General features: G+C 70.6%; 44 protein-coding genes and 5 tRNA genes (1 of these 49 running past the window's edge). 14 read left to right on the forward strand and 35 right to left on the reverse strand.

Annotated elements, in window-relative coordinates; all coding sequences use genetic code 11:
* Positions 1-1,051: the 5' portion of an ammonium transporter gene (locus AB0903_RS16555; RefSeq protein WP_366703307.1), read on the reverse strand. Its footprint begins 305 nt before the window's first position; 1,051 of the gene's 1,356 nt are visible here — the first part of the coding sequence; it begins with the start codon at positions 1,049-1,051; the stop codon falls past the left edge of the window.
* 309 nt (positions 1,052-1,360) lie between these two features.
* A complete protein-coding gene (locus AB0903_RS16560) occupies positions 1,361-2,830 on the reverse strand; it encodes a hypothetical protein (protein WP_366703309.1) in 1,470 nt (489 codons plus the stop codon).
* Between the two features lie 427 nt (positions 2,831-3,257).
* Between AB0903_RS16560 and AB0903_RS16565 the strand changes: the two genes are divergently transcribed.
* Complete coding sequence (locus AB0903_RS16565) at positions 3,258-3,920, forward strand: bifunctional DNA primase/polymerase (protein WP_366703311.1); 663 nt, start codon at positions 3,258-3,260, stop codon at positions 3,918-3,920.
* Positions 3,921-3,988: 68 nt separating this feature from the next.
* On the opposite strand, the gene ftsY is transcribed toward AB0903_RS16565, so the two are convergent.
* Positions 3,989-5,212 carry a signal recognition particle-docking protein FtsY gene (ftsY, locus tag AB0903_RS16570; RefSeq protein WP_366703313.1) on the reverse strand — a complete coding sequence of 408 codons (1,224 nt, stop codon included), beginning with the start codon at positions 5,210-5,212 and terminating at the stop codon, positions 3,989-3,991.
* Positions 5,213-5,424: 212 nt separating this feature from the next.
* Here ftsY and AB0903_RS16575 point away from each other — a divergent pair, with 212 nt between their 5' ends.
* The gene (locus tag AB0903_RS16575) at positions 5,425-6,396 is read left to right on the forward strand and encodes an LLM class flavin-dependent oxidoreductase (protein ID WP_366703315.1); all 972 of its coding nucleotides are present in this window, start codon (positions 5,425-5,427) and stop codon (positions 6,394-6,396) included.
* A gap of 40 nt (positions 6,397-6,436) precedes the next feature.
* Here the strand turns inward: AB0903_RS16575 and AB0903_RS16580 are convergent, their stop codons facing one another.
* From AB0903_RS16580 to AB0903_RS16595, 4 genes are all read right to left on the reverse strand, one after another.
* Positions 6,437-7,858, reverse strand: coding sequence for a sugar porter family MFS transporter (locus AB0903_RS16580; protein WP_366703317.1), 1,422 nt, complete (start codon positions 7,856-7,858; stop codon positions 6,437-6,439).
* A gap of 220 nt (positions 7,859-8,078) precedes the next feature.
* Positions 8,079-11,699, reverse strand: coding sequence for a chromosome segregation protein SMC (gene smc / locus AB0903_RS16585; protein ID WP_366703319.1), 3,621 nt, complete (start codon positions 11,697-11,699; stop codon positions 8,079-8,081).
* A 182-nt stretch (positions 11,700-11,881) separates the two neighbouring features.
* Positions 11,882-12,100 carry a hypothetical protein gene (locus AB0903_RS16590; protein ID WP_366703321.1) on the reverse strand — a complete coding sequence of 73 codons (219 nt, stop codon included), beginning with the start codon at positions 12,098-12,100 and terminating at the stop codon, positions 11,882-11,884.
* A gap of 392 nt (positions 12,101-12,492) precedes the next feature.
* A complete protein-coding gene (locus tag AB0903_RS16595) occupies positions 12,493-12,774 on the reverse strand; it encodes an acylphosphatase (RefSeq protein WP_189473382.1) in 282 nt (93 codons plus the stop codon).
* A gap of 139 nt (positions 12,775-12,913) precedes the next feature.
* On the opposite strand from AB0903_RS16595, the gene AB0903_RS16600 reads away from it, so the two are divergent.
* Complete coding sequence (locus tag AB0903_RS16600; RefSeq protein WP_366703323.1) at positions 12,914-13,876, forward strand: CAP domain-containing protein; 963 nt, start codon at positions 12,914-12,916, stop codon at positions 13,874-13,876.
* 191 nt (positions 13,877-14,067) lie between these two features.
* Here the strand turns inward: AB0903_RS16600 and mutM are convergent, their stop codons facing one another.
* The 9 genes from mutM to AB0903_RS16645 all read right to left on the reverse strand — a co-directional run bounded on the left by mutM (position 14,068) and on the right by AB0903_RS16645 (position 23,344).
* Positions 14,068-14,928, reverse strand: a complete 861-nt coding sequence (gene mutM, locus AB0903_RS16605; RefSeq protein ID WP_366703325.1) for a bifunctional DNA-formamidopyrimidine glycosylase/DNA-(apurinic or apyrimidinic site) lyase — start codon at positions 14,926-14,928, stop codon at positions 14,068-14,070.
* A gap of 180 nt (positions 14,929-15,108) precedes the next feature.
* Positions 15,109-15,930, reverse strand: a complete 822-nt coding sequence (gene rnc, locus AB0903_RS16610; protein ID WP_366703327.1) for a ribonuclease III — start codon at positions 15,928-15,930, stop codon at positions 15,109-15,111.
* A 19-nt stretch (positions 15,931-15,949) separates the two neighbouring features.
* A complete protein-coding gene (gene rpmF / locus AB0903_RS16615; RefSeq protein WP_026165248.1) occupies positions 15,950-16,123 on the reverse strand; it encodes a 50S ribosomal protein L32 in 174 nt (57 codons plus the stop codon).
* Positions 16,124-16,125: 2 nt separating this feature from the next.
* The gene (locus tag AB0903_RS16620; protein WP_366703374.1) at positions 16,126-16,761 is read right to left on the reverse strand and encodes a DUF177 domain-containing protein; all 636 of its coding nucleotides are present in this window, start codon (positions 16,759-16,761) and stop codon (positions 16,126-16,128) included.
* A 136-nt stretch (positions 16,762-16,897) separates the two neighbouring features.
* Entirely contained in the window at positions 16,898-18,067 is a 1,170-nt protein-coding gene (locus AB0903_RS16625) for an ATP synthase F0 subunit B (protein WP_366703329.1), read from the reverse strand.
* A gap of 90 nt (positions 18,068-18,157) precedes the next feature.
* Positions 18,158-18,643, reverse strand: a complete 486-nt coding sequence (gene coaD, locus AB0903_RS16630; RefSeq protein WP_366703376.1) for a pantetheine-phosphate adenylyltransferase — start codon at positions 18,641-18,643, stop codon at positions 18,158-18,160.
* 26 nt (positions 18,644-18,669) lie between these two features.
* Positions 18,670-19,251: a 16S rRNA (guanine(966)-N(2))-methyltransferase RsmD gene (gene rsmD, locus AB0903_RS16635; protein ID WP_366703331.1), complete on the reverse strand. Its 582-nt coding sequence runs from the start codon at positions 19,249-19,251 to the stop codon at positions 18,670-18,672.
* Positions 19,252-19,413: 162 nt separating this feature from the next.
* The gene (gene recG / locus AB0903_RS16640; protein ID WP_366703333.1) at positions 19,414-21,597 is read right to left on the reverse strand and encodes an ATP-dependent DNA helicase RecG; all 2,184 of its coding nucleotides are present in this window, start codon (positions 21,595-21,597) and stop codon (positions 19,414-19,416) included.
* Positions 21,598-21,700: 103 nt separating this feature from the next.
* Entirely contained in the window at positions 21,701-23,344 is a 1,644-nt protein-coding gene (locus AB0903_RS16645) for a DAK2 domain-containing protein (RefSeq protein ID WP_366703335.1), read from the reverse strand.
* A 277-nt stretch (positions 23,345-23,621) separates the two neighbouring features.
* Here AB0903_RS16645 and rpmB point away from each other — a divergent pair, with 277 nt between their 5' ends.
* A complete protein-coding gene (gene rpmB, locus AB0903_RS16650) occupies positions 23,622-23,807 on the forward strand; it encodes a 50S ribosomal protein L28 (RefSeq protein WP_003957616.1) in 186 nt (61 codons plus the stop codon).
* A 149-nt stretch (positions 23,808-23,956) separates the two neighbouring features.
* On the opposite strand, the gene thiD is transcribed toward rpmB, so the two are convergent.
* Positions 23,957-24,754 carry a bifunctional hydroxymethylpyrimidine kinase/phosphomethylpyrimidine kinase gene (gene thiD / locus AB0903_RS16655; protein WP_366703337.1) on the reverse strand — a complete coding sequence of 266 codons (798 nt, stop codon included), beginning with the start codon at positions 24,752-24,754 and terminating at the stop codon, positions 23,957-23,959.
* Between the two features lie 10 nt (positions 24,755-24,764).
* Positions 24,765-25,736: a thiamine-phosphate kinase gene (locus tag AB0903_RS16660; RefSeq protein WP_366703339.1), complete on the reverse strand. Its 972-nt coding sequence runs from the start codon at positions 25,734-25,736 to the stop codon at positions 24,765-24,767.
* Between the two features lie 239 nt (positions 25,737-25,975).
* Here AB0903_RS16660 and AB0903_RS16665 point away from each other — a divergent pair, with 239 nt between their 5' ends.
* Positions 25,976-26,209, forward strand: coding sequence for an Lrp/AsnC ligand binding domain-containing protein (locus tag AB0903_RS16665; RefSeq protein ID WP_264247468.1), 234 nt, complete (start codon positions 25,976-25,978; stop codon positions 26,207-26,209).
* Positions 26,210-26,229: 20 nt separating this feature from the next.
* Entirely contained in the window at positions 26,230-26,700 is a 471-nt protein-coding gene (locus AB0903_RS16670) for a DUF3515 domain-containing protein (RefSeq protein WP_366703341.1), read from the forward strand.
* A 28-nt stretch (positions 26,701-26,728) separates the two neighbouring features.
* Here the strand turns inward: AB0903_RS16670 and AB0903_RS16675 are convergent, their stop codons facing one another.
* The 3 genes from AB0903_RS16675 to AB0903_RS16685 are packed head-to-tail and all read right to left on the reverse strand — an operon-like array spanning position 26,729 to position 29,680.
* The gene (locus tag AB0903_RS16675; protein WP_366703342.1) at positions 26,729-27,886 is read right to left on the reverse strand and encodes a D-alanine--D-alanine ligase family protein; all 1,158 of its coding nucleotides are present in this window, start codon (positions 27,884-27,886) and stop codon (positions 26,729-26,731) included.
* A 34-nt stretch (positions 27,887-27,920) separates the two neighbouring features.
* The gene (locus AB0903_RS16680; RefSeq protein ID WP_366703344.1) at positions 27,921-28,931 is read right to left on the reverse strand and encodes an NAD(P)H-dependent glycerol-3-phosphate dehydrogenase; all 1,011 of its coding nucleotides are present in this window, start codon (positions 28,929-28,931) and stop codon (positions 27,921-27,923) included.
* Positions 28,928-29,680, reverse strand: coding sequence for a lysophospholipid acyltransferase family protein (locus AB0903_RS16685; RefSeq protein WP_366703346.1), 753 nt, complete (start codon positions 29,678-29,680; stop codon positions 28,928-28,930). The genes AB0903_RS16680 and AB0903_RS16685 overlap by 4 nt, the downstream gene beginning before the upstream one ends.
* Before the next feature lie 146 nt (positions 29,681-29,826).
* Between AB0903_RS16685 and cofC the strand changes: the two genes are divergently transcribed.
* Complete coding sequence (gene cofC / locus AB0903_RS16690) at positions 29,827-30,582, forward strand: 2-phospho-L-lactate guanylyltransferase (RefSeq protein ID WP_366703348.1); 756 nt, start codon at positions 29,827-29,829, stop codon at positions 30,580-30,582.
* 174 nt (positions 30,583-30,756) lie between these two features.
* Positions 30,757-30,960: a hypothetical protein gene (locus tag AB0903_RS16695; RefSeq protein ID WP_264247461.1), complete on the forward strand. Its 204-nt coding sequence runs from the start codon at positions 30,757-30,759 to the stop codon at positions 30,958-30,960.
* Positions 30,961-31,075: 115 nt separating this feature from the next.
* Here the strand turns inward: AB0903_RS16695 and AB0903_RS16700 are convergent, their stop codons facing one another.
* The 4 genes from AB0903_RS16700 to leuC all read right to left on the reverse strand — a co-directional run bounded on the left by AB0903_RS16700 (position 31,076) and on the right by leuC (position 34,226).
* Positions 31,076-31,726: an HU family DNA-binding protein gene (locus AB0903_RS16700; RefSeq protein ID WP_366703350.1), complete on the reverse strand. Its 651-nt coding sequence runs from the start codon at positions 31,724-31,726 to the stop codon at positions 31,076-31,078.
* Between the two features lie 144 nt (positions 31,727-31,870).
* Positions 31,871-32,098: a hypothetical protein gene (locus AB0903_RS16705; protein WP_366703352.1), complete on the reverse strand. Its 228-nt coding sequence runs from the start codon at positions 32,096-32,098 to the stop codon at positions 31,871-31,873.
* A gap of 104 nt (positions 32,099-32,202) precedes the next feature.
* A complete protein-coding gene (leuD, locus tag AB0903_RS16710; RefSeq protein ID WP_366703354.1) occupies positions 32,203-32,796 on the reverse strand; it encodes a 3-isopropylmalate dehydratase small subunit in 594 nt (197 codons plus the stop codon).
* 5 nt (positions 32,797-32,801) lie between these two features.
* On the reverse strand, positions 32,802-34,226 hold the full coding sequence (gene leuC, locus AB0903_RS16715; protein ID WP_366703356.1) for a 3-isopropylmalate dehydratase large subunit: 1,425 nt from the start codon (positions 34,224-34,226) through the stop codon (positions 32,802-32,804).
* 144 nt (positions 34,227-34,370) lie between these two features.
* Here leuC and ndgR point away from each other — a divergent pair, with 144 nt between their 5' ends.
* Together ndgR and AB0903_RS16725 are read left to right on the forward strand one after the other, a co-directional pair.
* Positions 34,371-35,087 carry an IclR family transcriptional regulator NdgR gene (gene ndgR / locus AB0903_RS16720; RefSeq protein ID WP_058942291.1) on the forward strand — a complete coding sequence of 239 codons (717 nt, stop codon included), beginning with the start codon at positions 34,371-34,373 and terminating at the stop codon, positions 35,085-35,087.
* Between the two features lie 139 nt (positions 35,088-35,226).
* Positions 35,227-35,475, forward strand: coding sequence for an SCO4226 family nickel-binding protein (locus AB0903_RS16725; RefSeq protein ID WP_366703358.1), 249 nt, complete (start codon positions 35,227-35,229; stop codon positions 35,473-35,475).
* A 95-nt stretch (positions 35,476-35,570) separates the two neighbouring features.
* On the opposite strand, the gene AB0903_RS16730 is transcribed toward AB0903_RS16725, so the two are convergent.
* The 10 genes from AB0903_RS16730 to AB0903_RS16775 all read right to left on the reverse strand — a co-directional run bounded on the left by AB0903_RS16730 (position 35,571) and on the right by AB0903_RS16775 (position 40,737).
* A tRNA-Glu gene (locus tag AB0903_RS16730) sits at positions 35,571-35,643 on the reverse strand.
* A 17-nt stretch (positions 35,644-35,660) separates the two neighbouring features.
* Positions 35,661-35,732 (reverse strand) — tRNA-Gln (locus AB0903_RS16735).
* Positions 35,733-35,748: 16 nt separating this feature from the next.
* Positions 35,749-35,821: transfer RNA gene (locus AB0903_RS16740), tRNA-Glu, on the reverse strand.
* Positions 35,822-35,909: 88 nt separating this feature from the next.
* Positions 35,910-35,982 (reverse strand) — tRNA-Glu (locus AB0903_RS16745).
* A 21-nt stretch (positions 35,983-36,003) separates the two neighbouring features.
* Positions 36,004-36,075, reverse strand: a tRNA-Gln gene (locus tag AB0903_RS16750).
* 90 nt (positions 36,076-36,165) lie between these two features.
* On the reverse strand, positions 36,166-36,888 hold the full coding sequence (locus AB0903_RS16755) for an HAD family hydrolase (RefSeq protein WP_366703360.1): 723 nt from the start codon (positions 36,886-36,888) through the stop codon (positions 36,166-36,168).
* A 74-nt stretch (positions 36,889-36,962) separates the two neighbouring features.
* The gene (locus tag AB0903_RS16760; protein WP_366703362.1) at positions 36,963-37,643 is read right to left on the reverse strand and encodes a DUF4241 domain-containing protein; all 681 of its coding nucleotides are present in this window, start codon (positions 37,641-37,643) and stop codon (positions 36,963-36,965) included.
* Positions 37,644-37,901: 258 nt separating this feature from the next.
* A complete protein-coding gene (gltX, locus tag AB0903_RS16765) occupies positions 37,902-39,377 on the reverse strand; it encodes a glutamate--tRNA ligase (protein ID WP_366703364.1) in 1,476 nt (491 codons plus the stop codon).
* The gene (locus tag AB0903_RS16770; RefSeq protein WP_366703366.1) at positions 39,370-40,143 is read right to left on the reverse strand and encodes a fumarylacetoacetate hydrolase family protein; all 774 of its coding nucleotides are present in this window, start codon (positions 40,141-40,143) and stop codon (positions 39,370-39,372) included. The genes gltX and AB0903_RS16770 overlap by 8 nt, the downstream gene beginning before the upstream one ends.
* A gap of 417 nt (positions 40,144-40,560) precedes the next feature.
* Positions 40,561-40,737, reverse strand: coding sequence for a hypothetical protein (locus tag AB0903_RS16775; RefSeq protein WP_366703368.1), 177 nt, complete (start codon positions 40,735-40,737; stop codon positions 40,561-40,563).
* Positions 40,738-41,343: 606 nt separating this feature from the next.
* Between AB0903_RS16775 and AB0903_RS16780 the strand changes: the two genes are divergently transcribed.
* The 4 genes from AB0903_RS16780 to AB0903_RS16795 all read left to right on the forward strand — a co-directional run.
* Entirely contained in the window at positions 41,344-45,045 is a 3,702-nt protein-coding gene (locus tag AB0903_RS16780; protein WP_366703370.1) for a nitrate- and nitrite sensing domain-containing protein, read from the forward strand.
* Positions 45,046-45,054: 9 nt separating this feature from the next.
* Positions 45,055-45,468: a roadblock/LC7 domain-containing protein gene (locus AB0903_RS16785; RefSeq protein WP_005311457.1), complete on the forward strand. Its 414-nt coding sequence runs from the start codon at positions 45,055-45,057 to the stop codon at positions 45,466-45,468.
* A gap of 135 nt (positions 45,469-45,603) precedes the next feature.
* Positions 45,604-46,008 carry a DUF742 domain-containing protein gene (locus tag AB0903_RS16790; RefSeq protein WP_005311458.1) on the forward strand — a complete coding sequence of 135 codons (405 nt, stop codon included), beginning with the start codon at positions 45,604-45,606 and terminating at the stop codon, positions 46,006-46,008.
* A partial coding sequence (locus AB0903_RS16795; RefSeq protein ID WP_351189814.1) for an ATP/GTP-binding protein occupies positions 45,989-46,271 on the forward strand: 283 nt, incomplete at its 3' end. The genes AB0903_RS16790 and AB0903_RS16795, both read left to right, overlap by 20 nt.

Genomic DNA, 46,271 nt, shown 5'->3' on the forward strand with positions numbered 1-46,271 from the left:
CACCGCCGGTGGCGAAGAGGCCGACCAGCAGGGAGCCGACGACACCGCCGACGAGGTGGACGCCGACGACGTCGAGCGAGTCGTCGTAACCGAACTTGAACTTGAGTCCCACCGCCATGGCGCACAGCAGACCGGAGACGGCGCCGACGGCGATCGCGCCGAGCGGGGAGACGGAACCGCCCGCCGGAGTGATGGCGACGAGGCCGGCGACCGCGCCGGAGGCGGCACCGAGGGTGGTGAAGGCGCCGTGGCGGATCTTCTCGTAGATGAGCCAGGCGAGCATGGCGGCGGCGGTGGCGACCTGGGTGTTGACGAACATCACCGCGCCGACGCCGTCGTCGTTGCCCAGCCACGAGCCGGCGTTGAAGCCGAACCAGCCGAACCACAGGAGCGCCGCGCCCAGCATGACCAGCGGGAGGCTGTGCGGACGCATCGGGTCCTTCTTGAAGCCGACGCGCTTGCCGATGACGAGGATGACACCGAGGGCCGCGGCTCCGGCGTTGATGTGGACGGCCGTGCCGCCGGCGAAGTCGATGACACCCATCTCGAAGAGCCAGCCGCCGGAGCCCCACACCCAGTGCGCGACCGGGAAGTAGACGACGGTGGCCCACAGGGTGATGAACAGCGCCCAGGCGGTGAACTTGACGCGATCGGCGAGGGCGCCGCTGATCAGCGCCGGTGTGATGATGGCGAACATCAGCTGGAACACGGCGAAGACGAAGACGGGAATGGTGTAGCCGTCCCAGAGCTCGTTGACACCGATGTTGCCGAGGCCGACGTAGTCCGAGCTCCATCCGACGACGGAGCCGATGTCGGTGCCGAAGGCCATGCTGAAGCCGTAGAGCACCCACAGGATGGTGACGATCCCGAGGCTGATGAAGCTCATCATCAGCATGTTCAGGGTGCTCTTGACGCGGACCATGCCTCCGTAGAAGAAGGCAAGACCTGGTGTCATGAGCATCACCAGGGCGGAACAGATGAGCATGAACCCTGTGTTGGCGGCAGACAGCTCTGGGGCGTCTGCGGCAAGGGTCGAGATGCCTGGGGGCATCGGCGTCTCCTCGTCGTCGTGCGGCCGCGTGCGGGCGGAGCCTCGGCGGACTGTGGGCGGGGCCGTTATGCCGCATGAGACTGGCGGAGCGCCGTTTCCACAGATGCCGCACGATGTTTCGTGGCGGTGACGAAGAGGTCCGGCGTGTTACGCCGTCATGAACGCACGTGTCGCCCGGGGTGGCCGAGCGTATCCTCTGCGCACAGCATGAACCGGCCACGACACCCGCCCGGTGACTTGGCAACGGGGGGAGCCGAGTCGGGCGGTTCGGGGTGGGTGTCGTGGCCGGCGTCCGGGGCCCCGGGCCGGTCAGACCGCTTCCGCGGTCTCCGGCAGCTGGGCGGTGAGACGGTCGGTGAACTGGGCCACGTCGGCAACGTCGCCGAATTCTCTGGCGGCCGTGTCGACGGTCTTGCGCAGCCGGGTGTTGACCCGCTCGGAGCGGACCCGCCTGGCGACGGTGAGCGCCCGGCCGGCGAATTCGGTGGCCTGTTCCGGTTCCCTCTTCAGCAGATGGACCGTGGCCATGCCGACCAGGTTGAGTGCGTACGACCGCTGGTGCTCGTGGTCCCGGCCGAAGAGCTCGACGGCCCGCTCCATGACCGGCTCCGCGAGGGAGGCGTACGTGGGGCTGCGGCCGGCGACGTAGGCGAGGTCCCGATAGGAGTGGGAGTTCTCGCCGTGGAGTTCCGCCTCCGAGAAGAAGCGGATCCAGTCGGGCTCGGGCTCGCCGTCGAGGCCGACGTCGGTGAAGGTGTCCTCGGCCATCCGGACCGCCCGCCGGCACTTGCTGGGCTGGCCCATGTTGGCGTAGGCGCGGGCCTCCATCGCATACAGCATGGCCTGGGTGCGGGCGGTGGCGCAGTCACGGCTGCCGTACTGGGCGAGGTGGACGAGTTCGAGGGCGTCGTCGGGGCGTCCGAGGTGGATCATCTGACGGCTCATCGAGGACAGGATGTACGAGCCGAGCGGTTTGTCGCCCGCTTCCTTGGAGGCGTGCAGGGCGAGGACGAAGTACTTCTGGGCGGTGGGCTGGAGGCCCACGTCGTAGCTCATCCAGCCGGCGAGCTCGGCCAGTTCGGCGGCGGTCCGGAAGAGGCGGCGCCGGGTGGCGGAGGGCTGCGGCTCCTGGAGCAGGTCGGTGACCTCGTGGAGCTGGCCGACGACCGCCTTGCGGCGCAGGCCGCCGCCGCACTGGGCGTCCCACTGGCGGAACATGACGGTGGTGGCCTCGAGCAGCTCGAGCTCGGGCTGGGAGAGACGGGATCCCCGCCGCGGGGGAACGGACGGCTCGCCGGCCTCGGAGCCCGGTACGGGGACGAGCCAGCGCTGCATCGGCTCCACGAGGGCGGAGCCCGCCGCGATGGAGAGCGAGCTGCCGAGGAAGCCGCGGCGCGCCAGCATCAGGTCGCTTCTGGAGAACTCGCTGAGCAGTGTGACGGTCTGGTCCCCGGCCCAGGGGAGGTCCACGCCGGACACCGACGGTGACCGGTGGACGGCGCGCAAGCCGAGGTCCTCGACGGCGACGACGCTGCCGAAGCGCTCGGAGAAGAGCTCGGACAGGATGCGGGGGATCGGCTCGCGCGGCTGCTCGCCGTCCAGCCAGCGGCGCACCCGTGAGGTGTCCGTGCTGATGTGGTGGGCGCCCATCTGCCGCGCCCGGCGGTTCACCTGGCGCGCGAGTTCGCCCTTCGACCAGCCACTGCGCAGGAACCACGAACTCAACTGCCCGTTGGGGCGCTTGCCGGCGTTCGTACCGTCTGCGCCGCTGCCACTCACTGGAGTGCCCCCGTCCGCCGAAGCCTCAATTGCCCGAACCCCTACCAGAATGACGCCGATTGCAACCTGCCGTAACGGTCTTGCACCCGTCGAACACGGAACCGCATTGCCTCCGGCATACCCGGAAGCGGACTGCAATTGCAGGTTGATGCACCGACGGTAATCCTACGATCACGGCCTCAGCGAGTGGGATTGCAGAAACGCCACCATTCGCCACCCCTCCGAGTGAACCCACTTCCGGCCGACCGCGATTCACTTGACATACGACGATCAGGAGCCGATGGAGCGTTGCACGTGCGGGCGCGCGCAGGTCTCCGCACTCCCCCACGCACCACCGCACACCGTCGGCACTCCGGACAGGAGGACGGAGAGTCACGAGAATGCTTCGGATCGTAACCACAGGCGCCTACGGCACGTTGGAGGGGGTATGGGCTTCACGATCGGCGGCACCCGTGGGATCGGACAGATCCGGGCGGGCTCCCGGCGCCGCGGGCGCACGACAGAGGCCACCGCGGTGGCCGAGTACACCGGCCTGTGGGGCTGGGCGGTGATTCCGGGCGCGCGCGCCGCCTCCGGCAAGTGCTCCTGCGGAGACGCCGGCTGCGCGGCCCCCGGCGCACACCCCCTCGGCTTCGCGCTGGAGGTCCCCGCCGGCGCCACGCTCGACGAGGCGGGCAAGGCGTGGGCCGACGTGCCCGGGGCGTCGCTGCTGCTGCCGGCCGGCCGGACCTTCGACATCCTCGACGTGGCCGCGGTGGCAGGCCGCCGTGCGCTGGTGCGGATGGAGCGGATGGGCCTGCCGCTCGGGCCCGTCTGCGCCACGCCCGACGGCCGCTGCCAGTTCTTCGTCGCTCCCGGCGCGGCCGCCGAACTGCCCCGGCTGCTGTACCGGATGGGCTGGGACGACGCCGATCTGGACCTGCGCTGCCTCGGCCCCGGTGACCACATCACCGCCCCGCCGTCGGACCGCGGCGGCCTGGGACCGGTCCGCTGGCTGCGCCCCCCGTCCCTCGACACGGCGACCGCTCCTCCGGAGGCCCGGCTGCTGCTGGGCACCCTGGCGTACATCTGCCACCGCAGCGGGTCCTGACCCCGCTGACACGAGAGCGCCCGGCCGTCCCGTGACGGCCGGGCGCTCTCGTGCGCGCAGGATTGAGTTCAGTCGCCGATCAGGGCGTCGACGAACGCCTCGGGCTCGAAAGGCGCCAGGTCGTCCGCGCCCTCACCCAGGCCCACGAGCTTGACGGGCACGCCCAGCTCGCGCTGGACCGCGACGACGATGCCGCCCTTGGCGGTGCCGTCCAGCTTCGTCAGCACGATGCCGGTGATGTCCACGACCTCGGCGAAGACCCTCGCCTGCACCAGTCCGTTCTGACCGGTGGTGGCGTCCAGGACGAGCAGGATCTCGTCCAGCGGACCGTGCTTCTCCACGACCCGCTTGACCTTGCCGAGCTCGTCCATCAGCCCGGTCTTGGTGTGCAGGCGGCCGGCGGTGTCGATGAGCACGACGTCCGCGCCCTCCGCGATGCCCTCCTTGACCGCGTCGAAGGCGACGGAGGCCGGGTCACCGCCTTCCGGCCCCCGCACGGTGCGAGCGCCGACGCGCTCGCCCCAGGTCTGCAGCTGGTCGGCGGCGGCGGCACGGAAGGTGTCCGCGGCGCCCAGCACGACCGAGCGGCCGTCCGCGACCAGGACACGGGCGAGCTTGCCCGTGGTGGTGGTCTTCCCGGTGCCGTTGACACCGACGACCATGACGACGCCGGGGGTGTCGAGACCGCTCTCGGTCTTGACCGCACGGTCGGCGTCGGTGCCGATGAGGTGCAGCAGCTCCTCGCGGAGCAGGGTGCGCAACTGCTCGGGCGTGCGCGTGCCGAGCACCTTCACCCGCTCGCGCAGCCGCTCGACGAGCTCCTGGGTGGGAGCGACGCCGACATCGGCGGTGAGCAGCGTGTCCTCGATCTCCTCCCAGGTGTCCTCGTCGAGGTGCTCACGGGACAGGAGCGTGAGGAGCCCCTTGCCGAGCGAGTTCTGCGAACGGGCCAGCCGGGCACGGAGCCGGACGAGCCGGCCGGCGGTCGGCTCCGGGATCTCGACGGCGGGCGCGGGGGCCTCGGCGACGACCGGGTCCTCGACGGCCACGGGGGTTTCGACGGCCTCCTCGGCCGTCGGAAGGTCGACCTCCTCGATGGTGCGGCGGGGTTCGTCCAGCGGTGTCTCCGCCTCGTCGCCGACATGCGGTTCGGCGGGCGGAGCGGTGATGGTCGGCGAACTCGGCGGTGCCTGCGGGGGCAGCTGCTTCTTCTTGCGGCTGGTGACCACGAGGCCGCTGATCGCGCCGATCGCGACCAGGGCGATGACTACGGCAAGGATGACGATTTCCATAACGCGTCCCAGTATGCGCGACCTCCCCCGAGCTGCTCCGCTCTCCGGCCCCGGGGCGTCGGGCCCTGCGGGCCGGGAGAGAGGAGCCTGCGGGCCGGGTGAGGGGGCCGGGTGAGCGCGTGCCCGGGCGAGGTGCCGCAACCCCTGTCCATCTGACGCCATGTCAGCTACCGTCCCCGCGCCATCCCACACCCGGCGGAGGGGGACGTCCCATGGCCTTCACGGTGGTCCGGTTCAACCTGGTGGATCCTGTCGCGACGCCGCAGGCCCTCGCGGCCCGCTACCGCGCGGCCCTGGAGATGGCCGCGTACGCCGACGCCCACGGCATCGACACGGTCCAGACCGAGGAACACCACGGCGCCGCCGACAACTGGCTGCCGTCTCCGCTGACCTTCGCCGGCGCTGTCCTCGGCGCCACCCGCCGTATCGCGGTCACCGTGTCGGCGATCATCGGCCCGCTGCACGACCCGTTGCGGCTGGCCGAGGATCTCGCCGTACTGGACCTGGTCGGCGAGGGCCGGCTGGTGACGGTCGCGGGTATCGGTTACCGGCCCGAGGAGTACGAGCAGCTGGGGGTGGAGTGGAGTCGGCGCGGGGCGCTGCAGGACGAGCTGCTGGAGACGCTGCTGGCTGCCTGGACCGGAGAGAGCTTCACCTACCGGGGCCGTACCGTGCGGATCACCCCGCGCCCGTGCACCCGGCCGCATCCGACGCTGCTGGTCGGCGGATCCTCGCGGGCCGCGGCACGGCGGGCGGCCCGCTTCGGCCTGCCGTTCTTCCCCAGCGCCCATCTGCCGGAGCTGGAGGCGTACTACGAGGAGAGGCGGGCCGAGTACGGGACCGGGGGCTTCTGCGTGATGCCCGCGGAGAAGACGCCGCTGCTGCATCTCTCGGAGGATCCCGACCGTGCGTGGGCGCTGTACGGGGAGCATTTCCTGTACGAGGCGCGGGCTTACGCCTCGTGGCAGTCGGGGGGCATCCACTCCGCGGTGCGCTCCGTCGCGGAGACGGTCGAGGAGCTGCGGAGTGAGGGGGTGTACCGGATCGTGACACCGGACGAGTGCGTGGGGCTGGGCGCGGAGAGCCTGGTGCTGCACCCGCTGTGCGGTGGCATGCCGTTGGAGGAGGGCCGGCGCAGCCTCCGGCTGCTGTGCGAACGGGTGCTGCCCCGGCTCACGCGCTGAGCCGGGGCAGTTTCCGTGACGAGGAGAGGGGCAGCGGGGATTAGCCCATCTCCTCCAACGCCTTGCCCTTCGTCTCCTTGACGTACCGGAGTACGAAGGGGATCGAGAGCACGGCGAAGACCGTGTAGATCACATAGGTGCCGGAGAGGTTCCAGTCCGCGAGGCTCGGGAAACTCGCGGTGATGGTCCAGTTCGCGATCCACTGCGCGGAGGCGGCGACGCCGAGAGCGGCGGCGCGGATGCGGTTCGGGAACATCTCGCCGAGGAGGACCCAGACAACGACGCCCCACGAGAGCGCGAAGAAGAGCACGAAGCCGTGCGCGGCGATCAGCGCCACGACGCCCTGGGTCTCCGGCAGCTTGCCGTCCACGAGGTCCGCGGAGAAGGCCCATGCCTCCAGGGCCAGCGCGAGCGCCATACCGGTGGAGCCGATGAGCGCGAGCGGCCGGCGGCCGATCCGGTCGACGAGCACCATCGCGATCACGGTGCCGATGATGTTGATGATCGACGTGGTGAACGAGTAGAAGAACGAGCTGGAAGGGTCGACACCCACCGACTGCCACAGGGTCGCCGAGTAGTAGAAGGCGACGTTGATGCCGACGAGCTGCTGGAAGACCGACAGCCCGATGCCGACCCAGACGATGGGCAGGAAGCCGAAGCGGCTGCCGAGCAGGTCCCGGAAGGTGGATTTGTGCTCCCGGCGCATCGCGCGGTCGATCTCCATGACGCGGGCGTCGAGGTCGACGTTCTTGCCCTCGACCTCGGAGAGGACCTGCCTCGCCCGGTCCATCTTGCCGACGGAGATGAGGAAGCGGGGCGATTCGGGGATCGCGAAGGACAGCAGTCCGTAGAGGACGGCCGGGACGACCTCCACGCCCAGCATCCACTGCCATGCCTCGAGACCGGCGATCTCACCGCGCTGCTTGCCGTCGGCGAACTGCAGGATGCCGTAGTTCACCAGCTGGGAGACGGCGATGCCGATCACGATCGCGGCCTGCTGGAAGGAGGCGAGCCGCCCTCGGTAGGCCGGCGGGGAGACCTCGGCGATGTAGGCGGGGCCGATGACGGAGGCCATGCCGATGGCGAAGCCGCCGACGGTCCGCCACAGGGCGAGGTCCCACAGGGCGAACGGCATCGCGGAGCCGAGGGCGCTGGCGGTGAAGAGCACGGCCGCGATCTGCATGCAGCGGATGCGCCCGATGCGGTCGGCGATCCGGCCGGCGGTGGCGGCACCGACGGCACAGCCGATCAGGGCGACGGCGATGACCTGGGCGAGGGTTCCGGAGCCGATCTCGTAGCGGTCGCGGATCGCCTCGACGGCGCCGTTGATCACTGAGCTGTCGTAACCGAAGAGGAAACCGCCCATCGCGGCGGCGGCCGTGATGAAGACGACATGCACAAGGTGATCGGGGTGGGCCGAGCGGGCTCCCGATGCCGGTGGCGGCTGCGCGGTGCTGGTCACGTCTACTCCTGGGGGCGTCCGGCAGCGTCGCCGGGCGTGCGGGGCGAGCCCTCCGAAGTGGCACACGACGTCGAGTGCCGCACCACTTGAAGGTAAAAGCAACGTTGCAGAGAATATGCCTTCAAGTTTCGAAGTCAAGGCCCGGCCTGAAATCGAGTCCGCCCAATTCGGGGTGACTTGCTTTCAAGTCTTGAAGGGTTGTCGCAGGCGGCATCGAACGTCAACGAAGGCGCTGGCTGATGACCTTGGAGACACCGTCGCCCTGCATGGAGACGCCGTACAGCGCGTCCGCGACCTCCATGGTCCGCTTCTGGTGCGTGATCACGATCAGCTGGGAACTCTCCTGGAGCTCCTGCATGATCCGGATCAGCCGCTGGAGGTTCGTGTCGTCGAGGGCCGCTTCGACCTCGTCCATCACATAGAACGGACTCGGCCGGGCCTTGAAGATCGACACCAGCAACGCCACGGCCGTGAGCGACCGCTCCCCGCCCGACAGCAGCGACAGCCGCTTGACCTTCTTGCCGGGCGGCCGTGCCTCGACGTCCACGCCCGTGGTGAGCATGTTGTCGGGGTCGGTCAGTACGAGCCGCCCCTCGCCGCCGGGGAAGAGCCGGGAGAAGACGCCCTCGAACTCACGGGCCGTGTCCCGGTACGCCTCGGTGAAGACCTGCTCGACGCGTTCGTCCACCTCCTTCACCACCTGGAGAAGGTCGGCGCGGGTCTTCTTCAGGTCCTCGAGCTGCTCCGACAGGAACTGGTGGCGCTCCTCCAGCGCCGCGAACTCCTCCAGGGCGAGCGGATTCACCTTGCCGAGCTGTTGATACGCCCGTTCGGCCGACTTGAGGCGCTTTTCCTGTTCCGTGCGGACGAAACGCCTCGGCTGGTTCCTGGGGTGCTCCGGGTCCTCCGGAAGATCCTCGCCCTCCGCCGGGGGCGACGGCGGAACCAGCTGGTCGGGACCGTAATCGGATACCAGTCCGGCCGGCTCGACCCCAAGCTCCTCCAGGGCCTTCCCCTCCAACTGCTCGATCCTCAGCCGCTTCTCGGCACCGATCACCTCCCCGCGGTGCACGGAGTCGGTCAGCTTGTCGAGCTCGCCCTTGAGGTCGCGCCCGGCACTGCGGGCGGCGGCCAGCTCCCGCTCCCGCTCGCCCTTGGCGGCCTCGGCCGCCGTCCGCTCCGCCTCGGCCCGCACCAGCGACACCTCGACGTGGGCCAGGAGCCGACGGGCGCCGGCGGCTACGGCCGCCGCGACCTCGGCCTCGTGACGCATCCGGGCACGCCGCCGGTCCGCCCGCGCCCGCGCCTCGCGCTCGGCGCGCGCGCCGCGGTCGAGCGCGTCCGCACGTCCCGCGAGCCCTTTCACGCGCTCCTCGTGCGTACGGAGATGGAGGCGGGCCTCCATCTCCGTCTGGCGGGCGTTGGCACCATCGGCGGCCAGCCGGTCGCGCACATGGGTGTCGGGCTCCTCCTCGACCGGAGCCTCTTCGGCGACGAGCAGCCGCTCGGCCAGCTCCTCCGCCTCCTCGGCCGCCCGCTCCAGGGCCTCCTGGGCACGGGCCGCGGCCGCGGCGGTCCGCTCGGCCTCGCCCGCCGCGCCCCTGGCCTGACCGGACAACCGGCCGAGCCGTCCGGACACGGCCGACTTCGCCCGGTCGGCGGCGCGCCGCCGCTCCCCGAGCTCCTCCACCAGCGCGGCGCATTCGGCGCGGCGCGCGGCGGCCTCCTGCTGGGCGGCCGCCAGTTCGTCGCACCGGCCGGCCAGTTCCTCGAGCTCTGCCGCCGCCTCGTCGACGGACGCCTGCACCTCGAGCAGGCTGGGGGCGCCTGCGGACCCGCCCTGCGCGTAGTGCGCACCGAGCACGTCCCCCTCGGCGGTCACGGCGGTGAGCCCGGGCCGCGCGTACACCAGATCCTCCGCGTCCTCGAGCGTCCCCACGACCACCGTCCCACGCAGCAGCCGCCGCACGGCCGGCATCAGTTCCGCGGGCCCGCGTACGAGCCCCACGGCGTCGATACCGGCGTGCGTCCCACCGGCGCCCTCCAGGATGCCGGGCCCGTCCGTGCCGGTGGCGCCCGGGGCACGTGCCGTGTCTGCGGCATCTGCTGCGTCCACGGCATCCGCCGAGGCGACGATCAGGGCCGCGCGGCCCGCGTCCTGCTTACGGAGAAGGCGGATCGCCTCCGCCGCCGTGGACGGGTCGGCGACGGCCACCGCGTCCGCCGCGGCGCCCAGGGCCGCCGCCACCGGGATCTCGTAGCCGGGCGTCACGGTGAGCAGCGCGGCGGCCGGGCCGAGCAGCCCGGAGAGCCGGTCCCGCGCCCCGAGGAGCGCGCCGGTCCCGTCCTTGCGCCGCAGGCCCAGCGCGAGCGCCTCGCGGCGGGCGGCCACGGCCGCGCGCTCGCGTTCCGCCGTGGTGAGCGCCTCACGGGCCGTGCCCAGCGCGGACTCCGCGTCGGCCAGCTCACGTTTCGCCGCCTCGTGCCGTCCGGCGAGTTCCGAGTCGTCGGCGTCGAGTGCGTCGACCTCGGCCTTGAGCTCCTCGTACTCCTCCTGCGCGGCGACGGCCCGCTCCCCGGCCTCGTCGCGGGCGGCGGCCAGCCGGTCGATCTCGGCCTGGGCCGACGCCGCGCGCGAACGGGCCGCGTTGACCTGACCGCTCAGCCGGGCGAGTCCTTCGCGGCGGTCGGCGATGGCCCGCGCCACGTCCTTGAGACGCCGCTCCTCGACGACCAGCTCACGCTCCAGCTCGGCGCGGTGTGCGACGGTGTCCTCGAGGGCCCGTTCTGCCGCTTCCAGCGCTGCCTCGAGCTCCGCCTCCTGCTCGCGGACACGGGCGGCCTCACGCTCCATGTCCTCGGGGTCCCGGCCGCGCCGCTCCTCAACAGGCTGGGCGGTGGCGCTCTTCACCCGGGCGTCGGCCAGGGAGATCGTGCCGCGTACCCGTTCGGCGAGCTGGGACAGCTCGTACCAGGTCTGCTGGGCGCGCTGAAGCCGGGGTGCGAGCCGCCGTACCTCGTCCTCGAGGTCCGCCTCTCGGGTCAGGGCCGTCTTGAGCTCCGCCTCCGCGGCCTCCTTGCGCTGCTTGAGCGCGGCCTCGTCGGCGACCTCGCTGCGCAGTGCCTCCCGCATCCGTACGAGATCGTCGGCGAGCAGCCTGAGCCGGGCGTCGCGCAGGTCGGCCTGGATGACGGCGGCGCGCCTGGCCACCGCCGCCTGCCGGCCGAGCGGCTTGAGCTGGCGGCGCAGTTCGTCGGTGAGGTCCTGGACACGGGCGAGGTTGGCCTGCATCGCGTCCAGTTTCCGCAGCGCCTTCTCCTTGCGCCTGCGGTGTTTGAGGACACCGGCGGCCTCCTCGATGAAGGCGCGGCGCCCCATCGGGTCCGCGTGGAGCACGGAGTCGAGCTGCCCCTGGCCGACGATGACGTGCATCTCACGGCCGATTCCGGAGTCGGAGAGCAGCTCCTGGATGTCCAGGAGGCGGCAGGTGTCACCGTTGATCTGGTACTCGCTGCCGCCGTTGCGGAACATGATCCGCGTGATGGTGACTTCGGCGTACTCGATGGGCAGGGCGCCGTCGGAGTTGTCGATGGTCAGGGACACCTCGGCGCGGCCGAGCGGCGGCCGCCCGGTCGTCCCGGCGAAGATGACGTCCTCCATCTTCCCGCCGCGCAGCGACTTGGCGCCCTGCTCCCCCATGACCCAGGACAGCGCGTCCACGACATTGGACTTGCCGGAGCCGTTGGGCCCCACGACGCAGGTGATCCCCGGCTCGAACCGCAGGGTGGTGGCCGAGGCGAAGGACTTGAAACCGCGCAGGGTCATGGCCTTGAGGTGCACGCCGCCGGACTCTACCTCTCACTTGCGGTTTCACCTCTGTAGGCGCAGGGCACATCAGATGTTGAAGAAGCCACTTCGGCATACGGGGGCGAAAAAGAGCATACGGGGGCGAAAAGAAAGAAGGGACGCCGGAGGCGTCCCTTGCATATCTTGCTGCGCGATGACTCTGTCGGACGCCGAGCTCAGGTGAGCGCGGGTTCCGCCCGGGGCACATCGATGTCGATGTCGTCGAGCAGCGACTCTCCGGGGTGCTGAGCGACGGCGGCGTTGAGCGCGTCGTTCTCGGACTGGATCCGTACAAGCTCGGATTCGAGGTCCTGGACGCGCTGCTGAAGCCGTCGCATCTCGGCGAGGAGTCGCGGGTCGGAACCGCCGACGTAACCGAGAAGCGCCTTTGCCATGATGGATGGTCCTCCACACTGAGTGACCGACCGAAGCGGTGTGGGTCGTGAGGGATTCGCACCCGCGGTGCTCGGCAGTCTTCGTTGTACTGCTTGTCGTGCCGCGTTTCTTACTGCCAAACAGCTCAGGTGCGCGGGGCTTCCAGAGTCTCACCAAAAAGTTTGACGGTCAACACGATCACGCCCCGTATCGGCGGGCGGCCCGGGGGCATACGGCCGCTGAAACCGCGGCGGTGCCTGACCTGCGGGGCCCTGGGGGCGTGACGATCATCTTTCCTGGCGCAGCCTGGCACGGCAAGCCTCTTCTTGGCAACCACCAGGTAGTTTCCGTCCACGACCCGTTGCTCGTGGCACCCTCCCGGGCGCCTCCCGGCGGCCCGTCGCGGTGTTCGTCACCGGATGGCGAAGTCCGGGTAACCGCCCCGGGGCGTGTCCCAGATCTCAGTGACGCCGTCGACGCGACCGGGTGTGTCGTCGGAGCGAAGCCACTCCAGCAAACGGTGGCAATTCTCACGTGACCCCTCGGCCACCACCTGCACCCTGCCGTCGTCAAGATTCAGGGCGAAACCCGTAAGTCCCCCGATCTCCAGAGCGTTTGCCCTGGTGAACCAGCGGAAGCCCACGCCCTGTACTCGGCCGCGTACCCAGGCGGTCAGTCGTGCAGTGTCGTTCATGACTGCAAGGTAACCGGCCAATTGGGTCCACATCACTTCCGCCCCGAGCCGCATGGCGTACAGTCCGGACGCAATCAGCCTCACTCCTACGGGTGAGTCCGTTTGACGCTCGACGTCGCGCACCAGGAAGGCACCGCAGATGGGTCGCCATCGACGCTCAGCCCCCGCGTCGGCCGCAACCGACCAAGCGGCAGGATCGGCAGGCAGGCACCGAGGCGGTGCGCGCCGGAAGAAGCGGGCTGGTCTGCCCATACGCACCGGACTGCTCGGGGCTTCCGCCGCCATGGCCGTCGGCGCCGTGGCCGTGACCACCGGCATCCTGCCCGGCGGCGACGACAAGTACACCGTGGGCGCGGGCTCCGACCTGCAGGCCGAGATGCGCAAGGAGGTGCCGTCGAGGCTCCATGCGCAGGGCGACGCGAGCGCCGATCCGACGGCGAGCCAGTCGACCACGCCCAGCCGCAGCGCCGCGCCGTCGAAGACGCCGTCCAAGAGCCCGGCCGAGACCCCGTCCGAGACGGCCTCCCCGAAGCCGTCGAAGACGGCCGAGAAGTCCAAGGCGCCCGCGAAGCCCACGACCTCCGCCCCGGCGGCACCGTCCAAGGAGACGACCCGGCCCCCGGAGGCGAAGAAGACGCCGACCTCGGAGCCGACCCGCGAGGTGACACGCGCTCCGGAGCGCACCGTGACCCCGTCACGGACGGCCACTCCCGCCACGTCGGCCGCAGCCGTGGCGGAGGCCGAGGTGTTCGACCTGGTCAACGCCGAGCGCGCGAAGGTGGGCTGCAGCCCGCTGAAGGCCAGCGGGGCACTGTCCGACCTGGCCCGCGCGCACAGCAAGGACATGGCGTCGCGCGGCTTCTTCGACCACACCAACCCCGACGGCGAGACGCCCTGGGCCCGTGCGGAAGAGACCGGCGTCAGCGGCCTCGGCGGCGAGAACATAGCCCGCGGGCAGTCCGACGCCCAGGCGGTCATGGCTTCGTGGATGAACAGCGAGGGGCACCGCGCGAACATTCTGAACTGCGACTTCACGACGATGGGCGTCGGTGTGCACATGGGCGAGGGCGGCCCGTGGTGGACGCAGAACTTCGGCTACTGAGCTTCGGCTACTGAACACCTTCAGCCACTGGTCTTCAGTCAGTGATCTTCAGCCACTGATCTTTCGTCACTGACCTTTCGTCACTGAACCGCTTCGGACATCGGTGAGAGAGCCCGGCACCGCCCCCACCTGTCCGGGCCCACTCGCGTGCGGCCCGAGGTGGTTCCCGCGCCGGCGGCCGGCGGGCCGCGTCAGGAGGCGGTGCGCGGCAGGCGCTGGCAGCGGGGGCAGAAGTAACTGGACCGGTTCATCCAGGGGCGGCGGCGCATCGGGGTGCCACAGCGCCGGCAGGGCTCGCCCTCCCGCCCGTACGCGTCGAGGGACCGGTCGAAGTAACCCGACTCGCCGTTCACATTGACGTACAGGCTGTCGAAGCTGGTGCCGCCGACCGCGAGGGCGGCCGTCATGACGTCGCGGACATGGCGGAGCAGTTCGGCGGAGCGCGGGCGGGTGAGCGTCGCGGTCGGCCGCTCGTAGTGGAGCTTCGCCCTCCAGAGCGCCTCGTCGGCGTAGATGTTGCCGACGCCGCTGATCAGCGACTGGTCGAGCAGGGCACGCTTCACGGTGGTCCGTCGGGCCCGTATCGCCGCGTGGAACACCGCGTCGTCGAAGAGCGGGTCGAGCGGATCGCGGGCGATGTGGGCGAGGACGTCGGGCAGGCCGTCCGGCGCGTTCTCGTGCAGGGACAGGCCGCCGAAGGTGCGCTGGTCCACGAAGCGCAGCTCGGTGCCGAGCGGGTCCGCGAAGCGGACGCGGACACGCAGATGCTTCTCGTCGGCGGCGTTCTGCGGCTGCACGAGGAGCTGGCCGCTCATGCCGAGGTGGCCGAGGACCGAGGTGTCGGTGTCCGCGAGAGGCAGCCAGAGGTACTTGCCGCGCCGGCAGGCGTCGCCGACGGTCCGGTCCCGGAGCCGCGCCGCGAAGTCCTCCGCGCCGGCCGGGTGCCGACGGATCGCCCGCGGGTGCAGCACCTCTACCTCGGCGATCGTCCGCCCGCTGACCCAGCTCTGCAGGCCGCGGCGTACGACTTCGACCTCGGGCAGCTCGGGCACGGGTCTCCTCCGGCGGCTCATTCGGGTGACGCCCGCAGCGTACCGCCCGGCGAAGGGACGGCGGCAGGCAGGGAAAAGGGGGGACAGAACAGGCCGGGAAAGAGGGGGAGAGCCGTGCGGCCCCCGCCCGGAAGGCAGGGGCCGCACAGGGTACTGCTGTCGGTCGGCGGAGCGCCGACCTCAGGCCGTGGCCCGGTCCGCCGGTTCCGGCTCGGAAGGGGCGTCGGCGTCCCCTCCTCCGTCGGCAGCCGTCCCGCTCGCGGCTGCGGCCCGGGCCGCTGCCGCGCGCTGGTCCGCGGCGGTACGGATCTCCCGCCACGCGGACTCCGCCGCCTGCTGCTCCGCTTCCTTCTTGCTGCGGCCGGTGCCGGTGCCGTACGAGACACCACCGACGCGGGCGGCAGCAGTGAAGGTCTTCTCGTGGTCCGGACCGGTCTCGGTGACCAGGTACTCGGGGACACCAAGACCCTCGGCCGCGGTGAGCTCCTGGAGACTGGTCTTCCAGTCCAGGCCCGCACCGAGGTTGGAGGACTTCTCGATCAGCGGGTCGAAGAGCCGGTGCACCAGCTCGGACGCCGCATCGAGGCCCTGGTCGAGATAGACCGCACCGATCACCGCTTCAAGGGTGTCGGCGAGGATGGACGCCTTGTCCCGGCCTCCCGTGCCCTCTTCACCACGGCCGAGCCGGATGAAGGAGCCGAGTTCCAGACCGCGGCCGACCTCCGCCAGCGCACGCGAATTGACCACCGCGGCCCGCAGCTTGGCCAGCTGTCCCTCGGGCAGGTCGGGGTGGGTGCGGTACAGCGTGTCGGTGACCACCAGGCCGAGCACGGAGTCCCCGAGGAACTCGAGACGCTCGTTGGTGGGCAGACCGCCGTTCTCGTACGCGTACGAACGGTGGGTCAGCGCACGCACCAGAAGGGCGGACTCGAGCTGATACCCGAGCCGCCCTTCCAGAAGCGTGTGGGACGAGGCATTGTCCGTCTTACTGGACTCAGACATCGCGCCTCTCACCGGCCGCTCAGACCTCGAGGACCTGGCGCTTGTTGTAGGTGCCGCAGCTGGGGCACGCGATGTGCTGCTGCTTCGGCTCCTGGCAACGCTCACACGAAACCAGGGTGGGGACCGCAGCCTTCCACTGCGACCGGCGGTGGCGCGTGTTGCTGCGCGACATCTTCCGCTTCGGAACAGCCACGGCTACTTCTCCTGCTTCTCGTCGACGCCCGCTTCGGCGCCGCCCATGTTGTCCTTCTCGCCGTCCTGAACGGTCTCGGCGAGTCCCTGCAGTGCCGCCCAACGAATGTCGACGGCGTCGTGGTGGTGGTCCGGGTTCTCGTCCAGCCTGACCCCGCACTCGGGGCACAGACCTTCGCAGGTCTCCCGGCACACCGGCTGCATCGGCAGTGCGAGCACCACCGCATCACGCAGCACGGATTCGAGGTCGAACAGGCCGTCCTCGAGAAAGAACCTGTCCTCGTCGTCCTCTTCGCCGTCGGCGGGCTCCGCGGTGCGGCCCCTGTCGTCGGCGTCGGGGTACGTGAACAGCTCCTGGAAGTCCGCGGCGACCTCATGGCGCAGCGGCTCCAGACACCTTACGCACTCCCCCTCGGCGCTCGCACGGGCGGTGCCTGTGACGAGCACACCTTCCATGACGGACTCGAGGCGGAGGTCCAGCTCCACCGGCGCGCCTTCCGGCACACCGACGACATCGGCGATGCCGAGGTCCTTGGGAGCTTCCACCGTGCGGGAGATCCGCTGGAGAGCGCCGGGCCGCCGCCCCAGCTCGTGCGTGTCGAACACGAGGGGGTTGCGATGGTCGAGGCGCGTGCTCAGGGGACTTCCTGCTTTCGGTTCGTGGGGAGGGCCGTCCCGGTTCGTGGAGCGAAGCGGGCAGCCGGGATCGCGGAACTACGCGCGACCGAAGAACCAGGGTACTTCAACAGCGGCGATAGACCCAATCCGGGGCCGCTCAGCGCCCCTGCTCGTACCGGTTCAGCTGCTCCAGGTCGATCATGCTGGTGTCGAAGAGGCTGGTCTCGTCCAGCGCGGCGCCCTGCTGCGACTGCGGCTGGTGCTGCGGCGCAGCCGACGGCTGCGGCGGGAGGGGCGGCTCGGGCTGTCCGTAGGTGTACACGTCCTGGTGCCGGTACTGCCCGTATGCCTGGTCCTGGTCCTGCCCGTACGCCTGGTCCCGGCCGTACGCCTGGTCCCGGTCCTGCCCGTACACCTGGTCCCGGCCGTATGCCTGCTCGTGGCCGTCGTAGCCCCCCGACGCGTACGGGTCGGGCTGCTGGTGGCCCGCGTACGCCTCCTGCGGCTGGTACGAGTAGAGGTCCGGTCGGGCGGGCGGCTGCGGCTCGGGCTGCGCCTGCTGGTAGGCGTAGGCGTCCGGCCGCTCGCGCTCGGAGGGCGGCTCGGCGATCTCCGCGAGGCCGGCGAGGTAGTCCGCGTCGCTCGTGTGCTGGTGGCCCGCGGCGTCCTGGGCGGCCATGTGCGCGCCGAGTTCGTCGGTGGCGATCCGTCCGTGCAGCTTCTGGCGGCCCCGGCCGACGGCGTCGAGTGTCTTGGAGAGCACGGCCTCGAAGGCGCCCAGCTTGGTGTCGACGTACTGGTCGGCACGCTGGATGAGCGTCTGCGGGTCGCTGCTGTGCTCCGGGGCGTCCTCGTCGGCGTAGCCCTGCTCGTCGAGACCCGGGCCCCGGCCGAGGAGCTTCTCGCGGCCGCGGTCGACCGAGCCGATGGTCTTGGTGAGGACGACCTCGAAGTTGGCGAGCTTGGAGTCGACGTAGTCGTCGGCCTCGGCGCGGATCTCGTCGGCCTCGCGGCGGGCCTCGGCGAGGATGCGGTCGGCCTCGTCCTGGGACTGACGGGCGATCTGGGTGTCCGAGATCAGGGAACCGCGCTCGGCGCGGGCGGACTCGATGATCCGCTCGGCCTCGCGGCGGGCCTGCTCGACGAGTTCCTCACGGCCGCCGATGAGCTCCTGGGCCTGGGCGAGGGAGCCGGGAAGCGCCTCGCGCACTTCTTCGAGCATGGCGAGCAGTTCGGCGCGGTTGACCACGCAGGACGCCGACATGGGCATGGAGCGGGCGCTCTTGACCGCTTCGACGATCTCGTCGAGCTTCTTCTGCACGTCCACCGTGGTTCGCCACTCTCTACTGCGGATTGGAGACGGACGGGCACGACTGTACGGGCAGTCCGCGGCCGCCCGACACCGGATGACGGATTGTCAGTCAGCCTTCTCCGCGAGCCGCTGGACGAGCGCCCGGTGGACCGTCGGCGGCAGCAGGTGGGAGACGTCGCCGCCCCAGGCCGCGACCTCCTTGACCAGGCTGGAGGAGAGGAAGCTGTAGGTCGGATTGGTGGGGACGAACAGGGTCTCCACCCCCGAGAGGCCGTTGTTCATCTGGGCCATCTGCAACTCGTAGTCGAAGTCGCTGACCGCGCGCAGCCCCTTGACGATCGCGGGGATGTCGCGTTCCTTGCAGAAATCGACGAGGAGGCCGTGGTGGGACTCCACCACGACGTTCCCGTATTCGCCGGTGACCTCGCGGATCATCTCCATCCGCTCGTCGACCGTGAACAGCCCCTGCTTTGACTTGTTGATCATCACCGCGACGTGTACGACGTCGTACAGCTTGGAGGCGCGGGCGATGATGTCGAGGTGTCCGTTGGTGATGGGGTCGAACGACCCCGGACAGACTGCGCGGCGCAACTGAAGTCCCTCGCTCTCCGGTCCGGTCATGGTGCGTCTTCGCACGTGGCGGCGCGACCGTACCAAAGCGTCCCCTCGCCGTAGCGCCGGGACCGCAGTGGCGTGAAGCCCATGGGCCACTTGAATTCTCCGCCTCTGGTGCTGCGCTCCACGGTGACGAGAGCATCGTCTGTGAGCCAGCCCTGAAGGCGGAGTGTGAGCAGGATCTCGCAGAGATCGTCATCGGTGACGGCGTACGGCGGGTCGAGAAAGACCACGTCGTAGGGGCTCTCCGGAGCCGGTCCTGTCACGATCTGTTCCGCCTTGCCGGTACGGACCTCCGCGCCGGGCAGACCGAGCGCTCGAACGTTCTCCCGTACGACCCGGGCCGCGCGGGCGTCCGCCTCGACGAGCAGGGCGTGGGACGCGCCACGGGACAGCGCCTCCAGGCCGACGGCGCCGGAGCCCGCGTACAGATCGGCGACGCGAATGCCCGCGATGGAGCCGAGCCGGGCCTCCCAGCTGGAGAACAGCCCCTCCCGGGCGCGGTCGGACGTGGGGCGGGTGCCGGTGCCGGGCGGGACGGCGAGGCGGCGTCCGCCGGCGATGCCGGCGATCACGCGGGTCATGAAGGGCCTCTCTGCCTCTCTGTGCGGGCTCAGCTCCTTGCGGGCTTGCCTCTGTGCGGGCTCAGCTCTGTGCGGGCTGACATCTTCCACGGGCCGGGCCGGGCCGGGGGCCGTGCCGGCCGACGGTGCCGGTCATCCGTACGGGTCGACGTGCCCAGTCTCTCAGCCCTTGTCGAGATACCGCTCGCGCTCCTTGTCGAGCAGGGCGTCCAGCGCGATTCGCAGCTCGGGCAGGTGTGCCAGCTCCGGGTCGGCGGCGACGACCGCGACCGCCTCCTTTCTGGCCGCCGCGATGACCTCCTCGTCCTCGATGACGGCGAGCATCCGCAGCGAGGAACGCACACCGGACTGGGCCTGGCCCAGGACATCGCCCTCACGGCGCTGTTCGAGGTCGATCCGGGAGAGCTCGAAGCCGTCGAGGGTCGCGGCGACTGCTGCCAGGCGCTGACGCGCCGGGCTCGCCTCCGGCATCTCGGTCACCAGCAGGCACAGCCCGGGTGCCGAGCCGCGGCCGACGCGGCCGCGCAGCTGATGGAGCTGCGAGACGCCGAACCGGTCGGCGTCCATGATCACCACGGCGGTGGCGTTGGGGACGTTCACGCCGACCTCGATGACGGTGGTGGCGACCAGGACGTCGACCTCCCCCGCCGCGAAGCGGCGCATCACCGCGTCCTTGTCGTCGGGCTGCATCCGCCCGTGCAGCACCTCCACGCGCAGCCCGCTCAACGGGCCCTTGGCGAGCAGGTCGGCGACGTCGACGACGGCGAGCGGCGGGCGCTTCTCCGCCTCGTCCTCGGCCGTCTTCTTCTGCTGCTCGTCTTCGTCGCCGATGCGGGGGCACACCACATATGCCTGGTGGCCGTTCTCCACCTCCTCGCGCACCCGCTCCCACGCGCGGGCGAGGAAGTGCGGCTTGTCGGCGGCCGGCACCACATGGCTGGCGATCGGGGAGCGACCCGCCGGCAGCTGGTCCAGGACGGACGTCTCCAGGTCGCCGAAGACGGTCATCGCGACCGTACGGGGAATGGGCGTCGCGGTCATGACCAGCAGGTGCGGCGGCTGCTTTCCCTTGGAACGCAGGGCGTCGCGCTGCTCCACGCCGAAGCGGTGCTGCTCGTCGACCACGACGAGGCCCAGGTCGTGGAACTGGACCTTGTCCTCGATCAGGGCGTGGGTGCCGATGACGATCCCCGCCTCACCGGTCACCAGGTCGAGCAGCGCGTGCCGGCGGGCCGCCGCGCCCATGGAGCCGGTCAGCAGGACGACCTTGGTGCCCTGCTCGGCGCCGCCGAGCATCCCGCCCTCCGCGAGTTCGCCCATCATCTCGGTGATCGAGCGGTGGTGCTGCTGCGCGAGGACCTCCGTGGGCGCGAGCATCGCGGCCTGGCCGCCCGCGTCGACCACGGCGAGCATCGCCCGCAGGGCGACCAGCGTCTTGCCGGAGCCGACCTCGCCCTGGAGGAGGCGGTGCATGGGGTGCTCGGTCGCCAGGTCGTCGAAGATCTCCTTGCTCACCGACTGCTGGCCTTCGGTGAGCGCGAAGGGGAGTTTGCCGTCGAACGCGTCGAGGAGTCCGCCGGGGACGGGGCGGCGCGCCACGGCGGGCAGCTGTGTGTCGGCGTACCGCCTGCGGGCGAGGGCGATCTGCAGGACGAACGCCTCGTCCCACTTGAGCCGCTCCCTGGCCGCCTCGATGTCCGCCTTGGTGCGCGGCCGGTGGATCTTGCGCAGGGCGTCCGGCAGGGCCGCCATGCCACGTCCCTCGCGCAACACGGGCGGCAGCGGGTCCACGGCCTCGACGGCCCGGTCCAGCACCGCGTCGATCGCCTTGGAGATCTTCCAGGACTCCAACTGCTTGCAGGCCGGGTAGATCGGGATGAGCTGGTTGGCGAAGGCGTCCACCGCGTCGGCCGCGCTCGCGGCGCCGCTGAGCGGCTCGTACGCCGGATGGGACAGCTGGAGTCTGCGGTTGAAGACGGAGACCTTGCCGGCGAACATCGCACGGGTGCCCGGCAGCAGGTCCTGATGTGGCTTGTGGACCCCCTTGCCGAAGAAGACCAGCTGGAGCCGGCCGCTGCCGTCGGTGATCGTCACCTCCAGCCGCCGTCCGCGGCCCTGGTTGAAGGTGTGGACCCGCGCGTCGGCGACCTGCGCCACCACTGTGACGTGCTCGTCGAGCGGCAGCTCCGACAGGGAGGTCAGCTCGCCGCGCTCCGCGTACCGCCGCGGGTAGTGGTGCAGCAGGTCACCGAGGGTGTGCAGATCGAGGTGCTCGGCCATCACCTTCGCGGTGGCGGCACCGAGCGTCTTCTTGAGGGGTTCGTCGAGCGCGGGCACGCGTTCCATTGCACACCACGCCACCGACAACCGTCGCGCACCTGTGGACAACTCCTGGTCAAGGCGGCGCCGCGAGCCCCGTCGCCCGAGCCGCAAGCCCCGTGCCGGCGGCCTACTCCACGCCGATCAGCAGCGGCGTCGCCCGGTCGCCGCCCTCGTACGCGATCGTGTCCACCGCCAGGTAGCCCTCACGGACATGGGCCTCCAGACGGGCCGACAGGCCCTTGGGGGCCGTGCCGCCGAGGACCAGAGTGACCAGCTCCCCGCCTGAGGAGAGCATGCGGTCCAGCAGGGTGAGGGCCGTCTCCGTGAGGTCCTCGCCGATCACCGCGACGTCGCCGTCGATCAGGCCCAGTACGTCGCCGGCCTGGCAGACGCCCGCCGAGGTCCACGACTGGCGTTCCGCCACGGCGAGTTCGGCGTAGCGCGTCGCTCCGGCGGCGGCCGTCATGGCGACGACGTCCTCGTCGAAGCGGCGGTCCGGGGCGTGGACCGCGAGGGCCGCGATGCCCTGGACCGCGGAGCGGGTGGGGATGAGGGCGACGCGGACGCCCTCCGCCCGGGCCTGTTCGGCTGCCGCGGCCGCCGTGTGGCGCAGGGCCGTGTCGTTGGGGAGGAGAACCACCTCGCGGGCGTGTGCCCGGCGGATCGCCTCGACGAGTTCCCCGCTGCCCGGCGGCTCCCCGGCTCGGGTGAGGACCGTGGTCGCGCCGGCCTCGCCGCAGAGCGCGGCGAGCCCTTCTCCCTGCACCACGGCGACGACGGCCCGCTGCGCCTGCTCACGGAGATCGGGGCCCGTCTCGGCCACCGTGTCGAAGTGCGTGATCCGGATCCGGTACGGCCGGCCCGCCTCGACGCCTGCTTCCACCGCCGCTCCCGCGTCGTCGACGTGGACATGGACGTTCCACAGACCGTCGCCGCCGCCGACGACGAGCGAGTCGCCGAGGCCGTCGAGCCGGCCGCGGAGCCGGGCGACGGCCTGGTCGTCCGCCTCCAGGAGGTAGATCACCTCGAAGGCGGGGCCGCCGTCGGCGCAGGAGTCGGCGGCCGGCGGGTCCTGCGGTAGCGACCGGGCCGGGCGGCTGGGGAGGAGCGCGGGAACCTGCGGCGCCTCACCGCAGACCGCTTGGACGAGGGCCCCGAGGACTATCAGCAGGCCGCGCCCGCCCGCGTCCACGACCCCCGCGCGGTCCAGTACGGCGAGCTGCCCCGGTGTGGCGTCCAGCGCGGCGCGGGCACCGGCGTACGCCGCGCGTACGGCATCGGCGGGGGCACTCCCACCGGCCGGGGCCCCCTCCGGACTCCCCGCCGCGGCTCCCGCGGCTTCCGCCGCCGCCCTGGCGACGCTGAGGATGGTGCCTTCCACGGGGTGCGCGACCGCCTCGCGGGCCAGTTCGGCGGCCCGCCGCAGGGCCCCGGCGAGGTGGTCGCCGTCGCCGATCCGCTCGGCCATACCGCGCAGGAGCTGCGCCAGGATCGTCCCCGAGTTCCCGCGGGCGCCGATGAGGGCCCCGTGGGCCATCGCCCGGACCACATCGGTGAGGGCGGGTGCCGAGCCGCCGGTCTCATGAGCGGCGAACACCGCTTCCACGGCCTGGACGGCCGATTCCACGGTCAGATACAGATTCGTGCCGGTGTCCCCGTCGGCGACGGGGTACACGTTGATCGCGTCGATCGCCTCGCGCTCCCGGCCCAGGGACTCCAGCGCCAGTGAGCACCAGGCGCGTACGGCCGAGGCGTCGAGACTCTGCGGCACCGGATGGTCCTCCTTGTGCGGCCGGGCAGGGCCTGGTCGGCCGCACGGGGCTGCGGCCGTGGGGCTGCGGGTCGTCCCGCAGCGTAGACCGGGGCGGGGTCGGGGCCGGACCGGGGCCGGCCGGTGCATGCTGGTTTCGTGTCTCGGAGACAGTGGATGTATGCTGCTCCAGTTGCCCGATGAGAATCGGGCCATTCCCCCGGCAAGCCACTTCAGATCTCTGATTCCGGCGCGCCGGATTTCACTGTAAGTGCATCTGAAGTCTTTGGAGTGACCCGTGGCTGCCAACTGCGACGTCTGCGGCAAGGGGCCGGGCTTCGGCAACAACATTTCGCACTCGCACCGCCGTACGTCTCGTCGCTGGAACCCGAACATCCAGCGTGTGCGTGCAGTGGTCGGTCGGACGCCGAAGCGGCTCAACGTCTGCACCTCGTGCATCAAGGCCGGCAAGGTCTCGCGCTAAGTGATGCTCCCCGCGTCAGCGGGGATGTCCTGCCGACGCCTCGTCGTAGCGCAGCCCCTGCGGTTGCCTTGAAAGCCGGTCCACCTCGGTGGACCGGCTTTCGCCTTTCCTGCCCTGTTCCGGTGATCCGGCGGCCCTCGGCACGGGCTCTACGCCTCCCGGCCCAAGCGCCAGCCGTGGTCCACCGGCCCGATGCCCGCGCCCAGCGCGAAGCCTGCCTCGATGGCCCCGGTGACGTACTCCTTGGCCGTACGGACCGCCGCCGGCACGGTCAGGCCCTTCGCCAGACCCGATGCCACCGCGGCGGCGAGCGTGCACCCCGTCCCGTGCGTATGGCGGTTGTCGTGCCGGGTGGCGCGCAGCCACAGCTCCACGCCGCCGTCCGTGAGCAGGTCCACCGCGTCACCGGGCAGATGACCGCCCTTGACCAGGACCCAGCGCGGCCCGAAGCCGAGGACGGCGTCGGCGGCCCTGCGCATGTCCGGCTCGCCCCGGACCTCGATCCCGGTCAGCTGAGCCACCTCGTCCAGGTTGGGCGTGGCCACGGTGGCCGTGGGTAGCAGCTTGCTCCGTACGGAGTCGAGCGCGGAGGCCGCGAGCAGCGGATCACCGTGTTTGGAGACGCCCACCGGGTCGACGACGACGGGCGCCTGCGTGCCGGCGAGCAGCTCCGCGACCGTCTCGACGAGTTCGGCGGAGGAGAGCATGCCGGTCTTCACGGCCTGGACGCCGATGTCGTCGACGACGCTCCGGTACTGGGCGCGTACCGCCTCGACGGGCAGTTCCCACGCGCCCTGGACACCCAGGGAGTTCTGCGCGGTGACGGCGGTCAGCACGCTCATGCCGTGCACGCCGAGGGCCAGCATGGTCTTGAGGTCGGCCTGGATACCGGCACCGCCGCCGGAGTCGGACCCGGCGACGGTGAGCACGCGAGGGGGTGTGTCCATACCCGCGAATCTACTTGCCGTCCTCGATGTCCCCGAAGTGGTCCCAGCCGCTCGTGTCGGTCCACGGCGCCCCGTCGACGGTCACCTGCGGCAGCGCGGACGGGTTGAGCACCTCGCCGATGATCTTCCAGCGGGCGGGCAGCTTGGCGTCCGGCGGGAAGGTCGCGACGATCGCGTGGTCCTCTCCCCCGGTCAGCACCCACTGGAGCGGGTCGACGCCGACCGCCTGGCCGATGTCGTTCATCTGCGAGGGGATGTCGATCTGACCGGACCGCAGATCGATCCGGACCTTGCTGGCCTCCGCGATGTGCCCGAGGTCGGCGACCAGTCCGTCGCTGATGTCGCACATGGCGGTGGCGCCGAGCCCGGCGGCGGCGGGGCCCGCGTGGTACGGCGGTTCCGGCCGGCGGTGTGCCTCCACGAAGGCGCGCGGGGAGCGGAAGCCTCGTGAGAGGACCGCGTGGCCGGCCGCGGACCAGCCCAACCAGCCCGTGTAGGCGACGACATCTCCGGGCTGCGCGCCGCCGCGGGTGACCGGTTCGCGGTTGCGCAGGTCCCCGAGGGCGGTGATCGCGATGGTGATCGTGTCACCACGCACGACGTCGCCGCCGACCACGGCCGCCCCGGCGACCTGGCACTCGTCGCGGATGCCGTCCATGAGCTCGGTGGCCCAGGTCACCGGGAGTTCGGCGGGGACGACGAGTCCGAGGAGCAGGGCGGTCGGGACGGCCCCCATCGCGGCGATGTCCGCGAGGTTCTGCGCGGCGGCCTTGCGTCCCACGTCGTACGCGGTGGACCAGTCGCGGCGGAAGTGCCGCCCCTCCAGCAGGATGTCCGTGCTGGCCACGACCCGCCGGTCGGGCGCGGCCACGACCGCGGCGTCGTCGCCGGGCCCGATCCGTACCGCGGGGGTGGTGGTGAGCTTGGAGGTGAGCTCCCTGATGAGGCCGAACTCCCCCAACTCGCTCACTGTTCCCTTCACCGAGTCACCTCTCCTTGTCGTGGCCGCCGCGGGCTGCTTCCGCGGTCGCGAGCCGCCACCGCTGTCGGTACCGTCATCAGACACGTCAACTTCTGTTCGCCGTACACCGCGCTGCGGGCGCCGCCCGCCGCGAGGGTCTCCCCGCAGCCCGCGACGACGCGATACCGTGGCGACCCCTCTTCCCGGGATCTCCCCACCGCTGGTAGGGGACATGATCCTCGTGCCGAGCTGGAGGCTCCGTGGTACAGGCGTACATCCTCATTCAGACCGAAGTGGGCAAGGCGTCGATCGTCGCCGAGACCATCGCAAAGATCCCCGGAGTGATCCAGGCCGAGGATGTGACCGGCCCGTACGACGTGATCGTGCGCGCGCAGGCCGACACCGTCGACGCGCTGGGTCGCATGGTGGTCGCCAAGGTCCAGCAAGTGGACGGCATCACCCGGACTCTGACCTGCCCCGTCGTACACCTGTAGCCCCCGTCTACGCTTGGCCGGTGACGTCCTTCCGCCGCCGGCCCCTGTTCCTGTCCGCTGTCGCCGTGCTGGTCGCCGCCGCGGGCTGCTCCTCCACGGACGCCTCGGCGCCGATCGCGGTTCCCAGCCCTCCGGCCGAGGAGGCAGCCCTGTGCCGCGCACTGGACGGTGAGCTGCCGGACTCGGTGGACGGGCACGACCGCGACGACCCCGAGCCGTCGTCCGAACTGACCGCCGGCTGGGGCGACGCCGCGATCGTACTGCGCTGCGGTGTGCCCCGGCCGACGGGGATGAGCGATCCGCAGGGGCAGGGGGTCGATGTGGACGGGGTCAACTGGCTGCTGGAGGAGCGTGAGGCCGGTCCACGGTTCACCACCACGTACCGCGAAACGTATGTGGAGGTCACCCTCGGCGCGAGCTACATGCACGACATCGGCCCGCTGACGGATCTGGCCGGGCCCGTCAAGAAGACGGTCCCGGCCTCGCTTTGATCCGTGCCGCCCTGCCGCGGGCAGCGGCCTATCGCAGCCCCGTCGAGCGGGTCAGCGCGGCCTGGATCAGGCGGTCCACCAGCTCGGGGTAGGGCACGCCACTCTCCTGCCACATCCGCGGATACATGGAGATCGGGGTGAAGCCGGGCATGGTGTTGATCTCGTTGATGACGAACTCGCCGTCCTCTGTGAGGAAGAAGTCCGCCCTGACCAGTCCCTCGCACGAGGCCGCGTCGAACGCCGCGACGGCGAGCCGCTGCACCTGCGCGGTCTGCTCCTCGGTCAGCGGTGCGGGCACCAGGCCGGCCGCGGAGTCGATGTACTTCGCCTCGAAGTCGTAGAAGTCGTGGGCCGTGACCGGCGGGATCTCGGCCGGCACGCTGGCGCGCGGACCATCCTCGAACTCGAGCACACCGCACTCGATCTCACGGCCGCGCAGCAGCGACTCCACGAGGATCTTGGGGTCGTGGCGCTGTGCCTCCGCGATCGCGTCGTCGAGGCCGGCGAGGGAGTCGACCTTGGTGATGCCCATGGAAGAGCCGCCTCTGGCGGGCTTCACGAACAGCGGCCAGCCGTGCTCGCCGGCGAAGTCGACGATCTTCTTCCGGGCCGCTGCCGGGTCGTTCGCCCACTCACGCGGCCGGATCACCTCGTACGGGCCGACCGGCAGGCCGAAGGAGACGAAGACGCGCTTCATGTACTCCTTGTCCTGGCCCACCGCCGAGGCGAGCACGCCGGAGCCGACGTACGGGACGCCGGAGAGCTCCAGCAGACCCTGGAGGGTGCCGTCCTCGCCGTACGGGCCGTGCAGCATCGGGAAGACGACGTCGACCTCGCCCAGCACCTTGGGCACGGAGCCCGGCTCGCTGTAGACGACCTCGCGGCTGCCGGGATCGACGGAGAGCACCACGCCCCCCTCGTCGGACTCCGCGAGCTCGTCGACGTTCGGCGTGCGGCGGTCGGTGATCGCCATGCGGTCCGGTTCGTCGGCGGTGAGCGCCCAGCGGCCGTCGGCGGTGATGCCGATCGGCAGGACGTCGTACTTGGTCCGGTCGACGGCCCGCAGCACCGCGCCCGCGGTGACCACGGAAATCCCGTGTTCGGAGCTGCGGCCGCCGAAGACGACCGCCACGCGCGGCTTGCGGAGCTGCTGCTCGGGGCTCTGGGGGAGGTTCTCGGTGCTCATATCGCGATGAGACTACCCGCTGGTTCGAACGACGTCAGCGCCGCTCGGGCTTGGCGGCGCGGGACATCAACTCCTTGAGAGCGACGACCGGCGGCTTCCCCTCGTGGACGATGCCGACGACCGTCTCTGTGATGGGCATGTCGACGCCGTGCCTGCGGGCGAGGTCGAGCACCGACTCGCAGGACTTGACCCCCTCCGCCGTCTGCTCGGTGACCGCGATGGTCTGCTCGAGCGTCATGCCGCGGCCCAGATTGGTGCCGAAGGTGTGGTTGCGGGACAGCGGCGACGAGCAGGTGGCCACCAGGTCGCCGAGCCCGGCGAGTCCGGAGAAGGTGAGCGGGTCGGCGCCCATCGCGAGGCCGAGGCGGGTGGTCTCGGCGAGGCCGCGGGTGATCAGCGAGCCCTTGGCGTTGTCGCCGAGCCCCATGCCGTCGGCGATGCCCACGGCGAGCCCGATCACGTTCTTGACCGCGCCGCCCAGTTCGCAGCCGACGACGTCGGTGTTGGTGTAGGGGCGGAAGTACGGGGTGTGGCAGGCGGTCTGAAGCCGCCGGGCGACCGCCTCGTCACGGCAGGCGACCACGGCGGCGGCGGGCCGGCGCTGGGCGATCTCCTTGGCGAGGTTGGGCCCGGTGACCACGGCGACGCGCTCGGCGGGCACCCGGGCGACCTCCTCGACGACCTCGCTCATCCGCTTGGCGGTGCCGAGTTCGACGCCTTTCATCAGGGAGACGAGCACGGTACCGGCGGGCAGTTCCGGCGCCCAGAGGGCGAGGTTGGCGCGCAGGGTCTGGGACGGGACGGCAAGGACGGTGAAGTCCGCGCCGTGCAGCGCCTCGGCCGGGTCGGTGGTGGCCCGGAGGTTCTGCGGGAGTTCGATCCCGGGCAGATAGTCGGGGTTGGTGCGGGTCGTGTTGACCGCGTCGACCAGGTTCTCGCGGCGGCCCCAGAGGGTGACCTCGCACCCGGCGTCGGCGAGCACCATGCCGAACGCCGTGCCCCACGAGCCCGTTCCGAAGACGGCCGCCTTGACGGACTGTGTCACTTCGCTTCCTCCCCTGCTGCCTTGCGGCGCTGCTCCGCGCGGACTTCGCGCAGGTCGAACGGCCTCGAAGGCGCTTTCTCGCCACGCAGGTCCTCGAGCTCCCGGGTGATCGCGGCCATGATGGCCTCGGTGGCAGCCTTGAGGACGTCGGGCGTGGGCTCCATGCCGTAGAAGCGCGCGAGGTCGACCGGCGGTCCGGCCTGCACCTGCAGTGTCTTGCGCGGAAAGAGCCGCACCTTGTTCTCCTTGGCGTACGGCGGCATCGCCAAGTTGGCCCCCCACTGGGCGACGGGGATGACGGGTGCCCTGGTCTGCAGCGCGGCCCGTGCCACGCCCGTCTTGGCGGTCATCGGCCACATGCCCGGGTCGCGAGTGAGGGTGCCTTCGGGGTAGAAGGCGACGCATTCGCCGCGTTCGACGGCGTCGACGGCGGCGCGGAAGGCGCCGACGGCGTTGGAGGACTCGCGGTAGACGGGGATCTGGCGGGTGCCCCGCAGCAGAAGCCCCACGCCGGGCGTCTTGAAGAGAGCAGCCTTCGCCAGGAAGCGCGGAACCCTTCCGGTGTTGTACTGGAAGTGGCCGTACGAGAACATGTCGAGGTACGAATTGTGGTTGACGGCGGTGATGAATCCGCCCTCGGCCGGAATGTGTTCCATTCCCCGCCAGTCCCGCCTGAACAGAAGCAAGAGCGGCGGCTTCGCGATGACCGCGGCCAGGCGGTACCAGAAGCCGATTCTGCGGCGGGACACTCGGACACCTTCCTCTACGACCGGGCCATTGCCTGGCTGCTGGGGGTCAAGTGTCGCCCCCGGCCTCTGGTCTGTCGAGAACACGGTACGCCCCGGCCGCCGCCCCTCCGCCGGGGCCTTCTCCGGCTCGGGCGACAATGGGCCCGATGCGCATGGACTCGGAGTTCGTCCTCAACACTGAGCCGCTCCCCGCTCCCGCCCTGCTCTGGTCCCTGGTCGTTCCGCTGAAACCACTGGCCCTGGCGAAGAGCAGACTGGCGGGGGCGGCGGACGGCGGACTACGGCCCCGTCTCGCCCTCGCCTTCGCCCAGGACACCGTGGCGGCGGCGCTGGCGTGCCCGGCCGTGCGGGATGTGGTGGTCGTCACGGACGACCGGGCCGCGGCGGCCGGGCTGGGCGCGCTGGGGGCGCGGATCGTGCCGGACTCCCCCGCGGCCGGCCTGAACGCGGCGCTGGCGCACGGTGCCCGCGCGGTGCGGTCGGCACGTTCACCGGCAGCGGTCGCGGCCCTCAACGCCGACCTGCCCGCATTGCGTGCCGGCGAATTGGGCAGGGCGCTCGCGGCCGCTTCGGCATTTTCCCGGGCATTTCTGCCGGATGCCACCGGAATCGGCACGACTTTGCTCTGCGCCAGGCCCGGCAGTGAATTGCGGCCCGCTTTCGGCGGCCCTTCACGCCGTGCGCATTTGGCTTCCGGCGCGGTGGAAATCCCTTCCGACGGGGTGGATTCCGTACGGCAGGACGTGGACACGGCCGACGATCTGGCGGCCGCGCTCGCGCTGGGCGTGGGCCCGTACACCGCACGGCGCCTCGCGGCCGGCGGCGGCACGGCACGCGCCGGTCACCGGGCGGAGGTTCCGCGGCGGACGGTCCCCGGCGGAAGCGGCCCGGGGGACCACTAGTGCCGCGACGGGCGATGTCTGCCCGTCGAGGAGCGTCGTCCGGTGCGTGCGATCGCAAGGCGACCGGAAGTCCTTGTGGCGGAGCCACCAGGGCTTTCTGCCGACGCGGCGAGCGCGTGTGCCGGACGGCGCGACAGGGCGGAACTCGCCGGGAGGGGCACTAGGCTGGCGGGCATGCAGGCGACCTCGTACACATACGACCCGGAGACCCGCAGCGGGAGTGTGCTGCTGGACGACGGCACCCCGGTCGAGTTCGACGCGGCGGCCTTCGACGCGGGCGGCCTGCGGCTGCTGCGGCCCGGGCAGCGGGTGCGGATCGAGACCGAGGGCGAGGGCGAGAGCCGCCGCATCACGCTGGTGACGCTGTACACGTTCTGAGGCGCCCGCGACGGCACACGCCGCGGGCCGGTCTCCACGAAGGAGACCGGCCCGGCGCGTGAGTGGCTGTGCGGCCAGGGGCCGCTTGCTTCATGGGGCGTCGGCGCCCGCGCTGCTACTTCTTCCTCGCCGTGGTCTTCTTGGCAGTGGTCTTGCGGGCCGTGGCCTTCTTGGCCGGCGCCTTCTTGGCCGTGGCCTTCTTGGCCGGGGCGGTCTTCTTCGCCGCGGTCTTCTTGGCCGTGGTCTTCGCCGGGGTCGCCTTCTTCGCGGCCGCCGTCGTCTTGGCGGTCGTCTGCTTCGCGGTGGTCTTCTTGCCGGCCGCGGTCGTCTTCTTGGCGGCCGTCTTCTTACCGGCCGCGGTGGTCTTCTTGGCCGCGGTCCGCTTCGCCGCGGCCTTCTTCGCCGCCGACTTGGCGATGGTGGGGGCCGGGCCGGAGAGGCTGCCCTTGGGTGCCTTCTTGACGGCGACCTCGCCACCCTTGGGCAGCTTCTTCGAGCCGCTCACCAGGTCCTTGAAGCCCTGCCCGGCACGGAACCGCGGGACGGACGTCTTCTTCACCCGCACACGCTCGCCCGTCTGCGGGTTGCGGGCGTAACGGGCGGGGCGGTCGACCTTCTCGAACGAGCCGAAGCCGGTGACCGACACCCGGTCTCCGGCGACCGTTGCGCGGACGATCGCGTCAAGCACCGCGTCGACAGCGTCCGCGGCCTGCTGCCGGCCGCCGAGCTTGTCGGCAATCGCTTCTACGAGCTGCGCCTTGTTCACGTCTTCCCCTTCGGAGACATTTGGCCGGAACGATGGCGTCCTGGCTTTTTCGCACGTTAGGCAGATATATACCGCAAATCAAACACGAAACGGGCTAATCACCCTAGTGCCGCAACGAAGTCGACCGTGGCGGAGTTCTTCAGGTCAGTCACCTTCAGGGAAACGGCCCTCGTCGAGGTCCTTCATCAACCGGTCCAGACGCCTTGCCGCATCCGGGAGATCGTGCTTCGTGGCCGCCGTGACGACCAGCAGCTTTCTGGAGAGCGCCATCCTCACACCCTCCGGCACGTGCAGTTCACGCACCTTCGCGTGCGCTTCCTTCAATCGGGCCGCGACTTCCGCACAGAGCTCGAGTTGACTGTCGCGTTCCATGCACCGATTGTGCCATCTGGGGCGAGTTGTCGCCCCCCAGGACCTCAACATACGACTGCGCCCCCCACCGTCGGGTGGGGAGCGCAGTTCGGGAAAGCCGCTGCTCAGACCTCCAGCGTACGGGGCTTGAAAGCCGGTCGGCCCGCCTCGTAGGCCGCGATGTCCGCTTCGTTCTGAAGGGTGAGGCTGATGTCGTCCAGACCGTTCAGCAGCCGCCAGCGGGCGTTCTCGTCGAGCTCGAAGTCCGCGGTTACTCCCGGCGCGAGGACCTGTCGCTTCTCCAGGTCGACCGTGATCGAAACGGTCGGGTCAGCCTCGGTCAGCTCCCACAGCGCGTCCACGACGGACTGTTCGAGAACCACCGTCAGCAGGCCGTTCTTGAGGGAGTTGCCACGGAAGATGTCGGCGAACCGAGAGGAGATCACCGCCTTGAAGCCGTAGTTCTGCAGGGCCCAGACGGCGTGCTCGCGAGACGAGCCGGTGCCGAAGTCGGGGCCGGCGACGAGCACCGAGGCGCCCTGGCGCTCAGGGCGGTTGAGGACGAAGTCGGCGTCCTTGCGCCATGCCTCGAACAGACCGTCCTCGAAGCCGTCGCGGGTGACCTTCTTCAGCCAGTGCGCGGGGATGATCTGGTCGGTGTCGACGTTGCTGCGGCGCAGCGGAACGGCCCGGCCGGTGTGTGTGGTGAAGGCTTCCATCGTGTTCAGACTCCGGCGGGCGCAGGGGTTTCGGACAGGTCGGCGGGCGAGGCGAGGTGGCCGAGGACCGCGGTGGCGGCGGCGACCTGCGGCGAGACGAGGTGCGTACGGCCGCCCTTGCCCTGCCTGCCTTCGAAGTTGCGGTTCGAGGTGGAGGCGGAACGCTCACCGGGAGCCAGTTGGTCGGGGTTCATGCCCAGGCACATGGAGCAGCCCGCGTGCCGCCATTCGGCGCCGGCGTCCTTGAAGACCTTGTCCAGGCCCTCCTCCACGGCCTGCAGCGCGACCCGGACGGAGCCGGGCACGACGAGCATCCGTACTCCCTCGGCGACTTTGCGGCCACCCAGGATGCCGGCGGCCGAGCGCAGGTCCTCGATTCGGCCGTTGGTGCAGGAACCTACGAAGACGGTGTCGACCTTGATGTCGCGCAGCGGCTGCCCGGCGGTCAACCCCATGTACTTCAGGGCGTTTTCCGCGGCGAGGCGCTCCGAAGCGTCCTCGTACGAAGCGGGATCGGGGACGTGCGCCGACAGGGGCGCGCCCTGACCGGGGTTGGTCCCCCAGGTGACGAACGGGGCCAGTTCGGAGGCGTCGATGAAGACCTCGGCGTCGAAGACGGCGTCGTCGTCGGTGCGCAGCGTCTTCCAGTACTCGACCGCCGCGTCCCAGTCCTCGCCCTTCGGGGCGTGGTCGCGGCCCTGCAGGTAGTCGAAGGTGGTGCGGTCCGGGGCGATCATGCCCGCGCGGGCGCCGGCCTCGATCGACATGTTGCAGATGGTCATCCGTGCTTCCATCGACAGCTTCTCGATGGCCGATCCGCGGTACTCGAGGATGTAGCCCTGGCCGCCGCCGGTGCCGATCCTGGCGATGATGGCGAGGATCAGGTCCTTGGCGGTGACATCGTCGGGCAGCTCGCCCTCGACGGTGATCGCCATGGTCTTCGGGCGGGCCATCGGCAGCGTCTGGGTCGCCAGTACGTGCTCGACCTGGGAGGTGCCGATGCCGAAGGCCAGCGCGCCGAAAGCGCCGTGCGTCGAGGTGTGGGAGTCTCCGCAGACGACGGTGGTACCGGGCTGGGTCAGACCCAGCTGGGGGCCGACGACGTGCACCACGCCCTGCTCGACGTCACCGAGAGGGTGCAGCCGTACGCCGAAATCCGCGCAGTTCTTGCGCAGCGTCTCCAGCTGGACGCGGGAGACGGGGTCGGCGATGGGCTTGTCGATGTCGAGGGTGGGGGTGTTGTGGTCCTCGGTCGCGATGGTGAGGTCGAGGCGGCGCACCGGCCGGCCGTTCTTCCGCAGACCGTCGAACGCCTGGGGGCTGGTCACCTCGTGCAGCAGATGCAGATCGATGAAGAGGAGGTCGGGCTCGCCCTCGGCGCGCCGGACGACATGGTCGTCCCAGACCTTCTCCGCGAGTGTCCTACCCATCGCTTTCCCTCCGGCCGGCTGTGCCGCCGACACATCTAGAGATCTTGTGCAGTGCCCGTTGGTCCGCGGGCCGCCACTACAGCGTGGCAAGTTCTCGAGCAAATTGAACTTGCGTTTCACAGAGTGAGACGCGAGTATCGTTGCATGGACAACTCTAGCGGCGTCGGCGTCCTCGACAAGGCAGCCCTTGTCTTGAGCGCCCTGGAGTCCGGTCCGGCCACCCTCGCGGGGCTGGTCGCGGCCACGGGACTCGCACGACCTACAGCACATCGCCTGGCAGTGGCTCTGGAGCACCACCGTATGGTGGCGCGCGACATGCAGGGCCGTTTCATCCTCGGACCGCGGCTTGCGGAGCTCGCCGCCGCGGCGGGCGAGGACCGGCTGCTGGCCACGGCCGGGCCCGTACTCACACATCTGCGCGACGTGACCGGCGAGAGCGCGCAGCTCTACCGCAGGCAGGGCGACATGCGCATCTGCGTGGCGGCGGCCGAGCGGCTGTCCGGACTGCGGGACACCGTGCCGGTGGGCTCCACGCTCACGATGAAGGCAGGCTCCTCGGCCCAGATCCTGATGGCCTGGGAGGAGCCCGAGCGCCTCCACCGCGGACTGCAGGGCGCGCGCTTCACGGCGACCGCCCTGTCCGGCGTTCGGCGCCGGGGCTGGGCCCAGTCGATCGGTGAGCGCGAGCCGGGCGTGGCCTCGGTGTCCGCGCCCGTCCGCGGGCCCTCGAACCGCGTGGTCGCCGCCGTCTCGGTCTCCGGACCGATCGAGCGCCTGACCCGCCACCCGGGCCGTATGCACGCCCAGGCCGTCATCGACGCGGCCGGCCGCCTCAGCGAGGCGCTGCGCCGCAGCGGCTGATCTCTTCACCCTCGTACGTCCGCACCGGCCGGCCCCTTCAACGCCGCAGGGGCCGGCCGGACGTGTTTCCGGTCCCGGGCGGGTGCAGCATGGAGACAGTGGGAAGCAACGACGCGCGAGCGACGGAGGTGCGGGACCGATGACCGAGTTCATGGACGTACACCGCGGAATGAAGGGCATCACGAGCGAACAGCTGATGGAGGCGCACAACGCGGACCTGGCGATCGAGGGCGAGGAGCGTGTGCACTTCAAGCAGGCGTGGGCGGACCCGGAGACGGGCGTCGTCTACTGCCTGTCCGAGGCACCGTCGGCGGACGCCGTGCAGCGTATCCACGAACGCACGGGCCACCCGGCGGACGAGATCCACCCGGTGCCGCTCACCGTCTGACCCTCGCCCTCTCCTGCCGTCGGCAGCTGGAGCGATCGTGGCCGGAGAACGCCGAAGGGGCCTCCCGACTACTCGGAAGGCCCCTTCGGACTCTGTACCCCCGACCGGATTCGAACCGGCGCTACCGCCTTGAGAGGGCGGCGTGCTAGGCCGCTACACAACGGGGGCCTGCATCCTGCGACGCGCTGGGCTACCAGGACTCGAACCTAGACTAAATGAACCAGAATCACTCGTGCTGCCAATTACACCATAGCCCATGGTGGTATAGACCAGTACCCCCGACCGGATTCGAACCGGCGCTACCGCCTTGAGAGGGCGGCGTGCTAGGCCGCTACACAACGGGGGCCCTAGCGATCCTCACCCGGCGGTGAAGCCGGATGTTGTCACCGCGATGCCGTCGGGTGCGACCCTGAGGACTTCGCGGGATGGATCTGTACCCCCGACCGGATTCGAACCGGCGCTACTGCCTTGAGAGGGCAGCGTGCTAGGCCGCTACACAACGGGGGCTTTGCAGATAAGCTCTGCGAGCTGGCCTACCAGGACTCGAACCTAGACTAACTGAACCAGAATCAGTCGTGCTGCCAATTACACCATAGGCCACCAAAACTCAACCCCCGAGCGGGGGTCCAGTTCGGTCTGCGCTTCCGGCTTCCGGGCTTTCGGCCCGCTCCCCTTGGCGCAGGAAGAACATTACCCGAAGGTGGACGGCGCTCCAAAACGGGTATCGCCGCGCAGCAGCGCGGGCAACTCGTCGAGCCCGGTGATCCGTACCAGCTCCGGCCGCCCGCCGAGCCCGCCGCGATCGAGCCAGATGCCGACGAGCCCCGCCTCGACGGCCCCGCGGGCGTCGATGTCGGGCTGGTCCCCCACGTACGCGACCTCGGCGGGAGCCAGTCCCATGGCCTCGCAGGCGGCCAGGAAGGCACCGGACTCCGGCTTGGAGATCCCGATATCGACGGCGCACACGACGGTCTCGAATCGCTCCCGCACCCCCAGGGTGCGCAGCTTGCGCTCCTGGTGGTGGAGGCTCGAATTGGACAGGACGCCGTGACGATAGTCACCGGCGAGAAGATCAAGTACGGGCACGGTGTCGGGAAAGAGCGACCACGCCGCCTCGTAGTGCACCACGTGCCGCCCGAACCACTCGTCGGCCTCGGCGTCACTCATGCCGGGCATCCCGAGGAACTCCCGCACCCGGTCGCCCCGCTGACCCTGGAAATCGGTGAGACCGTCGGCGACCCGGGCCCAGTGGACATCGGTGATCCGCTTCCACGCGACGAGTGCGTCCTCGACGGTCGCGTACCCGTCGGGCAGACCCTCGCGCTCCAGGTGCCTGCTCATGCCGATCCGGTCGGCGCCCGCGTAGTCGAAGATCGTGTCGTCGATGTCCCAGAGCACGGCGCGGATCGGCATGCCGCCGAGATTACTCGGCGGGACCCGGCTCCGGAATGCCGCGTCAGGGGGCCACGTCAGGGGGCCACGTCACCTCATGGGACGTCGTCCGCCGAGGGGACGACGAAGAAGTCCGTGACGAAGCAGGTGACGGCCCCGTCCGCGTCGCGGCCGACCCAGGTCGGGTAGGCACCGTCGCCCCAGCCGGACATGAACGCGACCAACTGGTGGCCCGTGTCGGGAGCGGTGATCGTGTGCGGGCCGAGGTAGGAGTCGCCGCCCGCGCCGAAGGCGTCCCACAGGGGGCCCTTGTCGCCCACGCAGTCGGGGAAGGACTCGTCGCAGGCCGCGTCGTAGAAGCAGCCGGTGCCGGCGTCGACCCCGTAGGCGAAGAACTCGTCGTCGGCCAGCTCCGCCGGGTCCTGGCCGGCCTGGTGGGCGATCTCCCAGGACACGGCGTGCGTCTCCTTGATCACCAGCCGGGCGGCGGCGATCCGCAGGTGCGGCGGCTCCTCGCCGGCGAGCTCCTCGTCGGGCTCGCTGATCGCGGCGACCGCGCACTCGACGCGGTAGCGGCCGGGTGCGACGTCCGCGGTGAACGGCTCGGACTCGCCGGTGCCGAGCGCGACGAACGGGTCGCAGGCCACGACCTTGCCCGTGGGCAGCCACAGTTCACCGGCGGGGGCCAGGGACATGGTGCCGCTCTGTCCACCCCCGCCCTCGAACCGGTTGCCCGGCGTGAAGTGCCAGGAGAAGTCGGGCGCGCGCATGGGCATGAAGGTCCCCCAGGGAGCCGTGTGGTTCGGGATCACCGCGAACACTAGTCCCAGGCGCGGGCAACGCCGCAGGGGCGGCAGCGGGTTGCGGCTGCCCCCGCTTGTGCATCCGGCCTCGGTCGCCGCCCTGCACGAGACGTTCCAGGCGCAGCCGGCATTCGGGCACTCGCGCGGCATGATGGTGCTCGACAGTCGTACAGCACCGGGAGGGGCGGCAGTCGGACCGGTTGCCGCCCCTCCCGTACGTCCGGCGACCGGCTACGCGGCGAGCTTCGCCAGGGCCGCGTCGATGCGAGTCAGCGTCTTCTCCTTGCCCAGGATCTCAAGGGACTCGAAGAGCGGCAGACCGACCGTGCGGCCGGTGACGGCGACGCGGACCGGGGCCTGGGCCTTGCCGAGCTTCAGGCCGTGCTCCTCGCCGGCGGCCAGGACGGCCTCCTTGAGGGACTCGGGGCTGCTCCAGTCGGCGGCCTCGAGCCTGGCGCGGGCGGTGGTGAGCAGGGCCACCGGGTCGCCCTTCATCGCCTTCGTCCAGGACGCCTCGTCCTCGACGGGCTCGTCCAGGAAGAGGAAGTCGACGTTCGCCGTGATGTCCGAGAGGACCGTCAGGCGGGTCTGGGCGTGCGGGGCGATGGCCTCCCACGCGGCGCGGTCGAAGTTCTCCGGCGCCCAGTTGGCGTGGGGCGCCTGCAGCCAGGGCTCGCATGCCTCGGTGAACGCCTTCACGTCGAGCATGCGGATGTGGTCGGCGTTGATCGCCTCGGCCTTCTTGAGGTCGAAGCGTGCCGGGTTGGCGTTGACGTCCGGGAGGTCGAACTTCGCCACCATCTCGGGGATGGTGAAGATGTCCTGGTCGGCGGAGAAGGACCAGCCGAGCAGCGACAGGTAGTTGAGCAGGCCCTCGGGGAGGAATCCGCGCTCCCGGTAGAGGTTGAGCGACGCCTGCGGGTCGCGCTTGGAGAGCTTCTTGTTGCCCTCTCCCATGACGTACGGCAGGTGGCCGAAGGAGGGGATCTCCTTGGCGATGCCGAGCTCGATCAGCGCCTTGTAGAGCGCGATCTGGCGGGGGGTGGAGGACAGCAGGTCCTCGCCGCGCAGGACGTGGGTGATCTCCATCAGCGCGTCGTCGACCGGGTTGACCAGCGTGTACAGCGGGGCGCCGTTGGCGCGGACGATCCCGTAGTCCGGGACGTTGTCCGGGGTGAAGGTCAGTTCGCCGCGCACCAGGTCCGTGAAGGTGATCGGCTCCTCCGGCATCTTGAAGCGGACGATCGAGTCGCGGCCCTCGGCGTCGTACGCCGCCTTCTGCTCGGCGCTCAGCGTGCGGCACTTGCCGTCGTAGCCGGACGGCTTGCCGGCGGCGCGGGCGGCGTCGCGGCGGGCCTCGAGCTCCAGGGCGGTGCAGTAGCAGTGGTAGGCGTATCCGCCGGCGAGCAGCTTCTGTGCGACGTCCTGGTAGGTGTCCATCCGCTGCGACTGGCGGTAGGGGGCGTGCGGGCCGCCGACTTCGGGGCCCTCGTCCCAGTCGAGGCCGAGCCAGCGCATCGAGTCGAGCAGCTGCTCGTACGACTCCTCGGAGTCGCGGGCCGCGTCGGTGTCCTCGATGCGGAAGACCATGGTGCCGCCGGTGTGCCGGGCGTAGGCCCAGTTGAACAGCGCGGTGCGGACCAGGCCCACATGGGGGTTGCCGGTCGGGGAGGGACAGAAACGTACGCGGACGGAGCCGTTAGCCACGCTTGATCACCTTGTTGGTGAGAGTGCCGATACCTTCGATGGTGACGGCGACCTCGTCGCCGACGTTGATCGGGCCCACCCCCGCGGGGGTGCCCGTGAGGACGACATCGCCCGGGAGCAGCGTCATGGCCTCGGTGATGTACACGATCAGGTCCTCGACGGACCGGACCATCTCGCTGGTGCGCCCCAGTTGGCGCTGTTCGCCGTTGACCGTGCACTGGATGGTCACGTCGGCGGGGTCGAGGTCGGTCTCCACCCAGGGGCCGAGCGGGCACGAGGTGTCGAAACCCTTGGCCCTGGCCCACTGCTTCTCGCGCTTCTGCGCGTCGCGCGCGGTGACGTCGTTGGCGCAGGTGTAACCGAGGATCACGTCCTTGACGCGTTCACGCGGCACCTCGCGGCACATACGGCCGATGACGACGGCGAGCTCGGCCTCGTGGTGCAGCTCGTTCGAGAACGAGGGGTACTCGATGGCGTCCCCGGAACCGATCACCGAGGTGGTGGGCTTGAAGAAGGCGACGGGTACGTCGGGGACCTCGTTGCCGAGCTCCGCCGCGTGCTCCGCGTAGTTGCGGCCGATGGCCACGACCTTGTTGGGAAGCACCGGCGGGAGCAGCCGGACCTTGCTCAGCGGGACCTTGGTGCCGGAGAGCTCGAAGTCGGCGTACGGAATGCCCTTGATGATGTCGAGGACGAGGCCGTCGGGCCCGTTCTCGACCGCGCCGAAGGCGACATTGCCGTCGATGGAGAACCTGGCGATGCGCACGGGATGCTGTCGCCCCTCACTTCACTTGGTCGCTGGCCGGAGACTGACGCTCCAGGCTAACGCGGTGAGGGGCCGCCCTTCGTCCGCATGACCGCGGGCCCGTCCGTCGGGAGGCCACGTCGGATCCCCCGCACCGGCGCCGTTCCTGCGACCGGGCCGGCCTGTGGGACCGCACGGGCGAGCCGGCCGGCCCTGTCAGGCCGCGGCCTCGGGGCCGGGCGGGTCCGGTGGGTCTCGGCGGGAGACCGGGGCGACCCCGAGGGCGAGTGAGGCGAGGGAGCCGCAAGGGCGCGTGAGTGTCGAACGCGGCTGCCGAAAGGGAGAGCGCGCGCAGGTCACGAGGACCGAGTGACCGCGTGACCGCGCATGATCGACCGTCGGCACACGCGCACGGCGCCCCGGAGATGAACCCGAGCCCTAGGAAGAAGCGGGAGCATCCATGAGGACGGTGCGGCGGGGGTTGGCCGTCTGGGTGGGAAGATCGAGCAGGTGCTCCTGCCGCTCCGGCGTCTGGAGCTCTTCCGCGTCCTTGAGGTGGGCGAGGGTGGTGCGCCGGGGGTTGGCTATGTTGCGGAACATCGTCGTCGTCTTCATGTGTGGTGTCTGACCTTGTCGGGTACGGCGCTTGCGGAGCAGCGCGGTTGACGGAGTGCCCATCCTTGTAAAGCGTCAGGCTAAACACCGAATTCCCGCCGAAAGCCAGGAAGACTCAACGATCACCGTGTGAGTTTGCTCACGACGGTACGGGCAATCCCGACAATCCAGACTCCCGATCTTCGATGCGGAATCGGACATTAGCCACCTGAAGCCACCATTCCGCTCCTGATCATCGCGACTGGGACACCCCCCACCCCTAAGCGACTCATTGCGTAAAGTCCGTTTTCTCCAGAAACGGCTTCTACGGCTCGTGACCCGCCGCTTACACGGTGTCATCCAGGTCACAGCCCGGTACGGGGCCCTTGTTGGAGATCCTGCACTGTGCTGGAATTCCTCGGACCGCCGCGGGTTTCAGAGCCGGCGCGCATGGGCGCAACGCAGCGCCGAGTTGCGGCGGGAAAGGGGGAGCAGCGCCGGTCAATCACGACCACCATGGGGCTCGATCCATGCCCCGATACGCCGACACCGTCCCGCCGTACAAGCGGAGGGACGCCTGGTCCAGAGGTTGCGACGCTAGTGCAGGGACGTTTCAAGAGGGATGGCATGGGGCGTCCCCAGGCCCACCAGGGCCAAGGGGAAGCTGCATCGGAAGAGGAGTCGCGCGGCGGGACCGACCGCGGCTCCTCACCCCAGCACGCCCACAACCAGGGACCCACCGCGTCCGGTGACGGCGGCGAGCGCTCAGGCCGCGCCGCCACCCGGACGTCCGGCGGCAGGGCATCCGGCGGCAAGACGTCCGATGCGAAGGCACCCTCCGGCGACACGGTGGGCTCCCCGGCCCAGTCGAAGGGCCCGACGGACACAGGCTCGCGAATAGCGCTGCGCAACTGGCGCATCAGCACGCGACTCGTCTCGCTGCTGACTCTGCCGGTCGTCGCGGCGACCACGCTGGGCGGACTCCGTATCAACGAGTCCATGGACGACATGAAGCAGCTGGATCACATGCAGCTGCTCACCAAGATGACGACGGAAGCGACCGAGCTGGCGCACGCACTCCAGCAGGAGCGCGACCTGTCCGCCGGTCCGCTGGTCAACGGCGCCGTCGAGACCGACTTCAAGGTCTCCGGCCCGCGTACCCAGACCGACCGCGCCCGCAAGGCGTTCCTCGACGCCACGCGCTCCATCCCGAACAAGGACGACGATCAGGCGCTGGAGTCCATCCGCGCCAACGCCAACCAGATCGCGGTCCAGGTCAACAACCTGAAGAACATCCGCACCAACGCGTACAAGGGCAAGATCCCCAAGTCGCAGACGATCGAGAGCTACAGCAGGCTGATCGAGTCGCTGCTGAGCCTCTCCGCGGACATGGCGCAGGCGACCAGCAACCCGGAGATGATCAAGCGGACCCGTGCTCTGGCGGCCTTCTCGTCCGCCAAGGAGTACGCGTCCATCCAGCGGGCCGTGATCGCGGCGGCCCTCCCCGGCGGCGACACGAACGACGTCCCCGGACTCACCGAGAACGACCGTCTGTACGGACAGGCGGCTCTCGAGAACGGCGAGTCCGAGCTCAAGAGCTTCGGGTCGATCTACGAGTCCACCGGCGGTGACTCCCAGGAGCTGATGGCTCCGCTGGAGAACGAGAACCCGACGATCACCGCGGCCGAGCAGTACGCCAAGCGCGTGCTGGAGAACCAGAACGGTCTGGCGCGGCTGCCGATCCGCTCCCACCTGGACTGGACCGACGACTACTCGGTCCGCATCAACGCGATGAAGACCATCGAGCAGACGCTGCTCGGCCAGATGGAGGCCGAGGCCCGCAAGCTGCGCGAGGCGTCCCAGCAGGACGCGATCATCAACGGTGCGCTGATCTTGATCGTCCTGGGTGTGTCACTCGTCGGCGCCTTCGTCGTGGCCCGCTCCATGATCCGCTCGCTGCGCCGACTCCAGGACACGGCGACCAAGGTCGCCCAGGACCGGCTGCCCGAGCTGGTCAAGCAGCTCTCGGAGTCCGACCCGCAGGACGTCGACACGTCCGTCGAGTCGGTCGGCGTCCACTCGCGCGACGAGATCGGCAAGGTGGCCGCGGCCTTCGACGACGTGCACCGCGAGGCGGTCCGCCTCGCCGCCGAGCAGGCGTTGCTGCGAGGCAACGTCAACGCGATGTTCACCAACCTCTCGCGCCGCAGCCAGGGTCTTATCCAGCGCCAGCTCTCGCTCATCTCCGAGCTGGAGTCGCGTGAGGCCGACCCGGACCAGCTGTCGTCGCTGTTCAAGCTGGACCACCTCGCGACCCGTATGCGCCGGAACGGCGAGAACCTCCTCGTCCTCGCCGGCGAGGAGCCGGGCCGTCGCTGGACCCGCCCCGTGCCGCTGGTCGACGTGCTCCGTGCCGCCGCCTCCGAGGTGGAGCAGTACGAGCGCATCGAGCTGGCCTCTGTGCCCACCACCGAGGTCGCGGGCCGCGTCGTCAACGACCTCGTGCACCTGCTCGCAGAGCTGCTGGAGAACGCGACCTCGTTCTCCTCGCCGCAGACGAAGGTCCGCGTCACCGGTCACGCGCTGCCCGACGGCCGCGTCCTGGTCGAGATCCACGACACCGGCATCGGCCTCTCCCCCGAGGACCTGGCCGCGATCAACGAGCGGCTGGCGTCCCCGCCCACCGTGGACGTCTCGGTCTCGCGCCGCATGGGTCTGTTCGTGGTCGGCCGCCTGTCGCTGCGGCACGGCATCCGTATTCAGCTGCGTCCGTCTGACTCCGGCGGCACGACCGCACTGGTCATGCTGCCCGTCGATGTCGCCCACGGGGGCAAGAAGGCTCCGGCGAAGCCCGGTGCGGGCGGCGGCCAGGGTGCCGCCGCGCCGGCCGGTGACGGTGTTCCGACCGGTCTGCCCGGCCGTCCCGGCGCCGGCGGCGGCCGCCCGGGTCTCGGCGGTGGCAACGGCGGCCAGCCCGGTGGTGCCCCCTCCGGCCCGGGCAACGCTCCCGGCGGCCTGCTCGGTGCCGGTGCGCAACGCGGTCAGGTGGGTGCCGGTTCGGCGCCTCGTGTCGCACTGCCCGCCCGCGACGGCTCGGGACGTCCCGTCCAGGGGCAGCAAGGACAACAGGGACAGCAGGGACAGCACGGGCAAGGCCAGCAAGGACACGGCCAGTACGGCCAGGGACAGCCGCAACAGGGCCAGGGTCAGGGGCGGCACGGTCAGGGGCCGATGCAGGACGCTTCGCGTCAGGGCGGCCTCTTCGGCTCCGGCCCCGCTCAGGGCGCCCCTGCCCGCAACCAGGCCCCGCAGAACGGCTTCCACAGGGACGGGCCCGCCGCCGGCGACCGTGACCGGCAGCTGCCGGCACCCGGTGGACCGCGTGCGGAGCTGCCGGGCGGCCCGCTCGCTCCTCGGCGCGACGAGCCGGTCCCGCCGCGGCCCCAGCGCCCGCAGGCCACCAGCTGGGGCAGCGACCAGGCGTCGCAGCCGCAGCCCGCGTCCGCGGACATGCCCCGCGGTCACGAGGACCACGACGGCAACCGGGGCCCCGGCTCGACGGCCGAGTTCGCGCGGCCCGACTACAACGCGGGTCCGCCGCGCGCCGACCGCCCGGCCGCGCCGGGGCAGTTCGTACGCCCCGACGTGTACAGCGCGCCGAACCCGTCCGGCTCCGGTCAGTACGGCCGTCAGGACGCGCAGGACCCGGCGTCCACGACCCAGTTCGCCCGTCCGGACTTCGGGGCGCCGCAGCCGCCCGCCCCGCAGCGGCGGGACGAGTCGAGCTTCGCGCCGCCGAGTCCGGCGGGGCTGCCCGCTCCGCACCGGCCTGAGGCGCTGCCGCCGGCCGGTCCTGGCGACGGCCGTACCCCGCTGTACGACACACTGGAGACGAACTGGTTCCATGGTGCGCACGGCGGCGACCGGTCCGCGGAGCAGCCGCAGGCATCGGCCGAGCAACCTGCTCAGCCGACGTCGCAGCGCAACCCGGCGCCGAACCCGGGGACCCCGGCAGGCGCTTCCCACGCGAGCGGTGCCTGGCGCTCCTCGCCCAACGACGAGTTGGTACGTCAGGCCGAGCGGGTCAAGAAGCCCGCGGCCGGCGGCGTCACCACCTCCGGTCTGCCCCGGCGGGTCCCCCGCGCCAACCTTGTGGCGGGAACCGCTCAGGAGCAGAACCACCAGGCCGGTCCGCAGGTCTCGCGTGCGCCCGATGACGTGCGCGGTCGGCTGACCAATCTCCGCCGGGGTATCCAGCAAGGCCGTCAGCAGAACAGCTCGACGACCGGAAGCTTCGACCTCGGCCCCTCTCACCAGCAGGAGCGTTAGTTGAGCCCGATGAGCCAGGCGGCGCAGAATCTGAACTGGTTGATCACCAATTTCGTGGACAACACCCCAGGGGTGTCGCACACGGTGGTGGTCTCCGCCGACGGTCTTCTGCTGGCGATGTCCGAAGGTTTCCCGCGCGACCGCGCCGATCAGCTGGCGGCCGTGGCCTCCGGCCTGACCTCGCTGACCGCCGGGGCGTCCCGTATTTTCGAGGGCGGTCCGGTGAGCCAGACCGTCGTCGAGATGGAACGGGGCTTCCTGTTCCTGATGTCCGTGTCCGACGGGTCCTCGCTGGCCGTGCTCGCGCACCCGGACTGCGACATCGGTCTCGTGGGTTACGAGATGGCGCTCCTGGTCGACCGTGCGGGCAGCGTCCTCACGCCGGACCTGCGCGCCGAGCTGCAGGGAAGCCTGCTGCACTGATCCGTGAGCGCGAGCCGTACCCCACGCAACGGCTCGCCGTCCGCCACCGCACCGTCCCAGCTCGGCCGCCCACGGCCCCCCACCGGCCCAACCAGACGGCACAGCCGACCACTTGCTGTCACGCCCGGAGGATTCATGACCCCGCCACCCGCCTCTCACGATCCGTACGGCACGTCGGTAGACGCGTACGGGGACGAGGGCGACCAGCCGCTGGTACGTCCGTACGCCATGACCGGCGGCCGGACCCGGCCGCGCTACCAGCTCGCCATCGAGGCGCTGGTCAGCACCACGGCCGACCCGGCTCTGCTCGCCGGGTTGCTTCCCGAGCACCAGCGGATCTGCCATCTGTGCCGGGAGGTCAAGTCGGTCGCCGAGATCTCGGCGCTGCTGTCGATGCCGCTCGGTGTCGCTCGAATCCTCGTCGCCGACCTGGCGGAGGCCGGCATGGTGGCCATTCACCAGCCGGGCAACGGAGAGGCCGGCGGGACGCCGGATGTGACACTGCTCGAAAGGGTGCTCAGTGGACTTCGCAAGCTCTAGCGGCGGTGCTGCACGGTCGACCACCAGCGCGAAGATCGTGGTGGCGGGCGGCTTCGGCGTGGGCAAGACCACGTTCGTCGGCGCCGTCTCGGAGATCAACCCGCTGCGTACCGAAGCCGTCATGACCTCCGCCTCCGCGGGCATCGACGACCTCACCCACACCGGCGGCAAGACGACCACCACCGTCGCCATGGACTTCGGCCGCATCACCCTCGACCAGGACCTCATCCTCTACCTGTTCGGCACCCCCGGACAGGACCGCT

It is taken from the genome of Streptomyces sp. NPDC048389 (assembly GCF_040706335.1).
Taxonomy (GTDB): Bacteria; Actinomycetota; Actinomycetes; order Streptomycetales; family Streptomycetaceae; genus Streptomyces.

What these genes read in the sequence shown, in the direction of transcription:
- AB0903_RS16565 (WP_366703311.1), top strand. Translation starts at nt 3,258, where the DNA reads ATGGGCTTCACGATCGGCGGCACCCGTGGGATCGGACAGATCCGGGCG.
- ftsY (WP_366703313.1), bottom strand. Translation starts at nt 5,212, where the DNA reads ATGGAAATCGTCATCCTTGCCGTAGTCATCGCCCTGGTCGCGATCGGC.
- AB0903_RS16575 (WP_366703315.1), top strand. Translation starts at nt 5,425, where the DNA reads ATGGCCTTCACGGTGGTCCGGTTCAACCTGGTGGATCCTGTCGCGACG.
- AB0903_RS16590 (WP_366703321.1), bottom strand. Translation starts at nt 12,100, where the DNA reads ATGGCAAAGGCGCTTCTCGGTTACGTCGGCGGTTCCGACCCGCGACTC.
- AB0903_RS16595 (WP_189473382.1), bottom strand. Translation starts at nt 12,774, where the DNA reads ATGAACGACACTGCACGACTGACCGCCTGGGTACGCGGCCGAGTACAG.
- AB0903_RS16600 (WP_366703323.1), top strand. Translation starts at nt 12,914, where the DNA reads ATGGGTCGCCATCGACGCTCAGCCCCCGCGTCGGCCGCAACCGACCAA.
- rnc (WP_366703327.1), bottom strand. Translation starts at nt 15,930, where the DNA reads ATGTCTGAGTCCAGTAAGACGGACAATGCCTCGTCCCACACGCTTCTG.
- rsmD (WP_366703331.1), bottom strand. Translation starts at nt 19,251, where the DNA reads ATGACCCGCGTGATCGCCGGCATCGCCGGCGGACGCCGCCTCGCCGTC.
- recG (WP_366703333.1), bottom strand. Translation starts at nt 21,597, where the DNA reads ATGGAACGCGTGCCCGCGCTCGACGAACCCCTCAAGAAGACGCTCGGT.
- thiD (WP_366703337.1), bottom strand. Translation starts at nt 24,754, where the DNA reads ATGGACACACCCCCTCGCGTGCTCACCGTCGCCGGGTCCGACTCCGGC.
- AB0903_RS16675 (WP_366703342.1), bottom strand. Translation starts at nt 27,886, where the DNA reads ATGAGCACCGAGAACCTCCCCCAGAGCCCCGAGCAGCAGCTCCGCAAG.
- cofC (WP_366703348.1), top strand. Translation starts at nt 29,827, where the DNA reads ATGCGCATGGACTCGGAGTTCGTCCTCAACACTGAGCCGCTCCCCGCT.
- AB0903_RS16695 (WP_264247461.1), top strand. Translation starts at nt 30,757, where the DNA reads ATGCAGGCGACCTCGTACACATACGACCCGGAGACCCGCAGCGGGAGT.
- AB0903_RS16705 (WP_366703352.1), bottom strand. Translation starts at nt 32,098, where the DNA reads ATGGAACGCGACAGTCAACTCGAGCTCTGTGCGGAAGTCGCGGCCCGA.
- leuD (WP_366703354.1), bottom strand. Translation starts at nt 32,796, where the DNA reads ATGGAAGCCTTCACCACACACACCGGCCGGGCCGTTCCGCTGCGCCGC.
- leuC (WP_366703356.1), bottom strand. Translation starts at nt 34,226, where the DNA reads ATGGGTAGGACACTCGCGGAGAAGGTCTGGGACGACCATGTCGTCCGG.
- ndgR (WP_058942291.1), top strand. Translation starts at nt 34,371, where the DNA reads ATGGACAACTCTAGCGGCGTCGGCGTCCTCGACAAGGCAGCCCTTGTC.
- AB0903_RS16725 (WP_366703358.1), top strand. Translation starts at nt 35,227, where the DNA reads ATGACCGAGTTCATGGACGTACACCGCGGAATGAAGGGCATCACGAGC.
- AB0903_RS16755 (WP_366703360.1), bottom strand. Translation starts at nt 36,888, where the DNA reads ATGCCGATCCGCGCCGTGCTCTGGGACATCGACGACACGATCTTCGAC.
- AB0903_RS16760 (WP_366703362.1), bottom strand. Translation starts at nt 37,643, where the DNA reads ATGCCCATGCGCGCGCCCGACTTCTCCTGGCACTTCACGCCGGGCAAC.
- AB0903_RS16775 (WP_366703368.1), bottom strand. Translation starts at nt 40,737, where the DNA reads ATGAAGACGACGACGATGTTCCGCAACATAGCCAACCCCCGGCGCACC.
- AB0903_RS16780 (WP_366703370.1), top strand. Translation starts at nt 41,344, where the DNA reads ATGGGGCGTCCCCAGGCCCACCAGGGCCAAGGGGAAGCTGCATCGGAA.
- AB0903_RS16785 (WP_005311457.1), top strand. Translation starts at nt 45,055, where the DNA reads ATGAGCCAGGCGGCGCAGAATCTGAACTGGTTGATCACCAATTTCGTG.
- AB0903_RS16790 (WP_005311458.1), top strand. Translation starts at nt 45,604, where the DNA reads ATGACCCCGCCACCCGCCTCTCACGATCCGTACGGCACGTCGGTAGAC.